Source organism: Vreelandella jeotgali Hwa (assembly GCF_000334215.1).
GTDB classification, from domain to species: domain Bacteria; phylum Pseudomonadota; class Gammaproteobacteria; order Pseudomonadales; family Halomonadaceae; genus Vreelandella; species Vreelandella jeotgali.
In genome coordinates, this window is record NZ_AMQY01000013.1 from 55,987 (window position 1) to 96,810 (window position 40,824).

Below are 40,824 nucleotides of genomic sequence, written 5' to 3' on the forward strand. Positions count from 1 at the left end.
CTGCTGGTGGATATCGATACCGGCTGGGGCGGGGCTTTCAACATTGCCCGCAGCGTCAGGGAAATGCAGCGCGCCGGCGTCGCTGCCGTGCACCTGGAGGACCAGGTCGCGCAGAAGCGTTGCGGCCACCGTCCCAACAAGGCGATTGTGAGCCAGGCCGAAATGGTCGACCGCATCAAGGCGGCCGCCGATGCGCGTATTGATCCGGACTTTTTCCTGATTGCACGCACCGATGCTTTCCAGAAGGACGGGCTTGACGCCGCCATCGAGCGCGCCCATGCCTGCATCGAGGCCGGTGCGGATGCGATCTTCGCCGAAGCGGTGCATACCCTGGAAGATTACCGCGCCTTCAGCGAGCGCGTGGACGCGCCGATTCTGGCCAACATTACCGAATTTGGCGCCACGCCGCTGTTTACCCAGAGCGAGCTGGGCGAGGCGGGCTGCGAGATGGTGCTGTATCCGCTGTCGGCGTTCCGCGCCATGAACGCCGCCGCGCTCAATGTCTATCAGAGCATCAGGGATAACGGCCATCAGCAGGACGTGGTGGACAGCATGCAGACCCGCGAGGAGCTTTACGACTTCCTCAACTATCACGACTTCGAGCAGAAGCTCGATACGCTGTTTGCCGGTCAGGACGACAACGCCTGAATATCCGGGCCGGCGGGGCAATACCGTTCTCGCTGCAGCGTTTTTCACTGGACAGCTTTTTACAGAATGGCGCTTTACGAAATGGTTTTCCAGGCAATGGTTTTCGATAAGCCGTTTTGACTCAGCCATTTTCAAGAAACCGTTTTGACTACATTGCAGCAAATACAACATTGCATGACAGGAGTAATATCATGGCAGAACAAAAAGTTGGCGGTGCCGGCCTGCGCGGCCAGAGCGCCGGTGAAACATCCCTTTGTACCGTGGGCAAGACCGGCTCGGGGCTGACCTATCGCGGTTTTGACATCAAGACGCTGGCCAACAACGCCACCTTCGAAGAGGTCGCTTACCTGCTGCTGAAAGGCAAGCTGCCCAACCGCGCCGAGTACGATGCCTATATCACCCGGCTGAAAAGCCTGCGGGGGCTGCCCGACGCGCTGAAAACCGTGCTCGAACAGATTCCCGCCGACGCTCACCCCATGGACGTGATGCGTACCGGCGCCTCGATGCTCGGCAACCTGGAAACCGAGCCGGACTTCGGCGCCCAGCAGGACGTGGCCGACCGCTTCGTTGCCGCGCTGCCGTCCATCATCGGCTACTGGTATCGCTTCAGCCACGACGGTGTGCGCATCGAGCCGCAGACCGACGACGACTCGACCGGCGCGCATTTCCTCCACCTGCTGCGCGGCGAAGCGCCCAACCGGCTGCACGCCGATGCCATGAACGTCTCGCTGATTCTGTATGCCGAGCACGAGTTCAACGCTTCCACCTTCACCGCGCGGGTTTGCGCTTCGACGCTTTCCGACCTGCATTCCTGCGTTACCGGTGCTATCGGCACGCTGCGCGGCCCGCTGCACGGCGGCGCCAACGAAGCGGCCATGGCCATGATCGAGGATTTCGCCTCGCCGGACGACGCCGAACGCGGCATGCTCGGGATGCTGGAGCGCAAGGAAAAGATCATGGGCTTCGGCCACGCGATCTACCGCGATTCCGACCCGCGCAACGAGATTATCAAGCAGTGGGCCGAAAAGCTCGCCGACGATGTCGACGATACCGTGCTGTACCCGGTGTCGCTGCGCTGCGAAGAGGTCATGTGGCGCGAGAAAAAGCTGTTTTGCAACGCCGATTTCTTCCATGCCAGCGCCTATCACTTCATGGATATCCCCACCAAGCTGTTCACCCCGATTTTTGTCATGTCGCGTGTTACCGGCTGGTGCGCTCACGTCTTCGAACAGCGCGCCAACAATCGCATCATTCGCCCCAGCGCCGACTATACCGGCCCGGAGCACAGCGAATGGGTGCCGATCGAGCAGCGTGACTGATGGCCCTGTGCCGGCGGCCGGCGCGATCCGGCCGCTTTTCGACCCTTTTGCGGCAGTGCCGCGCTGCCGCAAAAGCCCCCATTCGTTTTCTGCCGTGAGCCCGCCATGACTACCCCATATCGCCATACCCTGCCCGGTACCGGGCTGGCCTACTTTGATGCCCGCGAGGCCGTTGACGCCATCAAGCCGGGTGCCTACGCGACGCTGCCGTATACCTCGCGCATTCTTGCCGAACAGCTGGTGCGCCGCAGCGCACCGGAAACGCTGACCGACTCGCTGACCCAGCTGATCGAACGGCGCAGCGATCAGGACTTTCCCTGGTACCCCGCCCGGGTGGTGTGCCACGACATCCTCGGCCAGACGGCGCTGGTGGACCTGGCCGGTCTGCGCGATACCATTGCCGAACAGGGGGGCGATCCGTCGAGCGTCAATCCGGTGGTGCCGACCCAGCTGATTGTCGACCATTCGCTGGCCGTCGAGCATGCCGGGTATGAGGAAGATGCGTTCGAGCGGAACCGGGCCGTGGAAGATCGGCGCAACGACGACCGCTTTCACTTCATCGACTGGACGCGGCTGGCGTTTGAAAACGTGGACGTGATCCCGCCGGGCAACGGCATCATGCACCAGATCAATCTGGAAAAGATGTCACCGGTGGTACAGCAGCAGCACGGCGTGGCCTTTCCCGATACCTGCGTGGGCACCGATAGCCATACGCCCATGGTTGACGCGCTGGGGGTTATCTCCGTCGGGGTGGGCGGCCTGGAAGCGGAAAGTGTCATGCTCGGGCGGCCGTCGATGATGCGCCTGCCGGATATCGTCGGGGTCAAACTGACGGGGCAGCTCATGCCGGGGATTACCAGTACCGATATGGTGCTGGCCATCACCGAATTCCTGCGCAGCTCCCGAGTCGTTGGCGCCTATCTGGAGTTTTTCGGCGAAGGGGCGGAGAGCCTTACCGTGGGCGACCGCGCCACCATTTCCAATATGACGCCTGAATACGGCGCGTCTGCGGCGATGTTTTACATCGATAGCCAAACCATTGATTACCTGACCCTGACCGGCCGTGAAGAGGATCAGGTGGCGCTGGTGGAGCGTTACGCGCGGCACACCGGCCTCTGGGCCAGTGACCTGGCCAGCGCCGAATACGAGCGGGTGCTGGAATTTGACCTGTCCAGCGTGACCCGCACCCTGGCCGGGCCGTCCCGGCCGCATGCCCAGCTGCCCACGGCCGAGCTGGCCGAGCGCGGCGTGGCCGTGGGGCTGGATGAGGCCCGGGCAGAAGAGAAGGCGGGCAAAATGCCCGACGGCGCGGTGATCATCGCGGCGATTACCAGCTGCACCAATACGTCCAACCCGCGCAACATGGTGGCGGCGGGGCTGATTGCCCGCAACGCCAACCGTCTGGGGCTGATTCGCAAGCCCTGGGTCAAGTCATCGCTGGCGCCGGGTTCCAAAACCGTCAGGATGTATCTTGAAGACGCCGGGCTGATGGACGAGCTGGAAACGCTGGGCTTTGGCGTGGTGGCCTATGCCTGCACGACCTGCAACGGCATGTCCGGCGCGCTGGACCCCGACATTCAGCAGGAAATCATCGACCGCGACCTGTATTCCACGGCGGTGCTGTCGGGTAACCGCAACTTTGACGGGCGTATCCATCCGCATGCCAAGCAGGCGTTTCTGGCTTCGCCGCCGCTGGTGGTGGCCTATGCCATCGCCGGCACCATCCGTTTCGATATCGAAAAGGATGCGCTGGGCACGGATGCCGACGGCAACCCGATAACGCTCAAGGACATCTGGCCCGATGATGCCGAGATCGACGCCCTGGTCAAGACGTCGGTCAAGCCCGAGCAGTTCCGCGCGACCTACATTCCCATGTTCGACGTGGACAAGAGCGCTGAAGCGCGGATCAGCCCGCTGTACGACTGGCGTCCGCAAAGCACCTACATCCGCCGGCCGCCGTACTGGGAGGGCAGGATGTCCGCCGTGCGCGAGCTCAGGAACATGCGTCCGCTGGCGATTCTGCCGGACAACATCACTACCGATCACCTGTCGCCGTCGAACGCCATCCTGCCCGATAGCGCCGCGGGTGAATACCTGGCCCGGATGGGTCTGCCCGAAGAAGACTTCAATTCCTATGCCACCCACCGGGGGGATCACCTCACCGCCCAGCGAGCCACGCTGGCCAACCCCAAGCTGTTCAATGAAATGGCGCGGGACGAGGCCGGCGAGGTGGTTCAGGGGTCGCTGGCGCGGGTGGAGCCCGAAGGCAATGTAACGCGGATGTGGGAAGCCATTGAAACCTACATGGAGCGCCGCCAGCCGCTGATCGTCATCGCCGGGGCGGATTATGGCCAGGGCAGCTCCCGGGACTGGGCCGCCAAGGGCGTGGCGCTGGCCGGCGTCGAGGCCATCGTGGCCGAAGGCTTCGAGCGTATTCACCGCACCAACCTGATCGGTATGGGCGTTATGCCGCTGCAGTTCCAGCCGGGCACCACGCGTCATACGCTGGCGCTGGACGGCACCGAGGTGTTTGATGTCGAAGGCACGCCCGAGGCTGCCGGCGAGCTGACGCTGGTTATCCACCGCACCGGCGGGGACGCCGAGCGTGTGCCCGTACGCTGTCGTCTGGATACCGCCGACGAGTTGACCACCTACACGGCCGGCGGTGTGCTACAGCGCTTCGCCCAGGATTTCATGGCCGGTGAGGAGGCCTGACATGACCCAGCAATCCATTTCCGCCACCTACATGCGCGGCGGCACCAGCAAGGGCGTGTTTTTCAAGCTCTCGGACCTGCCGGAAGCGGCGCAGACGCCGGGCGATGCCCGCGACGCGCTGCTGCTGCGGGTCATCGGCAGCCCGGATCCGTACGGCAAACATACCGACGGCATGGGCGGGGCAACGTCAAGCACCAGCAAGACGGTAATCGTCGGGCCCTCGGCGTCGGCGGAGCACGATGTCGACTACCTTTTCGGCCAGGTCTCGATTGATCAGCCGTTCATCGACTGGAGCGGTAACTGCGGCAACCTGTCGGCTGCGGTTGGGCCCTTTGCCGTGGCCAACGGCCTGGTCGACGCCGACCGCTTGCCGCCGGGAGGCACCGGCACGGTCGAGGTGCGCGTCTGGCAGGTCAATATTCAGAAGACCCTGGTGGTCCGGGTGCCCGTTGTCGACGGCGAGGTGCAGGAAACCGGCGACTTCATGCTCGACGGCGTGACCTTCCCGGCAGCCGAGATTCCGGTAGCGTTCAGGGACCCGGTGGATGGCGAGGTGTTTCCCACCGGCAACGCGGTGGATCGCCTGGAGGTGCCGACAGTGGGGCAGCTGGATGCCACGCTGATCAACGCCGGGATTCCCACGGTCTTCATCAATGCCGACGCCATGGGCTATACCGGCACCGAGTGCCAGGATGACATCAACAACAGCGCGGCGGCGCTGGACGCTCTGGAACGGGTGCGTATTCAGGGGTCGCTGGCGATGGGGCTGGCCGACACGCCCGATGCGGCGGCGCAGCGTCAGCATACGCCCAAGGTAGCGTTCGTGGCGCCGCCGGCGGGCTATACGGCTTCCAGCGGCAAGGCCGTCAGCGCCGGTGATATTGATCTGCTGGTGCGGGCGGTCTCCATGGGCAAGCTGCACCACGCCATGATGGGCACCGCCGCCGTGGCGATTGGCGCAGCGGCGGCCATCAAGGGTACGCTGGTCAACCAGGCGGCCGGCGGCGGCGAGCGCGAGGCGGTGACTTTCGGCCACCCGTCCGGCACGCTCAAGGTGGGAGCCAGCGCGCACCTTGTCAACGAACGCTGGCACATTGAACAGGCGGTCATGAGCCGCAGCGCCAGGGTGCTGATGGAAGGCGCCGTGCGCGTACCGCGGGGCTGACGGGCGCTAGCCCGGCCCCTCCCCTCCCTACAGGCGAAAGGAGGTTGGCATGTCGACCTTGTCCGATGACAATCAGCGTCCCGAGTATGACCACGAACTTCAGCGTATAGCCGACTACGTGCTGGCGGCCCCGGAGCCGTCGGCCGAAGCCTGGGAAACCGCCCGCTATTGCCTGATGGATACCCTGGGCTGCGGGCTGTTGGCGCTGCGCTTCCCCGAGTGTACCAAGCACCTGGGGCCGGCCGTGCCCGGCACACAGGTCCCCTGCGGCGCGCGTGTGCCGGGGACGTCGTTTTGCCTGGAGCCCGCCGGGGCAGCCTTTGATATTGGCGCGGCCATTCGCTGGCTGGACTATAACGATACCTGGCTGGCGGCAGAGTGGGGGCACCCGTCCGATAACCTGGGGGCCATTCTGGCCGTGGCCGACCATCTGTCGCAGAAGCGGGCTGCTCGCGGCGAAGCGCCGTTGACCATGAAAACCGTCCTGCGGGCGATGATCATGGCACACGAAATCCAGGGCGTTCTGGCGCTGGATAACAGCTTCAACCGCGTGGGGCTGGATCACGTGGTGCTGGTGAAAATTGCCTCAACGGCGGTATCGGCGTGGCTCATGGGGGCAAACCGCGAGCAGCTGCTGTCGGCGCTGTCGCACGCCGTTGTCGACGGCCAGAGCCTGCGCACCTACCGCCACGCGCCCAACGCCGGGTCGCGAAAGAGCTGGGCAGCGGGCGACGCTACCGCCCGGGCCGTGCGTCTGGCGGACATGGCCATGCGTGGCGAGATGGGCATTCCCGGCGCGCTGAGTGCGCCGCAATGGGGGTTTTACGATGTGCTGTTCAGCCATGCCAACCGCGATCTGGCCCTCAAGCCGGAAAGCGAGCGCCATCTGAGCTTCCAGCGTGAGCTGGGCAGCTACGTCATGGAGAACGTGCTGTTCAAGATTGCCTTCCCCGCTGAGTTCCACGCCCAGACAGCTTGTGAAGCGGCCATGACGCTACACCCGGCGGTGGCCGGTCGGCTGGACGATATTCAGCGCATCGAGCTGACAACGCATGAGTCGGCCATCCGGATTATTGCCAAGACCGGGTCGCTGGCGAACCCGGCCGACCGCGATCACTGCCTCCAGTATATGGTGGCAGTGCCGCTGATGTTCGGGGCGTTGACCGCCGAGCACTATGAAGATGCTTTCCACGCGGCGCATCCCGACATCGATCGGCTGCGTGAACTGATGCAGGTTGTGGAAGAGCCGCGCTACTCCGCCGACTACCTGGACCCTGACAAGCGTTCCATCGCCAACGCCGTCCAGGTGTTTTTCACCGACGGCAGCCATACCGACCGGATCGAGGTGGAATATCCCATCGGCCATCGCCGCCGGCGCGACGAGGGTATGCCCCAGCTGGTCGAGAAGTTCAAGCGTAACCTGGCGACGCGCTTTGCGCCGCAGCAGGCAACCACGATTCTCGACTGCTGCGACGGTCTGGCCGGGCGTCGGCAAACCGGCGTGTCCGATGACATGCCGGTCTACCGTTTCATGGATCAGTGGGTGATATAAGCGGCGATTCAGCGTATGTCGAGCGGCGAAACGTGCTATGGCTTAAAATTCGATTTCGTCGCGGATCTTGCCCACCGTCACCTCGCCGATGCCGCTGATCCGCGTCAGTTCATCGGCATCCTCGAACGTGCCGTTGGCTTCGCGTTCCTCGATCAGGGCTTCGGCACGGCTGGGGCCGATCCCCGGCAGCTCTGCCAGCAATTCGGCATCGGCGGTGTTGACGTTGATGGGCGCGACCTGCTGCGCCGTGACGCCGGTCGAGAGGCCCAGACTCAGGGTGAAAAGCAGGGCGGCCGCAAGGGTTTTCAGTGTCATGGTGGACATCCTGTCTGGCTGTGGAAATCAACGCGCGTCGCGCGCTACCGTTTCAGCCTGGCGCATTGGCAGCGGTTTGCCGTGCGATAAAACCTGCCGTGGCGTGTGAGCTATCGATTGTTTTCGTGTAAGGCCACGCTTACTCTGACGAGCTTTCCCGAATCCACTGTTCCCAAAATCCCCTTTCCCGATCCTGATCCCCCGAGGAGCCGTACATGACCGCGCCATCCCCGTTGATTATTGCTCTGGACTACCCTTCGCTGGATGCTGCGCTGTGCATGGCCGACCGGCTGGATCCCGCGCGCTGTCGCTTGAAAGTCGGCAAGGAGCTGTTTACCCGTAGCGGCCCGGCGGTGCTTGAGGCGCTGCACGGGCGCGGGTTCGAGGTGTTTCTGGACATGAAATTCCACGATATTCCCGCCACCGTCGCCGGCGCCGTGCAGGCGGCCGCAGAGCAGGGCGTGTGGATGGTCAACGTCCACGCCGGCGGCGGTCGCTCGATGATGGAAGCCGCCGCCGAACGTCTGGCGGCTCATCGCCTGACGACTCACCTGATTGCGGTCACGGTGCTGACCAGCATGGAGGCCGCCGATCTCACCGAGGTCGGCGTCGGCGGGGGCGTTGAGGAGCAGGTTCAGCGGCTGGCTCGGCTGGCCCGCGACAGCGGCATGAGCGGTGTGGTGTGCTCGGCCCGGGAAGCCGAAGCGCTGGCAGAGAGCTGCGGAGAGGCCTTTCTCAAGGTGACGCCGGGGATACGCCCGGCATTTGCCGCCGCCAACGACCAGCAGCGCATCATGACGCCATCGGCTGCGGTGCAGGCCGGGAGTACGCATCTGGTGGTGGGGCGTCCGGTGACCCGCGCGGATGACCCCATGGCGGCGCTGGGCGCGATAGAAGCCGAGCTGGCCGGTCGCTGACTCGCGCTATTCGCCTTCCACGCCGATAATCGGTTTGACGCTGCCCCAGTGGCGGCAACTGGGGCATTGCCAGACGAGGGTTGCGCCGCTGAAGCCACAGTGCTCGCAGCGGTAGCGCGGGCGGTCGTCGAGCAGGGCGCGGGTGTGGTGTTTGAGCAGTCGCAGCCGCGAGTCGGGTGTTTCCCGGCCGCTCAAACGCTGGCTTTCAATGTAGAGGTCGAGCAGATAGTCCAGCCCGCCCAGGCTGGGCGAGATGCCCAAACGTTCGCCGGTCAGCGCGATGGCCGTATCGACGCCGTCGCGCTGATGCGCCAGCTCGCCCAGATTCACGATGACGCTGGTATAGTGTGCAATATCGAGCAGGGTCAGCAGGTGGCGTTCGTAGCCGGCGTCGTCGTGGTTGCACAGGTAAGCATGCTGTAACGCCGGGAGCATGGTGGGAATATAGGCGGCTTCCTGGTCGGCAATATGGCCAAGCCGGGCAATGGCCGTCGCGTAGCGGCCGTTATCCAGCGCCAGGTCGGCGAGCATCAGGCTGGCGCGTACGCATTGCGGGTCCAGCTGCAGGGCCTTTTTCAGCCGGCGCTGCGCCAGGGGGCGGCTGGCCTCGTCCCTGTCCTGCCGGGCGAGCTCGCATTGCCAGTGGGCGGCGGGACGTTTCATGTCCGTCTGCTGCGACAGCAGCGGCCAGGTAACGTCGAGGGCCGCCTGCCAGTCCTGCTCGCGTTCGAACAGGTCGACCAGCAGCCGGATGGCCGCTACGCGGTGACTTTCCTGCTGGCTTTGTTCCTCTATCTGGTACAGCAGCCGGCGGGCACGGTCGTGAACGCCCAGCGCCATGAAGTTTCGCGCCAGCTCCAGCTGTACCTGTTCGTTCTGTACCACGCTCAGAGCCGGGCGGGCCAGCAGGTTCTGGTGGATGTTGACGGCCTTGTCCGCCTCGCCGCGAGTGCGGAACAGCTTGCCCAGGGCGATGTGGGTATCCACGGTGTCGCTGTTGACGTCCAGCGCCTGAATAAAGGTGTTGATCGCCTCGTCGGGCTGTTCGTTCAGCAGATAGTTCAGCCCGATGAAGTAATCACGGGAAAGCGTTGGCGACGCCGCCGGCGGCGCCGGGTCCGGACGGCGCAGCGCCTGGCGATAGCCCAGCCCGAAGCCGATGGCAATCGCCGTCACCAGCACGCCCAGCAGCACGACATCGAGCATCTAGGCGAGTTCCTTGAACTCCCGGGTACGCAGGCGGTCGAGTTCCTTGCGCTGTTGCTTGTTGCGCCGCCGGGTGCGCGCCAGCCGCGCCTTGAGGCGTATATACACGCCGAGCATGGCGAGCATGCCGATGATCACGCCGCAGGTGAGCATGCCCAGCATCCAGACCGAGAGCGATACGGCGGGTAGCTCGACCCAGATAAGGTTCAGTGCAATGGTCTGCTGATTGTTGACGGCGAAAAGAATGCCGACCAGCAGTACCACCAGTAGAATCGCGGCGAGTAATAGCCCTTTAATCCAACGCATGTGAGTGTCCTGATTGATAGCGTATCAAGCGTGCCATTGTGTCTGACTCCCGACCCGACGTCATCCCGCAGATAGTCGCACGGCAGCGGCGGTGCCGCTCGTTGCGGTGCCAAGCGCTGCGGCCGCGGCGCAGGATGCCGCAGAGACAGAGCGGTGTCAGAGACTGGAGTGGGGCCAGAGACTAAAGCGGGGTCAGAGACTGAAGTAGAGTCCCGAATCGTTCTCAGTAGCCCTTGAGCCGGAAGTCATCCACCTGCTCGCGCAGCTCCTTGCCGGGTTTGAAGTGGGGCACGTACTTGCCGTCGAGCTCCACCGGATCGCCGGTCTTGGGGTTGCGGCCGGTGCGCGGCTCGCGATAGTGCAGCGAGAAGCTGCCAAAACCGCGTATTTCCACGCGACTGCCGCCGGACAGCGTGTCGGTCACGTCGTCGAGAATCAAGCGAACGGCGGTTTCCACTTCCTTGACGGATAGCTCCGGCTTGCGCTCGGCAATTTGTTCGATCAGCTCTGATCTGGTCATTATCTGGCTCCATGCGAACGGTCGACAGGAACGCCGGGGTAACGAAAGGCATGATAAAGCATCGCGGCGTCTGTTGCGCGGTAGCGACCGAGACGCATGACGCTCAGCCTACGTTGCCCCGGCCGCGAAAACAATTGATCGGGAAACGCCGACGGGCAGCTCCCGATGGAGAAACAAGCGATGGAAAACAGGGCCCTGGGCGATGATGCCATATCCCGACAGGATAGATCAGACGGAGCGCTGGCGCGACTCGATCACTGCGTTATACTGAAGCTTCCTTCCATTAACCCAAAGAGGCTGACGTTGAGCGACGATACCTCACTGGATGCGATCCAGCGCAAGCGGCTTTACTGGCATTCCCGCCGTGGCATGTGGGAACTGGATCTGTTGCTGATTCCGTTTCTGGAACAGCGCTACGATAGCCTGGAGGCCGACGACCAGGCCGCCTTCCGGCAGCTGATCGACGAAGAGGATCAGGATCTGTTTGCCTGGATGATGCGCCGCGAGTGGCCCGAGGATGAAGCGCGTCGTCGCATTGTCAAAATGATTGTCCATCATGCCGAAAGCATCGATAGTCGTGCCTCTCGCGCCCTCTGAGGTGCCTTTCATCAGCCACGCGCTGCTGTGCAGCGCCGGCGTGGTTATTATCGGGGCCTGCCTGGGGACGCCGGCTGCCATGGCCGGCCTGGGGGCCGGCGGTGCCTGGCTGTGGCGCGAGCGTGTCCGCCGAGTGCGTGGCACGCTGGAAGTTCATATAGCGGAAACTTCGGGGTCAAGGTCAGAGATCCAGGGGCGCTTTACGCCGACGTCCGGCGGCCTGACGGCGGGCACCGCCTTGCCCGAGCACCGGGTCGCGCTGCGCTGTGACTATCTGGGCCCCTGGCTGATGGGGCTCACCCTGGGCGGCAGGCGTCTGTGGCTGTGGCCGGATAGCGCACCGGCGGAGTCGCGTCGTCGTCTGCGCCGGCTTTTTCATCGCCCCGGGCGCTGATGCGAAACCAGCGTGCCGGTCGGCAAGTCATCGATCGACAGCCTTGACGGTAGCGGAGCCGCTGCCTGCCCGGGCCAGTCGGTGCTGAAGTGCAGCCCCCGGGATTCATGGCGTTGCGCGGCTGCCTTGACCGTCAGCTGCGCCAGGCGCAGGGCGTGCCAGAGCTGTCGGCTTTGTGGATGGCTCAGCGTGGCGTCGAGTTCCAGCAGGCCGACCAGGATATCGTCCAGAGCCTCGGCGGCCCGGTCCAGTCCCCGGCGGTTGCGCACAATCGAGACATCGCGGCTCATGGCGGTACGCATGGCATGGCGCAGGTCCGCCAGCGCTCGCGTATCGAGCGGTTGATGAGCGGCCGGTATCTCCTCGGCCGGGTCGCCAGGCTCGTCGCTGGAGGCGTGAGCCCCAGTGGCGGTCGCGTCGGCTACCGGTGCTTCGCGAATATGCCGGGCGCAGCTGCGGGCGAACACCAGACATTCCAGCAGAGAGTTGCTGGCCATGCGGTTTGCGCCGTGCAGCCCGGTACAGGCGGTCTCGCCCACGGCGTAGAGGCCGGGAACCGCCGTGGCCCCGTGCAGATCGGTCATGATGCCGCCGCAGCTGTAGTGGGCGGCAGGCACGACGGGAATCGGCCGGCGGGTCATGTCCAGGCCGCGCTCGGCGCAGTGGGCCACAATCGTGGGAAAGTGCCGGTGGATGGCTTCCGTCCCCAGGTGGCGCACATCCAGCCAGACGTGGCCGCTGGTGCCATGCTGAATTTCGGCATCAATGGCGCGCGCGACCACGTCGCGGGGCGCCAGCTCCGCGCGCGAATCAACCGCCGGCATGAAGCGCTCGCCGGCATCATTGAACAGTCGTCCGCCTTCCCCGCGTACCGCTTCGCTGATCAGAAACGCCGGGCCGTCGGGGTCGTACAGGCAGGTGGGGTGAAACTGCTGGAATTCCAGGTTGGCCAGGGTGGCGCCGAGCGCTGCAGCCATCATCATGCCCTCGCCGCTGGCGGGGGCCGGCGTTGTGGTATGCGCATAAAGCCCGCTGGCGCCGCCGGTGGCGAGTACGGTGTGGCGGGCCAGGATGCGCTGCCGGCCGCCGCTGTCATCCACGCCTACGGCGCCGTAGCAGGCGCCGTCGTCGGCCTGAAGCAGGTCAGTGACGGTCAGCCGCGTCAGCGTGCGAATCTGCGCATGATCGGCCACATGGCGGCTCAGGGTTTCGACCACGGCGCGGCCGGTGGCATCGTCGGCATGGATGATGCGCCGGGCGCTGTGGCCGCCTTCACGAGTCAGGTGGTAGGGGTAGGGCGCATCGCGCGCGGTATCCGGGGTGAAGGCAACGCCGCAGTCAAGCAGCCAGGCAATGGCGGCCGGGCTGTTGGCCACGGTAAAGTGCACGGCCGCCCTGTCGCAGAGGCCGTCGCCGGCGGTCAGCGTGTCCTGAACGTGGGCCGCCACGCTATCGCCGGGTGCCAGCACCGCGGCAATGCCGCCCTGTGCCCAGCGGCTTGCACCGCTGCGTTCGTGGCCGGCGGGGCATATCAGGGTGACGTGAAACGGCCCGGCAAGGTGTAGTGCCAGGGTTAAACCGGCAGCGCCGCCGCCAATAATCACGACATCGGTATGCAGCGTTTCCGGCAGGGCGGTTCCCGAGACGTTGGGTGTCGAACAGGATGCGCTCATGGGCCTTCCTTCAGGCAGACTGAAGCGTAAAACGCGCCGCAAATGGTGCCCGGAGCCGGACTTGAACCGGCACGCCATCAGGCAAGCGATTTTAAGTCGCTAGTGTCTACCAATTCCACCATCCGGGCGGGGAAATCAATACAGGGGGAATGATATTGAAGAGTTATGCTGAAGAGGCATATTGAAATGGAGGCTGGAGTCGGAATCGAACCGGCGTTAACGGAGTTGCAGTCCGCTGCATCACCACTCTGCCATCCAGCCTGAAGTCGTTGGAGCGGGAAAGGAGATTCGAACTCCCGACCCTCGCCTTGGCAAGGCGATGCTCTACCGCTGAGCTATTCCCGCTCGACTCGAGGGCGAATTATACGCAGCCAGTCACGGGTGTCAACTCCTGGTTGATCGGATGATCCCGTTGGCGGCTTTTTTCCGCGTATTTTCCGTTGATTACATGGAGCGGCTCAGGTGCGGCCAGGCGGCTTTCAGGTAGGCCGTCATGGACCAGAGGGTGAGTATGGCGGCACCGTAGAGCGTGGCGATGCCGAGGTGGGCAACCCAGTGGCCGGCCGGATAGGCCAGCAGCACCAGGATGGCGACCATTTGTAGCGTAGTTTTCAGCTTGCCCACCCAGGAAACCGCCACGGCGCCGCGCTTGCCCATTTCGGCCATCCATTCGCGCAGCGCTGAAATCACGATTTCACGGCCGATAATGACCAGCGCCGGCAGGGTCAGCAGCCAGGTATCAAAACGCTCGATAAGCAGGGCCAGCGCCACGGCCACCATGAGCTTATCGGCAACCGGATCAAGAAAAGCGCCGAAGGGGGTGGACTGATTCCAGCGCCGGGCCAGATAGCCGTCCAGCCAGTCGGTGCTCGCCGCGAGGCCAAAAAAACCGGCGGCGACGGGCAGGCTCCACTCAAACGGCAGATAAAACAGCACCACCAGCAGCGGTATCAGAAGGATTCTGGCGAGCGTGAGGATATTGGGTATGTTCATGGCGGAGTGCGGCCCTTGCCGGAAAACCAGAAAAACGACGGGAGTTGTGCAACCAGCGGGTATTCTATCCCTATTGGCAGGTGGCATCCACGTTCGCCGAGCCTTTATCCGTGCAGCGACTGGTAGATCGCGTCGGCCAGCGCGTCGTTGATGCCGGGAACGCGCGCCAGGTCGCCACGGTTGGCTTTTTTGACGCCTTGCAGGCCGCCGAAAAAACGCAGCAGTTCGCGGCGACGCTTGGGGCCGATGCCGGGCACCTCCTGTAGCGTTGAGGTGCGCCGTGTCTTGTCCCGGGCCGCGCGGTGGCCGGCGATGGCAAAGCGGTGGGATTCATCGCGAATATGCTGCACCAGGTGCAGCGCCGGGGAGGTCGAGTCCAGCTCCAGCGGGTGCTCGGGGGTGTCCAGAAACAGGGTTTCCAGCCCGGCCTTGCGGGTGGAGCCCTTGGCCACGCCCAGCAGCGTAATGGAGGTGATGTTGAGCGTTTCCAGCACCTCGCGTGCCATGTTGAGCTGCCCCTTGCCGCCGTCCACGATCAGGATGTCCGGGGCGATGCCGGCGTCGGCCGTGATGCGCTTCAGGCGGCGAGTCAGCGCCTGCTGCATGGCGGCATAGTCGTCGCCGGCGGCGATATCCTGGATGTTGAAGCGGCGATAATCCTTTTTGCGCGGGCCGTCGGGGTCAAAGACCACGCAGGAGGCGACCGTGGCCTCGCCGTGGCTGTGGCTGATATCGAAACATTCAAGCCGCTCGGGTTGTTGCTCGAGCCCCAGGGCTTTTTGCAGCGCGGCAAAGCGCTCGTCCATCTGCTGCCGGCTCGCCAGGGTGGCGTTGAGGTGCTGTTCGGCGTTGGTGACCGCCAGGCTTTGCCACTGGGCGCGGTGGCCGCGGACCTGATGGGCCAGGCGAATCCGTTTGCCGGCGTGCTGCGCCAGGGCGTCCTGCAGTAGCGAGCCGTCATCCAGCGCATGGGAGGTAATGACTTCGTCGGGGATGTCGTGGGGCTGGACAAAATAGTACTGGCTGACCACGTTGGCCAGCAGCGCCCCGGGGTCCAGGTCCAGATCGTTGGTCGGGGTGTGGTGGCGCGCGCCCAGCAGGCGTCCGTCGCGCACGCCGAGAATCGCCACGCTGAGCCCGCCGGGTCGCTGGGCAAGGGCAAAAATGTCGGCATCGCCGCCCTGGGTATCGACAAACTGCTGCTGTTGCAGGCTTCTCAGCTGCTGGATCTGGTCCCGCAAACGCGCCGCCTCTTCAAAGTCCAGCGCGGCGCTGGCCTGCTCCATGGCTTCCGTCAGGGCCTGGGTGACGCTTTCGCTTTTGCCCTCCAGGCACATGATGGCGTGCTCCAGGTCGCGCTGGTAGTCGGCTTCGCTGATATAGCCGACGCAGGGGGCGCTGCAGCGTTCGATCTGGTATTGCAGGCAGGGACGCGAGCGGTGAGCGAACACACTGTCTTCACAGCTGCGGATGCGGAAAATTTTCTGCATCAGCGCCAGGCTTTCGCGGACCGCGCCGCTGCCGGGGTAGGGGCCCAGGTAGCGGCCGTCGTCCTTGCGCTGGCGTACGCGTTTGTACTCCAGCGCGGGAAAGGGGTGGCGGTCGGTAACAAAAATGAACGGGTACGACTTGTCGTCCCGCAGCAGGATGTTGTACGGCGGGCGCAGCGATTTTATCAGCGTCTGCTCCAGCAGCAGAGCCTCGATATCGCTGCGGGTGACCGTGAGCTGAATGTCGGCAATGCGGCTGACCATGGCCTGGGTCTTGGCGTTCAGGGTGCCGCGAAAATAGCTCGCCAGGCGGTTGTGCAGCCGCTTCGCCTTGCCCACATAGAGGGTATTGCCCTGAGTATCCAGCATGCGATATACCCCGGGCGAGGCGCTGACGGTGCTCAAGAATTGCTTGGAATCAAAGGTCATGGCGTAAAGGGTCTGGCAGCGGCATTAAATGCCTCTAGTCTACCAGACTCCTGTTTTACGGCTGCTGTTTCATCTGGCCTTTGTTCATCCGCCTTGCGGCTTTATGGCGATTCGTGGCGGCCGTGCCTGTGGTTCATTCGGCCGGTTGCGCTATCCCCGGGGCTCTGCGGTTCAGCCGGCGATGGTTTCAAAGCCGTCTACCAGGCCGTGGTGCAGCGCCAGGTGGGTCAGCTCCACGTCGGAACTGATGCCGAGTTTGTCGAACAGCCGGTAGCGGTAGGTATTGACCGTTTTCGGGCTGAGGTGCAGATGGGTCGCAATGTCCCGAACCCGCTGGCAGTTGACCACCATCAGGGCAATTTGCAGCTCACGCTGGGAGAGGCGGTCAAACAGGTTGGTGTCGTCCGATAGCGTGTCGATGGCCAGGTGCTGGGCCATGTTATTGCCCACATAGCGCCGGCCGTGAAACACATGGCGAATGGCCGCCACCATTTCCTCGGGTGCTGTGGTCTTGGTCACAAAGCCGGCGGCGCCGGCATCGAAAACATGGCGCGCAATGCTGGGTTCAATATGGGCGGTCAGGACCAGCAGCTTGATATCGGGCATTCGGCGATGAATTCGCCTGGTGGCTTCCAGCCCGCCGATACCGGGCATACGGAGGTCCATGAGGACGACATCGGGCGACTGCTCCCGGCACAGGGCTTCGGCGCTTTCACCGTCGCGAGCTTCATCGGCAACGGTGATATCGCTCTCCTGGTTGATTAGGTAGGCGATGCTGGTTCTGACCAGGTGGTGGTCATCGACAACGAGGACGTTGATCACAGGGCGACTCCCTGGCTGCCGGAGCGGCAACCGGATGGCGTGAGTTAAGGTGCTTTGAAAAGCTTGTTTTTATGACGTTACCCCGCAGATCGGCCCGGCAGCGGAGAAACCGCGATAGCCGCGTTCGGCAGTGCCTGGCCGTTATTCGGGAGGCAACGGGAAAATAGTGCCACAAGCACGGGCCGGGACTCATCAGGCGCCGGGCATGTTTTGGCCATCACTTGACGCGGCTCAATTTCCGCTTTAGTATTCGCCTCACTGCACGACGCAGCAAGGGGCCTTAGCTCAGCTGGGAGAGCGCAACACTGGCAGTGTTGAGGTCAGCGGTTCGAGCCCGCTAGGCTCCACCAGATTCAAAAAACCGCCCGATGGTCATTCACCATCGGGCGGTTTTTTTGTGCGCTACCGAATGTCGCTTGGAGGCCGCTGGCCGGGTAGCGCGAAAGAGTCGTATCAGCTGGTCCTGCCCAGCAGCAGGAACTCGATCAGCGCCTTCTGGGCGTGCAGGCGGTTGCCGGCTTCCTGCCAGACCACGGCGCGCGGGTCGTCGAGCAGCGTGGTGCTGATTTCTTCGCCGCGATGAGCGGGCAGGCAGTGGAGGAAGAGCGCGTCGTCCCGGGCATGATCCATCAGGGCTTCGGTGACCTGAAAGCCGGCAAAGTCGGCTTCGCGCCGTGCCTGCTCGCCTTCCTGACCCATTGAGGCCCAGACGTCGGTGGTGATCAGGTCGGCCCCGTCGGCGGCCTGCTGCGGGTCGTGGAGGATGCTCACGCTGTCGCCCGCCGCCGCGACGATATCGGCGCGCGGCTCGTAGCCCTCGGGGCAGCACACGCGCAGGTTGAAGCCGAACTGGCGGGCGGCGTTGATCCAGGAATGGCACATATTGTTGCCGTCGCCGACCCAGACGGCAGTGCGTCCCTGTATGCGGCCGCGACGCTCGGTCCAGGTCATGACATCGGCGAGCAGCTGGCAAGGGTGGTAGTCATCGGTGAGGGCGTTGATCACCGGCACGTCGCTGGCGTCGGCATAGATTTCGAGGTTCGCGTGGGAGAAGGTGCGAATCATCACGGCATCGACCATTTCGGCCAGCACCCGGGCGGTATCACCCACGGGCTCGCCGCGGCCCAGCTGCGTGTCGCGCGGGGAGAGGAACAGCGCATGGCCGCCAAGGTGCGTCATCGCGGTTTCAAACGAGACCCGGGTGCGCGTCGAGGATTTCTCGAAAATCATCGCCAGGGTACGGTTGGGCAGCGGCGTGTAGTTCGGCCCCTGGGCCTGCAGGTGGGTCTTGATGCTGATGGCCCGCTGGATGAGGTAGTGCAGCTCGTCCGGGGACAGGTCCAGCAGGGTCAGAAAATGGCGTGTCGCCATGATGGCTCTCCGTGCAAAACACCTATCCTGGCAGCGCGACGGGGGATGCGCAACGCGCAGTGCCTCTGGCAGAATGGCGCCAGGCGACAAGGCCTGGTAGCATGGTCGGGTATTGGCCGGGTCGAGCCGTATCCGGCGACCGCATCGTTTTGAAGTCGGCGGGGCAAAAGCCCGGCGCCGGCGCACCCAAGGAGGCCTCATGAGCACTACCGTGGAAAACATCCAGCAGCAGATCAGCGAAAACAACATCCTGATTTACATGAAAGGCACGCCCCAGCTGCCCCAGTGCGGCTTTTCCGCGCAAACCGTGCAGGCGCTGATGAACTGCGGCGAGCGCTTTGCCTTCGTCAACGTGCTGGATAACCCCGACGTCCGCGCCGAGCTGCCCAAGGTGGGCAACTGGCCGACATTCCCCCAGCTGTGGGTAGAAGGTGAGCTGGTCGGCGGCTGCGATATCGTCGTGGACATGCACGAAAGCGGCGAGCTGGAAAAGCTGGTCAAGGGCGCTGCCGAGCGCGCCAATGCCGAAGAAGAGGGCGGTGACGCCTGATCGACCCCGCGGGACTGCCGAACGCCGGTGGGCGAAACGGTGCCGGTGCCAGTGTTGGCGGGCAGGACGGTAGCCGCTAGAATGGCGCCTTTACAGGTTGTTTCGCCCGCCCGAGGATATTCTGCCCCATGAGCTATCAGGTTCTGGCCCGTCGCTGGCGGCCACGCACATTCCATCAACTCGTGGGGCAGACGCACGTACAGCGTGCGCTGGTCAACGCCCTGGATCAGGGGCGTCTGCATCATGCCTATCTGTTTACCGGCACCCGCGGCGTGGGCAAGACCACCCTGGCGCGGATTCTGGCCAAATGCCTCAACTGCACGGCGGGCGGTCAGGGCGACGACGGCGTGACGTCCGTGCCCTGCGGCGAATGCGATAGCTGCCGGGCGATTGACGAAGGCCGCTTTGTCGATCTGATCGAGGTCGATGCGGCGTCGCGGACCAAGGTGGAAGATACCCGCGAACTGCTGGATAACGTCCAGTATGCCCCGACCCAGGGGCGCTACAAGGTGTACCTGGTGGACGAGGTACACATGCTCTCTACCAGCAGTTTCAATGCCCTGTTGAAAACGCTGGAAGAGCCCCCGCCCCACGTCAAATTCCTGCTGGCCACGACCGACCCGCACAAACTGCCGCCCACGGTGCTGTCGCGCTGCCTGCAGTTTACGCTCAAGCATCTGCCGCCTGAACGCATTGTCGAACACCTGACCCATGTGCTCGGCGAAGAAGGCATCAGCTTCGAGGAAAGCGCGCTATGGCTGCTGGGCAAGGCGGCCGAGGGTTCCATGCGCGATGCCATGAGCCTGACCGACCAGGCCATTGCCTTTGGCCAGGGGACGGTACAGCACGCCGATGTGGCGGCTATGCTGGGTACGCTGGACCATCGCCATGTGCTGGCGCTGGTGGAAGCGCTGGCCGATATTGACGTGGCTCGCCTGCTGCGCGAAGTCGCCGGCCTGGCGGAACAGGGGCCCGATTTTGCCGCCGTGCTGGACGATATAACCGCCATTTTGCACCGCCTGGCCGTGGCGCAGATGGTGCCGGACGCCGTGGATAACAGTCACGGCGACCGCGATGACGTGCTGGCGCTGGCCGCGCGCTTTACCGCTGAGGACGTTCAGCTGTATTACCAGATCGGCATTCAGGGACGCGGCGACATGGCGCATGCCCCGGACCTGCGCAGCGCGCTGGAAATGACGCTGCTGCGCATGCTGGCGTTTCGTCCCCAGGGCGTACCCAAACCGCCGGCCACGCCGCTGCCTCTGCAGCCCGAGCGCCCGGCGGCGGATTCGGCGCCTGCGGCCGCCACATCGCCAGCTCCGTCAGCCGAACCGGCACCGCCGCCGGAAGAAGCGCCACCCAGCTCGCCGCCCTGGCACGCCGACGCAACGCCGGCGGCTGAGCCGACAGCGGCGCCGCCCGACCCAAAGCCTGAGCCGGTTCCGGAGCCCACGCCTGACATCGCCCCGGAGCCGGAGCCCGAGACGGCCCTCGAGCCCGAAGCGCCTTCGCCGGCGGACAACGCCGTGGTGCCCGACAACGAGGCCTCCGACAGCGCGGTGCCCGACAGTGCCACGCCCGGACGTCTGGATCACGCCGGCTGGCTCGACGGCTTCGCTGCGCTGGGGCTGGGCGGGCTGACGCGCAACCTGGCGGCGCACTGCCAGCTGAAGCACGACGACGGCACGACGCTCGAACTCAGGCTGGACCCTGACCAGGCCGCCATGCAGGCAGAAATACACGAAACCCGGATTGCCAAAGCGCTTGCTGCCCAGGGCATCGAGCGGCGCGTATTTTTTACCGCCGAGCCGCTGGATCCGTCGCTGGAAACACCGCAGTATCGCGAGGGTCGGCTGAATCAGGAACGTCGGACCCAGGCGCTTGATACGCTCAATCGTGATCCCCATATCCAACAGCTACAGCAGGCCTTTGGCGCCACCTTTATCGAAAACGGTGTCATGCCCGCCGGGCGCGCCGACTGACTGCCAACGCATGCGACGCTTTCGACCGAGGTTGCATGCGCCGTTCGCACAAGACGTTCAACCTATCTATATAACACCGGGAGGCATCGCCATGATGAAAGGCGGAATGGGCAATATGATGAAACAGGCCCAGGAAATGCAGGAAAAAATGCAGCGTGCCCAGGAAGACGTCGCCAATGCCGAAGTCCAGGGCGAAGCCGGCGCGGGCATGGTGCAGGTCACCATGAACGGCCGCCACGATGTCAGCAACGTCAGCATTGATCCGAGCGTGATGGAAGAGGACAAGGAGCTGCTGGAAGACCTGCTGGCTGCCGCGGTCAACGACGCTGTGCGCAAGATCGAAGCCACGTCCAAGGAAATGATGGAAGGCGCCACGGCCGGTATGGATTTGCCGCCCGGCTTCAAGATGCCGTTTTAAGCGATGCGCTTTTCCCCGCTTGTCGAACAGCTGATGGACGCGTTCCGGGTGCTGCCCGGCGTGGGGCCGAAAACCGCTCAGCGCATGGCCATGCACGTGCTGGAACGCGAGCGCGAAGGCGGTAAGCGGCTGTCGGCTACGCTTGCCGAAGCGGTCGAGACCGTGGGGTACTGTCAGCGGTGCCGGACGCTCACCGAAGCGTCGCTGTGCGCGCTGTGCGAAAGCGCCCGGCGCGATGACAGCCTGCTGTGTGTCGTGGAGTCTCCGGCGGATCAGCTGGCGATCGAGGAAGCCGGCGGTTTCGGCGGACGCTACTTCGTGCTCCACGGCCACCTGTCACCCATTGACGGTATCGGCCCCGAGTCGATCGGTCTGGAACAGCTCGAGCAGCGTGTTGCCGAAGGCAACGTGCGTGAAATCGTGCTGGCCACCAATCCCACCGTCGAAGGCGAAGCCACCGCGCACTACATCGCCACCCAGCTGGTCACCTACGGCGTCACGTTTTCCCGTCTGGCCTATGGCGTGCCCATGGGCGGCGAGCTCGAATACGTCGACGGCGGTACGCTCAGCCGGGCCTTCAACGGCCGTTTGCCGTTTGCCAGCGAATAGGCGCCCGGCATTGGCCAATCCGTTTTACCGGCCAGCTTTTGCCGGTCATTCGCGAATCCATCGTCGCTCATCAATCGTCGTCAACAACCCCGCCGCACGCATGGCGTGTGCGCCTTTTCGGGAACCCTGCTTTTGTCCTTGATTGACTCCCCAACGTATCAGTGGATTGCCACGCCTGAAGCGCTGGATGCCGCCTGCACCCGGCTCGAGGGCGCCGAGGTCATCGCGCTGGATACCGAATTTTTCCGCGAAAAAACCTTCTACCCGATTCCCGCGCTGATTCAGTTTGCCGGCCAGGGCGAGACCTTTCTGGTCGATCCGCTGGCGGTGGCGTGCACCCCGGCGTTTTGTGCGCTTTTGCAGGGGGAAGCGCTCAAGTTGATCCACGCCTGCAGCGAAGACCTGGAGGTGTTTCAGTGCTGGGCCGGCGTGGTGCCCGCTCCGATGATGGATACCCAGGTGGCTCAGGGCTTTCTGGGAGACGTGCCCGGGATGGGTTACCAGAAACTGGTCGCGCACTGGCTGAATGAAGACCTGCCCAAGGAAGAAACCCGCTCCGACTGGCTCAAGCGGCCGTTGAGCGCGTCGCAGTGCGACTACGCCGCGTTGGATGTGATCTGCCTGCTGGAAGTCTGGCAGCATCAGGCGGCGGCGCTGGAGGAGAGCGGGCGCATGGCCTGGGCGTTGGCGCAGTGTCAAACGCTGGTCGACCAGGCCGGGCGTCACCCCGGCCAGGATGCCCTCTGGTTTACCCGCCAGCGCCAGCTGTGGCGGTTGGCGCCGCGCCAGATCGAGGCCTACCGGCGCATGACCGCCTGGCGCGAAGGCGAAATTCGCCGGCGTGACCTGCCGCGCAACTGGCTGGTCAGCGACAGGGTACTGTTTGAAGTGGCCGCTGCCATGCCCGACAATCGCCCCGAGCTGGCCGATGTGGAAGGCGTCAGGCCCTCGCTGGTGAAAAAAGAGGGCGATACCCTGCTCGACATGGTGCAGTCTGCGCGGGATTGCGATTCAGCGGCGCTGCCACCGGCCTGGCCGGACCCCGCGCGGCCGCCGTTCAAGCCGCTGTTCAAGGCGTTGAAAAAGACCGTCAGCGAACGCGCCGAGGCGCTGAACATGGCGCCGGAAATGCTCATGCGCCGGCGGGATATCGAAGCCGTTGTCATGCAGGCGCTGGCCGGCCGGGAGCCTGAACTGCCCGATGGCTGGCGCGGTGAATGCCTGAACGAATCGCTGACGCAAACACTCAAGGAGGCGTCATGACCGCTGCCCATCCCGTCGCTCCCGATCGTATTATCTGCGAGGTGTTCAAGAGTTCGCGCAAGGACGAGATGTACCTCTATGTGGACAAGCGTCGGGGGCTGGAAGACGTGCCCGACGCGCTGCTGGAGCCCTTCGGCAAGCCGGTACCGGTATTTACCCTGCTGTTGACCGCCGACAAGCCGCTGGCGCGGGCCAGCGCTGCGGATGTGCTGGCCGCGATTGCCGACCAGGGCTATTATTTTCAGATGCCGCCGGCCAGGGACGACTACCTGCTCGATCTGTACCGGACGCCCACCCAGGCCGTTTACTGAGGTGACCATGCCGATGCGCGAACGCTTCTGGGAGCGCTTTGATCTCGAAGAGCTCAACGACGCCGAATGGGAAGCGCTGTGCGACGGCTGCGGCCAGTGTTGCCTGCTCAAGCTCCACGATGATGACACCGGGGAGCTGGCCGTACTCAACGTCGCCTGTCGGCTGCTGGATACCCACAGCTGCCAGTGCAGCGACTATCCCAACCGTTTTGACAGCGTGCCCGACTGCACTCAACTAACGCCCGCGCTGGTCCGGGAGTTTACCTGGCTGCCGCACACCTGCGGCTACCGTCGCGTGGCCGAAGGCCGCAAACTCGCCGGCTGGCACCCGCTGCTGAGCAACGACGCCGAGCGCGTGCACCGCAAGGGCGTCAGCGTGCGCGGCGTTGCCGTGTCTCAGGACGACGTGCCCGAACACCGCCTGGAAGAGCACATTATCGCCGTGCTGCCGATGTAGGCGGTGGCCGGGGGTTGTCACGCCTGCTTTGTGGCGAGCCCCAGCGCCCAGAGAATAAACGCATCCTGCCGCGCGGCATCGCGCCAGGCCTTGAATCGGCCCGAGGCGCCGCCGTGGCCGCTTTGCATATCGGTATACAGCAGCACCGGCGACGTTCCCTGCTGGTGCTGCCGGACCTGTGCATAGAACTTGGCCGGCTCCCAGTAGGTAACGCGGGTATCAAACCAGCTGCCCTCGATCCACAGCGCCGGGTAGGGCTGCGACTTGACGTTATCTACCGGCGAGTAGCCACCGATGCGCGCCGCGACGTCGGCACCCTCGGGATTGCCCCATTCGCTGTACTCGGCGGTGGTGAGCGGTAGCTCGGGGGTTTGCATGGTGCGCAGCACGTCGACAAAGGGCACATCCAGCACCGCCGCGCAAAACGCCTGCGGCGCGCGGTTGACGCAGGTGCCCACCAGCATGCCGCCGGCGCTGGCGCCGTAGGCGACGATGCCCTCGGGCCGGCTGAAGCCCTGTTCCACCAGGGCATTGCGCGCGGCGAGAAAGTCCGCAAAGCTGTTTTCCTTGTGCGCCATCTTGCCGTGCAAATACCAGGGCTCGCCGCGCTCGCCGCCGCCGCGCACATGGGCCACGGCAAAGGCGACGCCGCGCTGCAGAAGCTCCAACCGAGCGATGGAAAACCAGGGATCCTGGGGGTCGCCGTAGGCGCCGTAGCCGTACAGCAGGGTGGGCAGCGGGCGGTCGGCGAGATCGGCGCGCATGACAATCGATACCGGCACGCTTTCGCCGTCGGCGCTTTGTGCCCAGATGCGCAGGCTTATGAGATCGTCCGGCTTCAGGTCGCCGTACAGCGGCAGCGACTTGATCACCCGGCGCTCGCCGCTTGCGAGATCCAGCTCGACCCAGCGCGGCGGGCGGGTAAAGGATTCCTCGCGCAGGGTGAGCGTTTGGGCGTCAAAGTGCGGGGCGTCTTCCAGCAGCTGTGAGCAGGGCGTTTCCGGCAGCGCGAGAATATCGTTGCCGAGAGTGTCGTGGGCGTTGTTCAATATCAGCCGGCGGAGCGTCACCTGAGCCTGGTCGTGGTCGCGTTCGGCCAGCACCAGCCCCCAGGCAAAGGCGTCCACGCCTTCCAGGGTGGCGTTGTCCCGATGGGGGACCAGCGGCTGCCAGCCTATCCGCGCCTTGCTTTGCCTCGCTTCGGCAAGCGCCTGGTCTTCGTCGATAACGTCGAGTTGAAACTGCGCGCCGGCGCGGTTGTGCAGGCAGTAGAAAAAGCCCGGGCGGTGGTCGAGGCTGGCCTCGACGCCGGCTTGCCGAGGATGGAGGCAGATCGGCGCGGTATCCGGGGCGGCCGCCGGCACAATTCGGGTTTCGCTGGTGTCCTTGGACGCGCTTTCCAGCACCAGCCAGCGCCGGGAGCGCGTTTTGTCCATGCCCACCCAGAATTCGGCGTCGTCTTCCCGCCAAACAAGCTGCGCGGCGCCGTCTTCGGCCGTCTCATCGAGGGCGACCGACAGGCGCCAGACGCTATCCGGGCGCTGGGTGGGGTCAAAGCGGGTAAACAGCAGCGTTGCGCTCTGCGCGGTCTGATCTTCCGCCCAGCACAGCGCCGGGCCGATGTCGTCGAGCAGCGGCCGAGGCTCGCCGTCGGGCAGGGCTTTCAGCCAGAGGGCAAAGCGCTCGTCGCCCCGGGTGTCTTCGGTCCAGGCGAGCCACTGTTCGTCGGGGGTGAGTGCCATGTCGCCGATCTCGAAAAAATCACGGCCGGCGGCCCGATCGGGCAGGTCGAAAAAGCATTCCCGCGCGTCGGGTTTGCCGTTGGGATAGCGCCACCAGCGCGGATAGTCGGCCTCGGCATCGATGGTGCTGTAAAACGTATAGTGGTCGAGCCGGGTCTCGGGGCTGGTGGACGCCAGCTCGCGCCGGGCAAGATGGCCCTGGTAAAGCGCGTCGGCCAGCGGCGCCAGCGGGGCAAACCAGGCGCCATGCTCGGCGTTGGCAGCGTGCAAAAAGGCGTGGGTATCGGCGCTGTCGCTGTTTTCGAGCCAGTGCCAGCCGGGATCGTCGGAGCGGCGATAGTGCGACACCGGTGAAAGCCCGTTAGGGTCATGCTGTGCTGTGTTCAATTGACGGGTACCATAACGAAAAATGTAGCGCGGATGAGAACATCCATACGAGGAGTATTATGCTGTTTGCCGACTCAATGTCACTGCTTTGGCTGGTTTATTACGGGGTGTCGATCCTGGTGCTGGGAGCGGTTTATCTGGCGCTGGCCTTTTTACCGCGCCTGTTGCGTCTTCCACTGACCTGGGCAATCGGCGGCGCCATGTGGATGCCCGCGACGTTTGCCCTGCCGCTGGTCGAGGAAGGCGGGGTATATCACGGCTGGGCGCCGTCGGCCATGGTCGCTGCCGTGGGATTTCTGGAAAAGGATTCGGCGGCGCTGGGCGGCGGCCTGATGTGGCTGCTGAGCGGTATCACCCTGGGCGCGCTGGTGGGTATCGCCATCTGGTGGCTGCATCGTCCGCGCCGGCAGCGCGACGCCGAGGCAGCGTCTGCCGATAACACTTCGCATACCGGGGCAGAGCCCGCTGAATCGCGCACTCGTCGCGAGCCGGTGATCGGCTGAAGCGCGCATGGCCGCTGCTGTAAAAGCGGCCATGAAGCCCCTTCGCTGTGGAGCCCTGTTCGTTGTGAAAGGATGCCGTAATGTGTGAACTGCTGGGCATGAGCGCTAACGTACCGACCGACATCTGCTTCAGCTTTGCCGGATTTTTGCATCGCGGCGGCGGTACCGGCCCGCACCGCGACGGCTGGGGTATCGCTTTTTACGAAGAGGGCGGCTACCGCGAGTTTCGCGATCCGCACCCGTCGGTGGATTCGCCCATTGCCCGCCTGATCTGCGACTACCCGATCAGGTCCCGGGTGGTCATCAGCCATATTCGCCAGGCCAACGTCGGCGATGTCACGCTCGCCAATACGCACCCGTTCACCCGGGAAATGTGGGGGCGTCCCTGGTGCTATGCGCACAACGGCCAGCTATCCGGCTGGGAAGATCTACCGCTGGGCAGCTACACCCCGGTGGGGAGCACCGACAGCGAACACGCCTGCTGTTTCCTGCTGGGCGAGATACGCCGCGCCTTTCCCCATCCTCCCGAGCATACCGAGCGGCTGTGGCAATACCTTCACGAGCTTTGCGAGCGGCTGCGCGGTCTGGGCGTTTTCAACCTGATGCTTTCGGACGGCGACTACCTGTATACCTACTGCTCGACGCAGCTGGCGCATATTACCCGCTGCGCGCCCTTTGGCGAGGCCGAACTCTCGGATGCCGACATGACGGTCAACTTTGTCGAGCACACCACGCCGGATGATATCGTCTCGGTGATTGCCACCGAGCCGCTGACGCACAACGAAAACTGGCAGCGAATGGCGCCCGGTGAACTGCTGGTGTGGAAGGACGGCAGGATCCAGGCGCGCTACCTGGCGGAAGCAGAAAGCCCGGCAACGCCAGAGCAATAACACCGGGACAATCCAGACAAACGTCGCAAGTGAAACAAAAGTTTCAATCGGTCGTTTTACAGCTTCCAGCGGGTTGTATATGGTGAATCGATAGCCGTAACGCGGACAACAACAACGTCGGTTGCCACATCGACACGGATAGCGGAGATTGCCGATGAGCGAACATGCCTCTTCCTCCACGCCGGACACCGACAGGGTGCTCCAGGGGCCGGCACTGGACGGGCTTGAGCAGTACGGGTCGATTACGGATGTGTTGCACAAGGCCGTCGAACGCTTTGGTCGCAATCCGGCCTTCAGCTGCATGGGGAAAACCCTGGATTTCAATGATCTGGATCGTCTGTCGGGGAATTTTGCGGCCTGGTTGACCCACGAAACCGATCTTGAGCCCGGTGACCGCGTTGCCATCCAGCTGCCCAACGTCCTGCAATTTCCCGTGGCGGTGTTTGGCGCGTTGCGCGCCGGCATGGTGGTGGTCAATACCAACCCGCTGTATACCGAGCGCGAGATGGCGCATCAGTTCGCGGACTCCGGGGCCAGCGCCATTGTGATTCTCGCCAACATGGCCGCCAAGCTGGAGGCGGTGCTGGATAAAACCGCGATTCGCCGGGTGCTGGTCACCGAGCTGGCCGACCTGCACGATGCGCCCCGGCGCTGGGTCGTCAATGCCGCCGTCAAGCATGTCAAAAAGATGGTGCCGACGTATTCGCTGCCCCAATCGATGCCGTTTCGCCAGGCGCTGAAAAAGGGCAGCACCCTGGCCAACGGCGACGTATCGCGCTGCCTGGACGATCTCGCCGCGCTGCAGTACACCGGCGGCACCACCGGCAAGCCCAAGGGCGCGATGCTCACGCACCGCAATCTGGTCGCCAACATGGTGCAGGCGCGCCAGGCCATCGGCGGCAATATCGGCGAAGGAACAGAGACGGTCATCGCGCCCTTGCCCGTCTACCACATCTATACGTTTACCGTGAACTGCCTGTTTCTGGTGGATACCGGCAACCATTCGGTGCTGATTCCCAACCCGCGGGACCTGGATGCCTTCGTCAAGGAGCTGAAAAAACGGGCTTTCACCGGGTTTGTCGGGCTCAATACGCTGTTCAACGCGCTGTGCCAGCGGGAGGATTTCAGGCAGCTGGATTTTTCGGCGCTGCACCTGACCATCTCCGGCGGCATGGCGTTGACCACCCCGACAGCCCAGCGCTGGCATGAAGTGACCGGCTGCCCCATTGCCGAAGGCTACGGGCTGACCGAAACCTCGCCCATCGTGACGTTCAATCCCAGCGATGCCATTCAGCTGGGAAGCATCGGCAAACCGGTTGGCGGCACGGCGGTCAAGATGGTCGATGCCGATGGCCGGGATCAGCCCTGGGGCGACCCCGGCGAGCTCTGCGTGAAAGGCCCCCAGGTGATGAGCGGCTATTGGCAGTCCGACGAGGCAACGCAGCGTGCGATAACCGACGGCTGGTTTGCCACCGGCGATATCGGCGTGCTGCAGGACGATGGCTATGTCCGCATTGTGGATCGCAAAAAGGACATGATCCTGGTCTCGGGCTTTAACGTTTACCCCAACGAAATCGAGGACGTGGTGGCGGCCCATCCCGACGTCATGGAATCCGCCGCTGTGGGGGTGCCCGACGACGACAGCGGCGAAGCCATCAGGCTCTACGTGGTCGCCAAAAACGCAACCCTGGATGCCAGTACCCTGAAGCGCTGGTGTAAAAAGTCGCTGGCCGGCTACAAGGTGCCCAGGCATATCGAGTTCCGCGATGAGCTGCCCAAAAGCAACGTGGGCAAGGTGCTGCGCCGTCAGCTGCGCGATGGCGACAGTGCCGGTGCGTAAAGCCCCGGGCGCGATGGGCTTTGACACCCCGGCGGCAAGTTGGAATCATGGCGTTCACATTTTTGTGAAAAATATTTCCATTAGCGTGATACGCCATCCCGCTTGCCGATACGGAGCCCACCATGCCCATTGTGAACATCCAGCTGATTGAAGGTCGCACCGCCGAGCAGAAAGAGGCGCTGATCAACAACGTCACCGACGCCTGCGTCGAATCCATCGACTGCACGCCGGAAAGCGTGCGCATTCTGCTTTCCGACGTGGACGTCCAGGATTTTGGCGTGGCCGGTGAGTCGGTGGCCAGGCGCCGTGCCGATAAAACGTCCTGACCGCAAGGTTAGGCGCTGGCTGCCCGGAAGCGTTACAATGCCCGGCCCGCTCAACCGAGCGGGCCGTTTTTTGTACCGGAAGGCCGCCAGCGACACCGCGTCGCCCGTGCTTTCCGGCCGCTGATAAACCGAGCCGACCGTGACCGATACCCCGGACTCTTTCATCGAGATGCCGCTCAACGACAGACTGCGCCACAGCGCCGATGCCAGCGATGCCCAGCGTCTGAAGGCGCTGAAGCAGGCCGTGCCCGAACTCATGCTGCGCGACGCCGAACGTATCCAGCGCCGACTGGCGGGGCTGGAGCGGCGGCTGCGCGACGGCAAGCCCGTGGATCGCGGCCTGAATGAACTCACCCGCGACGTGGAGCGCGCCGCGCCGGTTAGCCAGGCGCGTCGTGCGCAGCGCGTAAGCCTCGATTACCCGCCGGAACTCCCGGTGGTCGAGCGCCGCGAGGATATTCTCAAGGCGCTGGACGAGCATCAGGTAGTGATCGTGGCGGGGGAGACCGGCTCGGGCAAAACCACCCAGCTGCCCAAGCTCTGCCTGGAGCTGGGGCGCGGTCGGCGCGGGCTGGTGGGCCATACCCAGCCTCGGCGGCTGGCGGCGCGAAGCGTGGCCACCCGCCTGGCCGAGGAGCTGGATACGCCGCTGGGCGATCAGGTCGGCTACCAGGTGCGCTTTACCGACCAGAGCCGGGATACCACCCTGGTCAAGCTGATGACCGACGGTATTCTGCTGGCCGAAACCCGCAACGATCCGCTGCTGCTGCGCTACGACACCATCATCATCGACGAGGCCCACGAGCGCAGCCTGAACATCGATTTTCTGCTGGGCTATCTCAAGCGGCTGCTGCCCAAACGTCCGGATCTCAAGGTCATCATCACCTCGGCGACCATCGACGTGGAGCGCTTTTCGGCGCACTTCGGCACGCCGGATCGCCCGGCGCCGGTGGTCGAGGTCACCGGGCGTACCTATCCGGTGGATGTGCACTATCGGCCGCTGGTCCGCGACGGCGACGACGAAGACGACCGTACCCTCCAGGAAGGTATTCTTCAGGCGGTGGAAGAGATCGAGGGGATCGAGCGCGAGAAGGGCTGGCAGCACGGCCCTCGGGACGTGCTGGTATTTCTCCCCGGCGAGCGCGAGATTCGTGAGGCCGCCGATACTCTGCGCCGGGCCGACCTGCGCGGCACCGAAGTGCTGCCGCTGTACGCGCGGCTGTCCAACGCCGAGCAGAATCGGGTGTTTGCCTCGCACCGGGGGCGGCGTATCGTGCTGGCGACCAACGTGGCGGAAACCTCGCTCACCGTTCCGGGGATCCGTTACGTGATCGACCCGGGGCTGGTACGTATCAGCCGCTATAGCTACCGTGCCAAGATTCAGCGCCTGCCCGTTGAGCCGGTCAGTCAGGCCAGCGCCAACCAGCGCAAGGGCCGCTGCGGGCGGATCGCCGAAGGCGTGTGTATTCGCCTGTACGACGAAGAGGATTTTCTCTCCCGGCCCGAGTTTACCGACCCGGAAATTCGCCGTACCAATCTGGCCTCGGTGATTCTGTCCATGCTCTCGCTGAAGCTGGGCAGCATCGAGGCGTTCCCGTTTGTCGATCCGCCGGACCCGCGCTTTATCAAGGACGGCTTTCGGCTGCTGTATGAGCTGGGCGCGGTCAGCGATAAGAACGACCTGACGAAGCTGGGCCGGCAGATTTCGCGGCTGCCCATCGACCCGCGCCTGGCGCGTATGGTGCTGGCCGGCGCCGATCGCGGCAGCCTGCGCGACGTGCTGATTGTGGTGTCGGCGCTGTCGATCCAGGATCCCCGCGCGCGCCCTGCGGACAAACGCCAGGCCGCGGATCAGGCGCACCATCGCTGGCATTCGCCGGAGTCGGACTTTGTCGCCCTGGTCAATCTCTGGCACGGCATTGAAAACGCCCGGGAAGCGCTGTCCGGCAATCAGCTCCGGCGCTGGTGCCGCGACCACTACATCAACTATCTGCGCGTACGCGAATGGCACGATACCTTCCGCCAGCTGCGCCAGCTGCTGCGCAACATGTATATCGAGGTGCCGCCGCCGACGCCCGGCGACCCGGCGCAAAGTGAAGAAGAGGCCCGCCAGGCAAGGCGCAAGACCTCGGGCAAGCTGCATCAGGCGCTGCTCTCGGGGCTTTTATCCAACCTGGGGCTGCTGACCGAAGACCGCGACTACCTCGGCGCGCGCAACCGCAAATTCGTGATCCACCCGGGCTCGGGGCTGGCCAAAAAGACCCCCAAATGGGTCATGGCCTTCGAGCTGGTGGAAACCTCGCGGCTGTTTGCCCGTACCGTGGCCAAAATCGATCCGGCGTGGATCGAGCCCGAAGCCCGCCACCTGGTCAAGCGCAGCTACAGCGACCCGCACTGGGAGATGAAACGCGCCCAGGTGATCGCCAAAGAGCAGGTAACGCTGTTCGGCCTGCCGATTGTCAGCGGCCGGCGGGTCAATTTTGGCGCCATCGCCCCGCAGGAATCGCGTGAACTGTTTATCCGCCGGGCGCTGGTAGAGGGCGAGTTTCGCACCCGGGGCGAGTTTTTTGCCCACAACCGCGCGCTGATCGATGAAGTGGAAGATCTGGAGGACCGCGCCCGCCGCCGGGATATTCTGGTCGATGAAGAGACGCTGTTTACGTTTTACGACCAGCGGATTCCGGCGGATATCGTCAACGGCAAGGGCTTTGAAAGCTGGCGCAAAAAGGCCGAGCGCGAGACGCCGGACCTGCTCAAGTTCGACCTGGAGGCGCTGAAGGCGCGCGACGCCGAAGAGGTCACTCGCGGGCAGTACCCGGATCATCTGACGCTGGGCGGGGTGAGCTACCCGGTCAGCTATCACTTTGCCCCGGGCGCCGACGACGACGGCGTGACGCTGACCGTCCCCGCCGCCATGCTGCCCCAGCTGCCGGTGCACGCGCTGGAATGGCTGGTCCCCGGGCTGCTGCGCGGCAAGTGCATCGCGCTGATGAAATCGCTGCCCAAGAGCCTGCGTCGGCAGGTAGTGCCGATTCCCGACTGGGTCGACGCCGCGCTGGAAACCCTGGTGGCCGATGACCGCCCGCTGACCGAAGCGCTGGGCGAGTTTGTCCGCCGGCGCACCGGCACCCGGATAAGCGCCGACGATTGGCGCCTTGAACAGTTGGAAGCGCATTGGCTCATGAATGTGCGCGTGGTGGGCCACGACGGTCAGACTCTGGGCCAGGGGCGCGACGTTCGCGCGCTGGAGAAGCGCTTTGAAGACGCCGCCAGCCAGGGCGCGCGTGCGCTGGCCGCTCAGGTCAACGACGCCCCGAGCGTCGACGGCCTGCCGGAGACGGCGCTGCCCGAATCCCGTGTGACCGAACAGGCGGGTATTCGCGTGGAGGCCTACCCGGCGCTGACTCGGGACGGCAGAGACTTCAACGTCACGCTTTACGATCATCCGGCCAAGGCAGAAGCGGCCCACCGCGAAGGCATTGCGCAGCTGGCCATGGCCGAACGACCGGAGTGGGTCAAGCAGATTCGCCGGCTCAAGGACGTGGAAACCTGCGCACTGCTGTTTGCCAGGGTGGGCAGCAAGCAGGCGTTTATCGACGACCTGGTAGAAGCCGCCTTTACCCGGGTTGTCGCCGTCGACCCGCTGCCGCGCTCTGCTAAAGCGCTCGAACAGCGCCTGGGCGACACCGGCGAGCAGCTGATCCCCCGGGCCGAGGCGCTGCTGCAGCAGGCCCACGCCGCGCTCCAGGAGCATCTTGAAGTGAGCAAGGTGCTCAAGGGCAAACTCAACTTTGCTCTGGCGCTGGTCTACAGTGACATCAAGGCGCAGATGCAGCGGCTGGTCTATCCGGGCTTTCTCTGCGATGCCGGCGAATGGCTGACGTGCTATCCGCGCTATATGCAGGCGGCGCTGATTCGCCTGGAAAAAGCCCCGCGCGAACGCAGCCGCGATCAGATGCTGATGGGCGAGATTCAGGCGCTGGAGGCGCGCCTGGATGCCCGGCGTGAGAGTGAGCGCCGGGGGCAGGTAGAGTCGCCGGAGCTGGTCACCTTTGGCTGGTGGCTGCAGGAATTGCGTGTTTCACTGTTCGCCCAGCAACTGGGGACGGCCATGCCGGTGTCGGTGAAGCGACTGGAAAAACACTGGCAGGACATCACCCGCGTATAGGCCATCACGCATCGCAAAGCGGGCGGTGCCGACACGGCCGTAGACTCTCGAGCAGGGCGGGGTGCCGCCGACAAGGAGACTGGTATGACAGAGGTGGTAATATCCGGCACCGGGCTGTACACCCCCGAGCATGCTGTGGACAATAACGCCCTGGTCACGGCGTTCAATGCTTGGGTGGATGCGGAGAATGCCCGCCATGCCGAGGCCATTGATGCCGGTGAGCGCGATCCGCTGGCATACTCCAGCTGCGCTTTTATCGAAAAGGCGTCGGGTATCAGGAGTCGTTACGTGCTGGACGCCGAGGGCATCCTTGATCCTGAACGTATGCGCCCGCATCTGCCCGAGCGGAGTAACGACGAGCCCTCGATCCAGTGCAGCATGGCGCTGTCAGCGGCGCGTCAGGCGCTGGACAGTGCCGATGTCGCTGCCGAGGACATCGAGCTGGTGATCGTTGCCTGCTCCAATCTCGAACGCGCCTACCCGGCCGTGGCCGTGGAGCTGCAGCAGGCGCTGGGCACCGCTGGCTACGGTTTCGACATGAACGTGGCCTGCAGCTCGGCCACCTTTGCCGTGGAAACCGCGGCCAATGCCATCGCGGCGGGCAGCGTCAAGCGGGCGCTGGTGGTCAACCCGGAAATCTGCTCGGCGCACCTGAATTTCCGCGACCGCGATAGCCACTTCATTTTCGGCGATGCCTGCACGGCCCTGGTGCTGGAACATGACGCCGTTGCCCGCGCCGAAGAGCGCTACGCTATTCTGGGTACGCGGCTGGTCACGCAGTTTTCCAACGCCATTCGCAACAATGCCGGATTCCTGAATCGCGTGACCGATGCCGACCCGAATGCGCTGGACAAGCTGTTTGTGCAGGAAGGGCGACGCGTGTTCAAGGAAGTGTGTCCGCTGGTGGCTGACCTTATTCGCCGTCATCTGGCATCGCTGGAGCTGGAAAGCGGCGATATCACCCGGCTCTGGCTGCATCAGGCCAATCAGCACATGAATGACCTGATTGCCCGCAAGGTGCTGGGGCAGGCGCCGACGCTGGAACAGGCGCCGGTGATTCTCGACCGCTACGCCAACACCAGCTCGGCGGGGTCCATTATTGCCTTTCACCTGCATCGTGAAAAGCTGAAGCTTGGCGATATTGGCGTTATCTGCTCGTTCGGTGCCGGCTACAGCGCGGGTAGCGTCGTGCTGCAAAAAGCCTAGCCCCGCTTTATTGTCATTCCTGAAGAGATAGCCATGTTCAATAATTTTCAATGGCGCCTGGCGCCGGGTCTGCAACGGGCGGCGACGCTGCCGCTGACGTTGACCGTTGCCGCGGTGCTGAGCGGCTGTGCCGGCCAGTCGGTCGATACTGAGCCTCAGCCCGAAGATCCCTGGGAAGGGTTCAACCGCAAGGTGTTTGCGTTCAACGATGTGCTCGACCGCTATGCGCTGCGCCCGGTGGCCAGCGGCTACCATACGATTACGCCGGAGCCGGTAGAGGACAGCGTCGGCCATTTCTTTGCTAACCTGGGCGAAGTGCGCACCGTGCTGAACAGCCTCTTGCAGGGCAAGGTGGAAAACGCCAGCCGCTCGACGTCGCGTTTGCTGATCAACACCACGGTCGGCGTTGGCGGGCTCTTTGATGTGGCCACGAAGATGGATATCCGCCGGCAACAGGAAGATTTCGGTCAGACGTTTGCCGCCTGGGGATGGCAGGATTCACGCTATCTGGTGCTGCCGTTTTTCGGCCCGAGTACACTGCGTGATGCCTCCGGTCTGCCGGCCAACATGGCGACGTATCCGGTGACCTACGTCGACGATGACAAGACCCGGATTGGTCTGGGCGCGCTGAATTTGATTGATAAGCGGGCCGGTCTGCTGGAGCAGGAAGACCTGGTTCAGGGGGATCGCTACCGTTTCATGCGCGATGCCTACCTGCAAAACCGGGCGTTCAGAATCAACGACGGCGAAACCGGCGATGATCCCTTCGCCGATGATGACTTCGAGTTTGATGACGCGGACTTCAGCGACGACAGCGCCGCTGATTGAGGCTTGTGATGAAGCACGATAACCAGCGGGATGTCGGGGAATCCGAAACGCTCCAGGCGTGCCGGCAGCGCTGTGCCTGGCTGGCGGAGCAGAACGACGCGCTGGAAACCCAGCTGGGGCTGCTGCGGATGGATCAGCAAAGCGGGGGCCATATCCAGCGGCGCCTGCTGCCGGTGCATCCGCGGACGCTCAACGGCGTGCGTTTTGATTACTGGCTGGCGCCGTCGCTGTATTTATCCGGCGACTTTCTGGGCTATCAGCGTTACAGCCATCGCTACAGCGCGTTCTACTTTGCCGACGTCTCCGGCCACGGGGCCTCGTCGGCCTTTGTCACGGTATTGCTGAAGTATCTGTTCACCCGCTGGCTGCAACTCTGGAACGGCGAGCACCCCGAGAACCTGCCGGCGGAATGGCTTGCAGAGCTGAATCGGGAGTTGCAGGATACCGACATCGGCAAGTACGCGACGCTGTTTGTGGGCGTGATTGACCACGATACGCGGACGCTGCACTATTCGCTGGGCGCTCAGATGCCCATGCCGGTACTTACGTTCGGCACCGAGGTGGAGCGCCTGGCCGGCGAAGGCATGCCGGTGGGGCTGTTCCCCGACACCGCCTATCCGGTATTGAGCCGTTCGCTGCCGCCCGACTTCATGCTGTGGCTCTGTTCGGACGGCGTGCTCGAATGCCTCCCAGGGGATACGCTTGAGGCGCGCCTCGGGGAGCTTGAGCAGTTATTGCGTGACAGCACCACACTCGAGCAGCTGCGCGACCGTCTCACCCGTGCCAGCCCCTCGGTTGACCTGACGCGGGTGCCGGACGAGACGAGCGACGATCGACAGGCGCTGCCCGATGATTTAACCATCATGATGGTGAGCGGATTTGGCCATGCTGATTGAGGAAGGTCGCATCAAGGCGGCATTTGATTCCGGGGTATTTGTCCTCAAGCTGAGCGGCGACGTGCGTCTGACGCTGTGCGCCACTCTGGATATTCAGGCGCAGCGGCTGGCCGAGACGCCGGGGCTCTGCGCGGTGATGATCGACCTGCGCGAGGCGACCAACGTGGATTCGACGGCGCTGGGCTTTTTGGCCAAGGTGGCCATGGCGGTGAAAAACCGCCTGGAGCAGCCGCCTACTATTATTGTGGATAACCCCGACGTGCGGCAGATGCTCGACGTGATGGGCTTTTCCCGCTTCTTTACTCTGCTGGGCGAGCCGCTGCGTCCGGGCATTGCCGATAGCGCCGAGGATCTTCCCGAAGTGCTCGCCGATGAAAGCGGCCTGCGCGATCGTATTCTCGAAGCTCACCGCATTCTGATGCACATGAACGAGCATAATCGCGAAGAGTTTCAGCCGCTGGTGAGTATGCTGGAGGCTCAGGACAGCAGCCCCGAGCGTTAAGCCGGCTTACTGTCACCGAGCCCGGTTGGCGTTTCGGTGTATATTGCGCCTGCCGGGAAGGGGCAGCGGGTTCAGTGTTTTCGGCTCAGGTCCTCGAGCAGCGCTTCCAGCCGCCGCTGGTCGGCCATGAACTTGCGAATGCCTTCCGCCAGTTTTTCACCCGCCATGGCGTCTTCATTGAGCTGCCAGCGAAACGCCGCCTCGTGCAGCGGTGCGCGGGCGTCGGCTTGTTGGCTGGCCGGGGCGTTGTCCAGCTGGCGGGTCAGCGTGCCGGTCTCGTTGTCCAGCGTATCCAGCAGTCCCGGCGAAATCGTCAAGCGGTCGCAGCCGGCCAATGCCTTGATTTCGCCGGCGTTGCGAAAGCTGGCGCCCATCACGATGGTGGTGTAGCCGTGGGCCTTGAAATCATCGTGAATGCCCTTGACCGATATAACCCCGGGATCATTGGCGCCGCTGAAATCCGCGTCGGGCTGCCTGGCCCTGTGCCAATCGAGAATCCGCCCGACAAACGGCGACACCAGGGTAGCGCCGGCATCCGCCGAGGCCTGCGCCTGAGCTGTGCCGAACAGCAGCGTCAGATTGGTCTGGATGCCGTCGCGTTCCAGCTGTGCGGCTGCCTGAATGCCTTCCCAGGTGGCGGCGATCTTGATCAGGATGCGCCCGGGGTCGACGCCCGCCTGCTGGTAGCGCTCGATCAGCGAGTGGGCACGAGCAACGGTGGCGTCGCGGTCAAACGACAGCCGGGCGCTGACCTCGGTGGATACATAGCCGGGTACCAGTGCGCTGATTTCACTGCCAATATCGACGGCCACGCGATCAACGGCGTCGTTGAGGTCGTGACTGTCCCGAGCAATACCGGCCATGCGTTCACGCTGCTGCTCCTGCTGCGCTACCTGCAGGATCAGCGACGGGTTGGTGGTGGCATCCTGCGGCTGAAAGCGCCGAATGGCATCAAGATCGCCCGTATCGGCCACGACGGTGGTCATTTGCTTGAGTTGGGATAGCAGGCTTACGGCCATATCGTGCTCCTTTGTCATCGTGGCGTTACTCTAGCAAGGCAGGCCGGCTACTAACAGCGCTGCCAGCGGGCAGCAAATCGTCTATGATAAGCGGCCTTGTGGCAGGGCCCGGGCGGTTAGGTCCGCAAGCCGCTACTACTTCATTTGTCTGGGGAGCCGCATGGAACTCAACCCTCGCCGCGTGGCGCTACTGGTAGCCGCCAATACGGCTCTGGCGCCGTTTGCCATTGATGCCTACCTGCCGGCCATGGAGGCGCTGGCCGATACCATTCAGGCCAGTATTCACCACACCGAGCTGTCCATCAGTATTTTCCTGCTGGGCTTTGCCCTGGGACAGCTGTGTTTCGGGCCGCTGTCCGACCGTCTGGGACGCAAGCCCGTGCTGACCGGGGGGCTTACCGTTTTTGCTCTGGCCAGCCTGGCGCTTACCCAGGTGGATAGCCTCAGCTCGCTTTTGTTCATTCGCTTTATACAGGCGCTGGGCGGCGGTGCCTGTGTGGTGAATTCGGCGGCGATTGTGCGCGACTGCTTTCAGGGCCGGGAAGCGGCCCGGGTCATGTCGACCATGGCGATGATCATGATGCTGGCGCCATTGGTGGCGCCGAGTGTCGGCAGTGCCCTGTTGCATGCAGTGGACTGGTGGCTGATTTTTGTCTTTCTGGCTGGCTATGCGCTGTTTCTGCTCTGGCTGTTGGGCACCAAACTGCCCGAAACACGCGACATGACGTTGCCGTCGGCATCGCCACGCCAGGTGTTGAGCAACTATGCCAGCATTCTGCGTCACCGCGAGGGCATGGGCTATATCTGCGCAGTGGCGACAACCTTTGCCGGTCTGTTCGCCTTCGTGACCGCCTCGCCGTATGTCTATATGGAGTATTTCTCCCTGTCTCCGGCGCTGTATCCCTTCGTGTTTGGCGCCAACGTGATTATTATTGCCTCGTCCAACCGGGTGAATATCTATCTGCTGAAAACGCGCACTCCACAGCAAAACCTGCGCCTGGGCCTTGCGGTGCAGTTTACGGCTGCCAGCCTGCTGGTGCTGATTACCGCGCTGGGGCTGAACAGCCTGCCTGTCGTTGTGGCACTGGTCATGTGCTTCACCGGCATGATCGGCCTGATTACGCCCAACTCGATTTCTTCCCTGCTGGATCATTTTGGCCATATCAGCGCCACGGCAACGGCCCTGCTGGGCGGTATCCAATTCAGCAGCGGTGCCTTTTCCGGGATGATGGTGGGCTATTTTGAAATTGAAAATATGTGGCCCATGGTGCTGATGATGTTGCTGGCCTCGGTGGTGGGCAATATCGGCGTGCGTTGGCTCACGCCGACCCCGGTGCCCGACACCCTTTCGGAGTCGCAGGCAGAAACCGATAGCCGTGTTTAATATTCTGGCATGGCTGGATATGGCGCCCGAGGTCTGGCTGGGGGCGGCTGCAGTGCTTACGGCGGGGGCGTTTGTTCAGCGCGCCACGGGCTTTGGCCTGGCCGTGGTCAGCGCGCCGTTGCTGTTGATGCTGGAACCCCGGCTGGTGCCCGTTGTGCTGGTGCTGTTCGGGTTGACCGTATCGCTGATGATGGTGCGCCACTATTGGCATGAGGTCAGTATCGGATCCATCGGCATGGCGCTGGTCGGACGGCTTCCCGGCAACGGCCTGGGGGTGTGGCTGTTGCTCGCAGCGCCGATGTTCATCATGGAGAAGCTGATTGCAGCGATCGTGCTTTTTGCCGTGGGCGTGACGCTTTTCCGCCTGCGGCTGCCGATGAATCGCCTCACGCTGTTTCTGGCGGGCGTGCTGTCGGGCATCTTTGGTACCGTGGCGTCCATTGGTGGGCCGCCCATGGTGCTGCTGATGCACGGATTGCCCCCTGACCGTGTGCGCGGCAATCTGGCTGCCTTCTTTATCGTGACGTCCAGCTTGACCATTATCACCCTGGCGCTGGCAGGGCAGGTGGGTATTTGGCACTTTGGCGCTGCGCTTACACTCCTGCCGGCCGTACTGCTGGGCAATGCGCTGGCTAATCGCATCGCGGCGCGCCTCAACCGTCGCTGGCTACAGACTATTTCGCTGACGCTCTGCGTGTGCTCGGCGCTGGGGCTGCTGTTATAGACATAGCCTCCAGCCTGAGCTGTGCAAAAAATAAAGAAACCTCTTGCCAGCAGAATCCACAGCCCTTATAGTACGCATCCGCTGCCGGCGACGCCCCGCGTTGCCGGCGGTTCAGGGCCCGAAAAGGCCTTGCCTGTCAGTCGGTTACGCGATGTCTTGGTTTGATTTTATTTTTTCATCGCCGTTGACAGGAACATCAAGGGGTGTAGAATACGCCCTCCTCGCAGCCGACACGGCCCGCGAGACGCTCTTTAACAAGTTGATCAGGTAATTCATGTGGGCGCTTGCCGGTGTGGGTGACAAATCACCCAATATCAAGGCAAGCGACTCGTCAGGATTCGGTGCGCTGCTGTTTTCAGCAGGCATGGAATCCGTTTGAGATACGTT

At 63.8% G+C, this 40,824-nt stretch carries 37 protein-coding genes, 4 tRNA genes and 1 pseudogene (1 of these 42 only partly in view); 27 read left to right on the forward strand and 15 right to left on the reverse strand.

Translation table 11 applies throughout. The features are described from left to right. The 5 genes from prpB to C793_RS0105825 form a co-directional block, all read left to right on the forward strand. On the forward strand, positions 1 to 648 hold the 3' portion of the coding sequence (gene prpB / locus C793_RS0105805) for a methylisocitrate lyase (RefSeq protein ID WP_017430000.1). It extends 243 nt beyond the left edge of the window; the window shows 648 of its 891 coding nt (coding positions 244-891); its start codon lies beyond the left edge, outside the window; it ends in the stop codon at positions 646 to 648. 191 nt (positions 649 to 839) lie between these two features. After that, positions 840 to 1,967: a bifunctional 2-methylcitrate synthase/citrate synthase gene (prpC, locus tag C793_RS0105810; protein ID WP_017430001.1), complete on the forward strand. Its 1,128-nt coding sequence runs from the start codon at positions 840 to 842 to the stop codon at positions 1,965 to 1,967. 105 nt (positions 1,968 to 2,072) lie between these two features. After that, entirely contained in the window at positions 2,073 to 4,682 is a 2,610-nt protein-coding gene (acnD, locus tag C793_RS0105815; protein WP_017430002.1) for a Fe/S-dependent 2-methylisocitrate dehydratase AcnD, read from the forward strand. 1 nt (position 4,683) lies between these two features. Then, the gene (gene prpF, locus C793_RS0105820; protein ID WP_017430003.1) at positions 4,684 to 5,847 is read left to right on the forward strand and encodes a 2-methylaconitate cis-trans isomerase PrpF; all 1,164 of its coding nucleotides are present in this window, start codon (positions 4,684 to 4,686) and stop codon (positions 5,845 to 5,847) included. A 49-nt stretch (positions 5,848 to 5,896) separates the two neighbouring features. Then, positions 5,897 to 7,399: a bifunctional 2-methylcitrate dehydratase/aconitate hydratase gene (locus C793_RS0105825; RefSeq protein ID WP_017430004.1), complete on the forward strand. Its 1,503-nt coding sequence runs from the start codon at positions 5,897 to 5,899 to the stop codon at positions 7,397 to 7,399. A gap of 42 nt (positions 7,400 to 7,441) precedes the next feature. Here C793_RS0105825 and C793_RS0105830 read toward each other — a convergent pair whose 3' ends face one another. Continuing rightward, positions 7,442 to 7,714, reverse strand: a complete 273-nt coding sequence (locus C793_RS0105830; protein ID WP_017430005.1) for a ComEA family DNA-binding protein — start codon at positions 7,712 to 7,714, stop codon at positions 7,442 to 7,444. A 215-nt stretch (positions 7,715 to 7,929) separates the two neighbouring features. Here C793_RS0105830 and pyrF point away from each other — a divergent pair, with 215 nt between their 5' ends. Further along, on the forward strand, positions 7,930 to 8,631 hold the full coding sequence (pyrF, locus tag C793_RS0105835) for an orotidine-5'-phosphate decarboxylase (protein WP_017430006.1): 702 nt from the start codon (positions 7,930 to 7,932) through the stop codon (positions 8,629 to 8,631). A gap of 6 nt (positions 8,632 to 8,637) precedes the next feature. Here pyrF and lapB read toward each other — a convergent pair whose 3' ends face one another. From lapB to C793_RS0105850, 3 genes are all read right to left on the reverse strand, one after another. After that, positions 8,638 to 9,837 (reverse strand): lipopolysaccharide assembly protein LapB, encoded by a 1,200-nt coding sequence (lapB, locus tag C793_RS0105840; RefSeq protein WP_017430007.1) that lies wholly within the window; start codon positions 9,835 to 9,837, stop codon positions 8,638 to 8,640. Then, positions 9,838 to 10,143 (reverse strand): lipopolysaccharide assembly protein LapA domain-containing protein, encoded by a 306-nt coding sequence (locus tag C793_RS0105845; RefSeq protein ID WP_017430008.1) that lies wholly within the window; start codon positions 10,141 to 10,143, stop codon positions 9,838 to 9,840. Between the two features lie 223 nt (positions 10,144 to 10,366). Further along, positions 10,367 to 10,663 (reverse strand): integration host factor subunit beta, encoded by a 297-nt coding sequence (locus tag C793_RS0105850; RefSeq protein WP_017430009.1) that lies wholly within the window; start codon positions 10,661 to 10,663, stop codon positions 10,367 to 10,369. 303 nt (positions 10,664 to 10,966) lie between these two features. On the opposite strand from C793_RS0105850, the gene C793_RS0105855 reads away from it, so the two are divergent. After that, positions 10,967 to 11,260 carry an FAD assembly factor SdhE gene (locus C793_RS0105855; protein WP_017430010.1) on the forward strand — a complete coding sequence of 98 codons (294 nt, stop codon included), beginning with the start codon at positions 10,967 to 10,969 and terminating at the stop codon, positions 11,258 to 11,260. After that, positions 11,220 to 11,654 (forward strand): hypothetical protein, encoded by a 435-nt coding sequence (locus tag C793_RS14450; RefSeq protein ID WP_156804920.1) that lies wholly within the window; start codon positions 11,220 to 11,222, stop codon positions 11,652 to 11,654. The genes C793_RS0105855 and C793_RS14450 overlap by 41 nt, the downstream gene beginning before the upstream one ends. Here C793_RS14450 and nadB read toward each other — a convergent pair. From nadB to C793_RS0105895, 7 genes are all read right to left on the reverse strand, one after another. Next, positions 11,636 to 13,327 carry an L-aspartate oxidase gene (gene nadB / locus C793_RS0105865; protein ID WP_017430012.1) on the reverse strand — a complete coding sequence of 564 codons (1,692 nt, stop codon included), beginning with the start codon at positions 13,325 to 13,327 and terminating at the stop codon, positions 11,636 to 11,638. The genes C793_RS14450 and nadB overlap by 19 nt on opposite strands. Before the next feature lie 43 nt (positions 13,328 to 13,370). Beyond that, a tRNA-Leu gene (locus tag C793_RS0105870) sits at positions 13,371 to 13,455 on the reverse strand. Positions 13,456 to 13,514: 59 nt separating this feature from the next. Beyond that, positions 13,515 to 13,588, reverse strand: a tRNA-Cys gene (locus C793_RS0105875). Positions 13,589 to 13,597: 9 nt separating this feature from the next. Next, positions 13,598 to 13,672 (reverse strand) — tRNA-Gly (locus C793_RS0105880). A 99-nt stretch (positions 13,673 to 13,771) separates the two neighbouring features. Continuing rightward, on the reverse strand, positions 13,772 to 14,320 hold the full coding sequence (gene pgsA, locus C793_RS0105885; protein ID WP_017430013.1) for a CDP-diacylglycerol--glycerol-3-phosphate 3-phosphatidyltransferase: 549 nt from the start codon (positions 14,318 to 14,320) through the stop codon (positions 13,772 to 13,774). 104 nt (positions 14,321 to 14,424) lie between these two features. Beyond that, positions 14,425 to 16,239, reverse strand: a complete 1,815-nt coding sequence (uvrC, locus tag C793_RS0105890; RefSeq protein ID WP_017430014.1) for an excinuclease ABC subunit UvrC — start codon at positions 16,237 to 16,239, stop codon at positions 14,425 to 14,427. 171 nt (positions 16,240 to 16,410) lie between these two features. After that, positions 16,411 to 17,061, reverse strand: a complete 651-nt coding sequence (locus C793_RS0105895; RefSeq protein WP_017430015.1) for a response regulator — start codon at positions 17,059 to 17,061, stop codon at positions 16,411 to 16,413. A gap of 274 nt (positions 17,062 to 17,335) precedes the next feature. Between C793_RS0105895 and C793_RS0105900 the strand changes: the two genes are divergently transcribed. After that, a tRNA-Ala gene (locus tag C793_RS0105900) sits at positions 17,336 to 17,411 on the forward strand. A 103-nt stretch (positions 17,412 to 17,514) separates the two neighbouring features. On the opposite strand, the gene argF is transcribed toward C793_RS0105900, so the two are convergent. After that, on the reverse strand, positions 17,515 to 18,432 hold the full coding sequence (gene argF, locus C793_RS0105905; protein ID WP_017430016.1) for an ornithine carbamoyltransferase: 918 nt from the start codon (positions 18,430 to 18,432) through the stop codon (positions 17,515 to 17,517). A 199-nt stretch (positions 18,433 to 18,631) separates the two neighbouring features. Here argF and grxD point away from each other — a divergent pair, with 199 nt between their 5' ends. From grxD to C793_RS0105940, 7 genes are all read left to right on the forward strand, one after another. Beyond that, on the forward strand, positions 18,632 to 18,982 hold the full coding sequence (gene grxD, locus C793_RS0105910) for a Grx4 family monothiol glutaredoxin (protein ID WP_017430017.1): 351 nt from the start codon (positions 18,632 to 18,634) through the stop codon (positions 18,980 to 18,982). 128 nt (positions 18,983 to 19,110) lie between these two features. Then, positions 19,111 to 20,964 carry a DNA polymerase III subunit gamma/tau gene (dnaX, locus tag C793_RS0105915; protein WP_017430018.1) on the forward strand — a complete coding sequence of 618 codons (1,854 nt, stop codon included), beginning with the start codon at positions 19,111 to 19,113 and terminating at the stop codon, positions 20,962 to 20,964. Between the two features lie 91 nt (positions 20,965 to 21,055). Then, complete coding sequence (locus C793_RS0105920; protein WP_017430019.1) at positions 21,056 to 21,382, forward strand: YbaB/EbfC family nucleoid-associated protein; 327 nt, start codon at positions 21,056 to 21,058, stop codon at positions 21,380 to 21,382. Positions 21,383 to 21,385: 3 nt separating this feature from the next. Next, entirely contained in the window at positions 21,386 to 21,991 is a 606-nt protein-coding gene (recR, locus tag C793_RS0105925) for a recombination mediator RecR (RefSeq protein WP_017430020.1), read from the forward strand. A gap of 132 nt (positions 21,992 to 22,123) precedes the next feature. Next, entirely contained in the window at positions 22,124 to 23,254 is a 1,131-nt protein-coding gene (rnd, locus tag C793_RS0105930; protein WP_017430021.1) for a ribonuclease D, read from the forward strand. Then, positions 23,251 to 23,565, forward strand: a complete 315-nt coding sequence (locus C793_RS0105935) for a YcgL domain-containing protein (protein WP_017430022.1) — start codon at positions 23,251 to 23,253, stop codon at positions 23,563 to 23,565. The genes rnd and C793_RS0105935 overlap by 4 nt, the downstream gene beginning before the upstream one ends. A 7-nt stretch (positions 23,566 to 23,572) precedes the next feature. Beyond that, positions 23,573 to 24,022, forward strand: a complete 450-nt coding sequence (locus C793_RS0105940) for a YcgN family cysteine cluster protein (protein ID WP_017430023.1) — start codon at positions 23,573 to 23,575, stop codon at positions 24,020 to 24,022. 17 nt (positions 24,023 to 24,039) lie between these two features. Here C793_RS0105940 and C793_RS0105945 read toward each other — a convergent pair whose 3' ends face one another. Then, on the reverse strand, positions 24,040 to 26,151 hold the full coding sequence (locus tag C793_RS0105945; protein ID WP_026106141.1) for a S9 family peptidase: 2,112 nt from the start codon (positions 26,149 to 26,151) through the stop codon (positions 24,040 to 24,042). Positions 26,152 to 26,210: 59 nt separating this feature from the next. Between C793_RS0105945 and C793_RS0105950 the strand changes: the two genes are divergently transcribed. The 9 genes and pseudogenes from C793_RS0105950 (at position 26,211) to C793_RS0105995 (ending at position 37,310) form a co-directional block, all read left to right on the forward strand. Then, positions 26,211 to 26,654 (forward strand): hypothetical protein, encoded by a 444-nt coding sequence (locus C793_RS0105950; RefSeq protein ID WP_017430025.1) that lies wholly within the window; start codon positions 26,211 to 26,213, stop codon positions 26,652 to 26,654. Positions 26,655 to 26,734: 80 nt separating this feature from the next. After that, positions 26,735 to 27,544 (forward strand): class II glutamine amidotransferase, encoded by an 810-nt coding sequence (locus C793_RS0105955; RefSeq protein WP_017430026.1) that lies wholly within the window; start codon positions 26,735 to 26,737, stop codon positions 27,542 to 27,544. Between the two features lie 154 nt (positions 27,545 to 27,698). Next, entirely contained in the window at positions 27,699 to 29,384 is a 1,686-nt protein-coding gene (locus tag C793_RS0105960) for an AMP-binding protein (protein ID WP_017430027.1), read from the forward strand. Positions 29,385 to 29,506: 122 nt separating this feature from the next. After that, entirely contained in the window at positions 29,507 to 29,710 is a 204-nt protein-coding gene (locus tag C793_RS0105965; RefSeq protein WP_017430028.1) for a tautomerase family protein, read from the forward strand. Positions 29,711 to 29,966: 256 nt separating this feature from the next. Beyond that, positions 29,967 to 33,878 carry an ATP-dependent RNA helicase HrpA gene (gene hrpA, locus C793_RS0105975; RefSeq protein WP_245550197.1) on the forward strand — a complete coding sequence of 1,304 codons (3,912 nt, stop codon included), beginning with the start codon at positions 29,967 to 29,969 and terminating at the stop codon, positions 33,876 to 33,878. Between the two features lie 84 nt (positions 33,879 to 33,962). After that, positions 33,963 to 35,084 carry a beta-ketoacyl-ACP synthase III gene (locus C793_RS0105980; protein WP_017430030.1) on the forward strand — a complete coding sequence of 374 codons (1,122 nt, stop codon included), beginning with the start codon at positions 33,963 to 33,965 and terminating at the stop codon, positions 35,082 to 35,084. Positions 35,085 to 35,117: 33 nt separating this feature from the next. Beyond that, on the forward strand, positions 35,118 to 35,912 hold the full coding sequence (locus tag C793_RS0105985; RefSeq protein ID WP_017430031.1) for an MlaA family lipoprotein: 795 nt from the start codon (positions 35,118 to 35,120) through the stop codon (positions 35,910 to 35,912). An 80-nt stretch (positions 35,913 to 35,992) separates the two neighbouring features. Continuing rightward, positions 35,993 to 36,808: pseudogene (locus C793_RS13575) on the forward strand (PP2C family protein-serine/threonine phosphatase); the annotation flags it as partial. Next, positions 36,798 to 37,310, forward strand: coding sequence for an STAS domain-containing protein (locus tag C793_RS0105995; RefSeq protein ID WP_017430033.1), 513 nt, complete (start codon positions 36,798 to 36,800; stop codon positions 37,308 to 37,310). The pseudogene C793_RS13575 and the gene C793_RS0105995, both read left to right, overlap by 11 nt. Before the next feature lie 71 nt (positions 37,311 to 37,381). Here C793_RS0105995 and tal read toward each other — a convergent pair whose 3' ends face one another. Next, positions 37,382 to 38,329 (reverse strand): transaldolase, encoded by a 948-nt coding sequence (tal, locus tag C793_RS0106000; protein ID WP_017430034.1) that lies wholly within the window; start codon positions 38,327 to 38,329, stop codon positions 37,382 to 37,384. A gap of 160 nt (positions 38,330 to 38,489) precedes the next feature. Here tal and C793_RS0106005 point away from each other — a divergent pair, with 160 nt between their 5' ends. Next, positions 38,490 to 39,713, forward strand: a complete 1,224-nt coding sequence (locus C793_RS0106005) for a multidrug effflux MFS transporter (protein WP_017430035.1) — start codon at positions 38,490 to 38,492, stop codon at positions 39,711 to 39,713. Next, positions 39,706 to 40,437: a sulfite exporter TauE/SafE family protein gene (locus C793_RS0106010; RefSeq protein ID WP_017430036.1), complete on the forward strand. Its 732-nt coding sequence runs from the start codon at positions 39,706 to 39,708 to the stop codon at positions 40,435 to 40,437. The genes C793_RS0106005 and C793_RS0106010 overlap by 8 nt, the downstream gene beginning before the upstream one ends. Positions 40,438 to 40,581: 144 nt before the next feature. Here the strand turns inward: C793_RS0106010 and C793_RS14610 are convergent. Continuing rightward, positions 40,582 to 40,824: hypothetical protein (locus C793_RS14610; RefSeq protein ID WP_217994464.1), on the reverse strand; the 243-nt coding region annotated here is incomplete at its 5' end.

Coding starts and splice junctions, on each gene's coding strand:
- prpC (WP_017430001.1), top strand. CDS start 840: ATGGCAGAACAAAAAGTTGGCGGTGCCGGCCTGCGCGGCCAGAGCGCC.
- acnD (WP_017430002.1), top strand. CDS start 2,073: ATGACTACCCCATATCGCCATACCCTGCCCGGTACCGGGCTGGCCTAC.
- prpF (WP_017430003.1), top strand. CDS start 4,684: ATGACCCAGCAATCCATTTCCGCCACCTACATGCGCGGCGGCACCAGC.
- C793_RS0105825 (WP_017430004.1), top strand. CDS start 5,897: ATGTCGACCTTGTCCGATGACAATCAGCGTCCCGAGTATGACCACGAA.
- C793_RS0105830 (WP_017430005.1), bottom strand. CDS start 7,714: ATGACACTGAAAACCCTTGCGGCCGCCCTGCTTTTCACCCTGAGTCTG.
- pyrF (WP_017430006.1), top strand. CDS start 7,930: ATGACCGCGCCATCCCCGTTGATTATTGCTCTGGACTACCCTTCGCTG.
- lapB (WP_017430007.1), bottom strand. CDS start 9,837: ATGCTCGATGTCGTGCTGCTGGGCGTGCTGGTGACGGCGATTGCCATC.
- C793_RS0105845 (WP_017430008.1), bottom strand. CDS start 10,143: ATGCGTTGGATTAAAGGGCTATTACTCGCCGCGATTCTACTGGTGGTA.
- C793_RS0105850 (WP_017430009.1), bottom strand. CDS start 10,663: ATGACCAGATCAGAGCTGATCGAACAAATTGCCGAGCGCAAGCCGGAG.
- C793_RS14450 (WP_156804920.1), top strand. CDS start 11,220: ATGCCGAAAGCATCGATAGTCGTGCCTCTCGCGCCCTCTGAGGTGCCT.
- nadB (WP_017430012.1), bottom strand. CDS start 13,327: ATGAGCGCATCCTGTTCGACACCCAACGTCTCGGGAACCGCCCTGCCG.
- pgsA (WP_017430013.1), bottom strand. CDS start 14,320: ATGAACATACCCAATATCCTCACGCTCGCCAGAATCCTTCTGATACCG.
- uvrC (WP_017430014.1), bottom strand. CDS start 16,239: ATGACCTTTGATTCCAAGCAATTCTTGAGCACCGTCAGCGCCTCGCCC.
- argF (WP_017430016.1), bottom strand. CDS start 18,432: ATGGCGACACGCCATTTTCTGACCCTGCTGGACCTGTCCCCGGACGAG.
- grxD (WP_017430017.1), top strand. CDS start 18,632: ATGAGCACTACCGTGGAAAACATCCAGCAGCAGATCAGCGAAAACAAC.
- dnaX (WP_017430018.1), top strand. CDS start 19,111: ATGAGCTATCAGGTTCTGGCCCGTCGCTGGCGGCCACGCACATTCCAT.
- C793_RS0105920 (WP_017430019.1), top strand. CDS start 21,056: ATGATGAAAGGCGGAATGGGCAATATGATGAAACAGGCCCAGGAAATG.
- recR (WP_017430020.1), top strand. CDS start 21,386: ATGCGCTTTTCCCCGCTTGTCGAACAGCTGATGGACGCGTTCCGGGTG.
- C793_RS0105935 (WP_017430022.1), top strand. CDS start 23,251: ATGACCGCTGCCCATCCCGTCGCTCCCGATCGTATTATCTGCGAGGTG.
- C793_RS0105940 (WP_017430023.1), top strand. CDS start 23,573: ATGCCGATGCGCGAACGCTTCTGGGAGCGCTTTGATCTCGAAGAGCTC.
- C793_RS0105950 (WP_017430025.1), top strand. CDS start 26,211: ATGCTGTTTGCCGACTCAATGTCACTGCTTTGGCTGGTTTATTACGGG.
- C793_RS0105955 (WP_017430026.1), top strand. CDS start 26,735: ATGTGTGAACTGCTGGGCATGAGCGCTAACGTACCGACCGACATCTGC.
- C793_RS0105960 (WP_017430027.1), top strand. CDS start 27,699: ATGAGCGAACATGCCTCTTCCTCCACGCCGGACACCGACAGGGTGCTC.
- C793_RS0105965 (WP_017430028.1), top strand. CDS start 29,507: ATGCCCATTGTGAACATCCAGCTGATTGAAGGTCGCACCGCCGAGCAG.
- hrpA (WP_245550197.1), top strand. CDS start 29,967: ATGCTGCGCGACGCCGAACGTATCCAGCGCCGACTGGCGGGGCTGGAG.
- C793_RS0105980 (WP_017430030.1), top strand. CDS start 33,963: ATGACAGAGGTGGTAATATCCGGCACCGGGCTGTACACCCCCGAGCAT.
- C793_RS0105985 (WP_017430031.1), top strand. CDS start 35,118: ATGTTCAATAATTTTCAATGGCGCCTGGCGCCGGGTCTGCAACGGGCG.
- C793_RS0105995 (WP_017430033.1), top strand. CDS start 36,798: ATGCTGATTGAGGAAGGTCGCATCAAGGCGGCATTTGATTCCGGGGTA.
- tal (WP_017430034.1), bottom strand. CDS start 38,329: ATGGCCGTAAGCCTGCTATCCCAACTCAAGCAAATGACCACCGTCGTG.
- C793_RS0106005 (WP_017430035.1), top strand. CDS start 38,490: ATGGAACTCAACCCTCGCCGCGTGGCGCTACTGGTAGCCGCCAATACG.